Source organism: Paractinoplanes durhamensis, assembly GCF_016862175.1.
Classification (GTDB): Bacteria; Actinomycetota; Actinomycetes; order Mycobacteriales; family Micromonosporaceae; genus Actinoplanes; species Actinoplanes durhamensis.
The window spans coordinates 1-56475 of sequence record NZ_BOML01000066.1; the positions used below are offsets into that span (position 1 = coordinate 1).

Below are 56475 nucleotides of genomic sequence, written 5' to 3' on the forward strand. Positions count from 1 at the left end.
CGCCCAGGGTCCCGCGCAGGTGGATCATGCCGTTGACCGGCGCGGACAGGGTGAAGCTGCGGCGGGCGTGGGCGCGGGCTTCTTGGCGGGCGAGGGCGGCTTGGTCGGCTTGGTCGGCCAGGTGTGGGGCGACGTAGGCGAGGATCCGTTCGCCGACCCGGCGTAGCTGGAAGGCGGGCAACCGGGCGGCCATCTCGATCAGGGTGTTTTGGGCTTGGTCCACGATCCGGGCGCTCTCACCCGGATCGACCGGTCCGGATCCGGCCTGGTCAAGGCCGGTCTGGTCGAGGTTGGCCAGGTCGCGCGGGATGGCTTCGAGGGTGGTGGCGATCGCGGTGGCTTGACGAGCGTTGAGGTGGCTGTCGAGCAGGGCTTGTTCGATGGCGGGGTGGTGGTGCAGCAGGGTGGCGCGGTCGGCGAGTTCCCGGGCTGGTTGCGGGTCGATGCGGAGCTGGGAACGCAGCCAGGACCGTGTGGTGCGGTGGCCCTGGGTGGTGGGCAGGCCTCGGGTGGTGGCTTCGTGGACGAGGCGGGCCTGCAGGGTGGCGGCGATCTGTTCGAGGCGGTAGGCGGTGTGCAGGCAGTCGGTGAGCTCAGGGTCGGTCAGTGGCCATAGCGGTGCTGCGGCGAGTTTGGCTGTCTCGTCGCTGAGCTGCTGCAGGTCGGCCAACATGGGACCATTTTGGAACACCTGTACGACAGTTTTCGGCCTGCCGGAGCCACCCTGTAGATCGACATTCACCATCTGCGAACAGCGGCCAACCGCAGATGCGGAGCCTCGACCGCACGGCCGGAACCGGCCGGCCGGAGCGAGTGCGGCCCTTCAGCGACTTGGCTGGAGAGGTGCGGCGCGTGACTCGATCGGAGTGCGAGCTGGGCGGCCTGGCGCAGGCGGCGGGACAGCGTGCTCACCGGCAGCGCATGCTGTCCGACGGTCGGCGCTGGGGGCGGCTCCCGCCGTACCGTCGCCGGCATGTGGGTGATCGATGCGGTTCCCCGTGCGCTGCGCGGCGACGCTGACGCCCTCGGGGTGCTATTGCCGGAGGCTACGGGCCGGAACTGGATGCCGCCGACCTGGCTACGCTGCCGGAGACCCAGCGGATCATCACGCACTGCCTCCACACGCGCCACCATGACGGGCGGGTTCGCCGGCGCCACCTGGGATCGATCATCGGTGAGGGCCGTCCGTGGGTGGCGCCGTTCGTTGTGCAGTTGGTCGGCGAGTATGTCGCGGACCTTCTGCTGGACATTCGGCGTAGTCTCGTGGAGGTCGACATCACGGGGACTCGGATGTACGACGTGTACGGGAGGTTCGGTGCCGACAATTCGGAGTTCATCGACCTGACCCGGCAGCGCGTCGCCAGCTACTGGGACTGCTACTACCGCGACGTCTGGGCTGACCGCTCCTACTACCCGGGGTCGACCGTGATCGAGTCACGGAGGGCGGCCGCTCGTCACTTCGAGGCGGGCGGGTGACACCAGACGCCGGGGCGGCAGGACCGGCGGCTACTTCGATGGGGTCGTCACCGCGCTTGCGTGGCTCCACAACTCCTCGAAACGTTCCTGGCGCTTCTTCACCAGCCTCGGGTCGACCACCAGGGCCACGCTCGCGATCGGTGGGGTCACGCTGTCGTCGAGGACTCGGGCGGTGTGGAACTCGTAGCTGACCTTCTGGTCGAAGATGATGAAGTCTTCCAGGTCGGTCTGGTGCAGGAAGTAGATGTCGTCGGGGCGGATCACCCTCGTCTCGACGCCGATCGTCCGGTGTGGCTCCAGCAAGGCTGCCAGCCGGGACGGGTCGGGGACCCGCTCGGTGAGCAGGAACAGGCGGCGGACCCGGACGTTGCGGTCGATCGCCGCCCGCTGGGCGGACAGATACTGCCGGCCCAGGTCGCTCGTCCAGAACTCGCCCTCGCCGAACGACGCCATCGTGACCGCGTCGATGCTCGCCGACGCCGAACCGGTCAGGCCCAGCAGCCAGTCGGGGTCGTTCTTGGACCGGAGGCCGTCCAGCGGAGGCTCGGGAATGGCCCGGGACGAGCCGGGGCGGGCCAGCTCCAGGCGCCGCGACGCCTCGGCCGCCTCCAGGATCAGCTCGGCCACGAGCACGAATGCGCCCACCACCACCGCCACGGCGGCACGCCACAGGATCTGCTGATCACCGATGCCGGTGAACACATATGTCAGGGCGCCGGCCACGACGGCAACCAGAAGCTTCAGTCCTATACGCACGGTGACCCCCCGGCGACGACAATGCGTACCATCACAGCGCAGTCACGCCGTGTGTGCAATGCCCGTGCACGATCACCGAAAAGGGGCGGTCCCTGCGGAACCGCCCCGGCACGCGAAAGTGGCGCAACGGCCCGGTGTTTCACGCAGGTCGCTGCGTGAAACACGGGACTCGTGCAGCCCGTACTCTTATGGGTTTTTCAGAAGGTCTTCGAAGTTGACCGTCAGGGCGAACGGGTCGATTACCGACACCGGGTCTCGCCGGGAGAGCTCGCGGGCCAGCTCGGCGGCGGCGCGGTCGACGCGGGAGCGCAGCGTGCCGTCGGCCGAGTCGGCGCCCCAGTCGTCGCTGGCTGCGAAAACCGACGTCGGGATGATCGCGGCGCGCAGGTAGGCGAAGAGCGGGCGCAGGGCGTGTTCGAGGGAGAGGCTGTGCCGGGCGGTGCCGGCCGTCGCGGCGATCACGACCGGCTTGTCGGCCAGGGCGTCCTTGTCGAGTACGTCGAAGAAGGACTTGAACAGGCCGCTGTAACTCGCGGTGAAGATCGGAGTGACGGCGATGAGGCCGTCCGCCGCCTCGACAGCGGAGAGCGCTTCCTTCAACGCGGCCGGCGGGAAGCCGGTGAGCAGGTTGTTGGCGATGTCGTGGGCGAGATCGCGCAGCTCGATGACGGTTACCGTGAGCTGGATGCCGCTCGCGGCGGCCGCGGTGACGGCCGCCGCTGCGAGCTGATCGGCCAGCAGACGGGTCGACGACGGCTGGCTCAAGCCGGCGCTGACTACCGCCAGTGAACGCTGGTTCATGCGTTTACCTTCTTCGCCGCGAGCAGGGACTCGTGGGTGGGGGCGTCCGGCACGTGGGCCGGCTTGAGCGCCGCGAACTCCTTGCGCAGGACCGGCACGACCTCGGCGCCGAGGAGGTCCAGCTGCTCGAGGACCGTCTTGACGGGCAGGCCGGCGTGGTCCATCAGGAACAGCTGGCGCTGGTAGTCGCCGACGTACTCGCGGAAGCCGAGGGTGCGGTCGATGACCTCCTGCGGGCTACCCACGGTGAGCGGGGTCTCCCGGGTGAAGTCCTCCATCGACGGACCGTGACCGTAGACGGGGGCGTTGTCGAAGTACGGCCGGAACTCCTTGACCGCGTCCTGGCTGTTCTTGCGCATGAACACCTGGCCGCCGAGGCCGACGATGGCCTGGTCGGGGTCGCCGTGGCCGTAGTGGGCGAACCGCTCACGGTAGAGCGCGACCATCCGCTGGGTGTGCGAGGCCGGCCAGAAGATGTGGTTGGCGAAGAAGCCGTCACCGTAGAAGGCGGCCTGCTCAGCGATCTCGGGCGAGCGGATCGAGCCGTGCCAGACGAACGGCGGGACCTCGTCGAGCGGCCGCGGCGTCGAGGTGAACGACTGCAGCGGCGTGCGGAACTTACCCTGCCAGTCGACGGTGTGCTCGCGCCACAGCTTGTGCAGGAGCGAGTAGTTTTCGATGGCGAGCGGGATGCCGGCTCGGATATCCTTGCCGAACCACGGGTAGACAGGTCCGGTGTTGCCGCGACCGAGCGTCAGGTCAACGCGTCCACCCGACAGGTGCTGCAACATCGCGAAGTCCTCGGCGATCTTCACCGGGTCGTTCGTGGTGATCAGCGTGGTGGCGGTGCTCAGCTGGAGCGTCGACGTCTGGGCCGCGATGTAGGCGAGCGTCGTGGTCGGCGAGGACGAGAAGAACGGCTCGTTGTGGTGCTCACCGAGCGCGAACACGTCGAGTCCGACATCCTCGGCATGCTTCGCGATGGTGACGATGTTCTTGATCCGCTCCGCCTCGGTCGGGGTCTGACCGGTGGTCGGGTCGGTGGTGATATCGCTGACGCTGAAGATCCCGAACTGCATGACCCGCTCCTTCGATGGTGCCGTACCGACTGCCCCGCACAACGTGCTTGCCCGGTCAACTATTTCAAATTCAAAGAACCTGCGCTGCGGTGCGCGTCACACCCGCTTGCCGGAGATCGATAGGGTGCCCCGCATGGGAGCGATCAAGCCGTGGCACCTGCTGTGCTGTCTCGTCGTAGTTCTGGCCCTGGGCGCGATCACCGCCGCCATCATCGCCGCCCAAAGACGGAAATAAAGCCTTTATAGGTACGCGGTGGGATATGTCCCGCGCTGCTCAGAGCAAGCCACCTGCAACACCGGGCCGTTGCGCCCCTTTCGCGACCGGCGGCGGGTCACGGTCAGAGCAGACCACTCAGGCGAGCCTCATCTGGACGCCCGCGGACAGCAGGGTCTCGTGCATCTCGATCTCGGTGGGCTTCGTGCCGGCGGGGACGTCGAAGACCAGTTGGCCCTTGACCGCCTCGCCGGGGACCACAGCCTCGTACCACGTGACGGGGTTTGCCTGACGCTCGGCGCCGGTGTCGCTCGTGTACTCGGTGCCGCTGCTGTCGAGGACCTTCTGGGCGCTGCCGTCGAAGCGCCTCGGCGCGGCGCCGCGGTTGGCCACCTGGATGCCGACGATGCAGTAGACGCCCTGGGCCCGGATCGCCGCGGCGCCGCTACCGACCGTGGGGGTTCCACACTTCACTCCGGACACCACGAACTCGAAGTCGCCGTCGCGCCCGGCGCCGCCGAGCGCCACCGGTTCGCTGTCATCAGCGCCGCCGCCGAAGAAATACCACGCGCCGGCGCCGGCGCCGAGCAGCAGCACGGACAGCACGGTAATCACTACGCCGCGGGTTCGGCCGGGCCCGGGATGCACGGAGTGTGATGACGGCATCGTCGTGCGGTAGGTCATGCGAGTACCCAACGACGAATGTTGATCTCGCGCATGGCCCATGTGGACGACCTTGGACCGGATGATCGGATACATCAGATTATTGCGTCGGCAACGATGACGTAACAACGGCGACGTTGGACAGCCATATAGGCCATGGTCCGGAGGTCACGGGTGATAACAGTCGGATTCTGATCCGGACGACACCCTCGCGCCGTATTTCCTACCGCAAGTCGATGTCCTAATGTGCATGCGGCAAACCGCGAGCGCCCGAAGAGTGCGCGCGACTAGGCTGGGGGTTACCCTGAGTGAACCAGCCGACTCTGCGCGCCTCTCGCAACTTCGGCCGCTGAACCAATCCCCGAGAGGCGGAGGATACCTGTGCCCGAGGCAGCCGAGGACCCACACGTCGCAGTAGCAGCGGCGGTGGCCGACCATGTCGTCGACCCGGTCGGGAACGAGGATGTCGATTGGGACCTCTTCGACTCACAGGCTTACTTCGCGCACAACTACGGCACGCTTCGCTGGGACGACGCCGCGATCATCAAGATCATCGCCGACTTCTTCGGGGCCAGCCTTCCGGACAAGTTCATCGGCCACGCGATCGACGTCGGGTCGGGCACCAACTTCTACCCGGCGCTCGCCATGTTGCCGTACTCCTTCCGCGTGACGCTCTTCGAGAGGGCGTACTCCAACCGGGAGTGGCTGAGTCACTCGTTGGAGCAGCCGCAGAGTTCGTGGTCGGATTTCTGGGCGGAGATCGCCAGCGGCCGCCGGCACTACGACCGGATCACCCGCCCGCTCGAACTGCTCGCCGACCGGGCCGAGGTGACCAAGGGCAACGTCTTCGACCTGCGCCCCAACCGGTACAACTTGGGCACCATGTTCTTCGTGGCCGAGTCGATCACGACGCGGGACGACGAGTTCCGCCGCGCCACCCGGTTGTTCGTCGACTCGCTGGTGTCCGGCGCCCCGTTCGCGGCCGCCTTCATGCGCAACTCCTCGGGCTACTTCGTCGGCAACAAGCGGTTCCCGGCGTGCTCGGTCAGCGAGGAAGACATCCGCGAGGCTCTTGACCCCGTTGCGCGCAGGCTGGAAATTCAGACCGTGGCCAGTGACGACCTCCGAGACGGTTACTGCGGGATGATGGTCGCCACCGGCCGGAAGAAGTAACGGTCGGAGTAAGTAGCGCCCGGCTGCAACTCTGAGCTGACAACGCAGACCCACGGATGGGTAGCCGATGCAGATCAAGCCACGTCAACAGCTCCTCGACATCTGGCGGGCCACGGCCCGGGTCTCGTATCACGACATGTGGACCCCGGACGGGCTCGGCGGCAGCAATTCGATCAGCGACGCCGAGCAGCTGCTCTGCATCATGGCGCCAGCCACCGAGATCCCGCTGTTCCGCCTCGACCAGCCCGACACGGTCACCGACGACGTCCTCGAGGCGCTCAAGCCGCTCGGTGACAACCTGCAGATCCCGCAGCGGCTGCTGCGCGCCCTGAACGAATACCTCAACCGCTATACCGCGGAGGACGGCACGCCGATCTTCTCCGGCGGCAGCTACTTCAGCGCCGAGGTGCCGGCGGAGAAGATCGAGCAGGAGCAGTTCGACTTCGACGTGGTCGACTCGTTCTCCATCTCGGTGACGCTGACGCTCGCGATCATCGGCTTCACCAAGACCTTCCGCCAGGTGGTCACCCGGCCCGCGCTGCTCCAGCAGGTCGACGACGTGGAGCGGCTGGCCAACCGGCGGCTGTCCGCGGCGATGGCCGGCCTGCTGCGCAGCTTCGCGGTCAACGTGTTCACCGTGGAGAGCAGGCTGGGTCAGGAGCTGCTGCGCACGGTGAACCAGGAGCGCCGCCCGGCCCACGTCGTGATCGACGAGCTGCGCTCGGCACTGCGGGAGATCAACGCCCGGCTGCGGGACGACGTCACCATCGGTTCCGGTGCCGCCGAGGGCAACGAGCTCGACAATCCCAACCGCCTGTTCGAGTGCGGCTGGTCGTGGGGCGTGCTGCACGACGCGCCGAAGATCGAGACGACGGCGGACGTGGGCGAGCAGCGCGAGGGCGTGGCGCAGAACGCTCCGTATCTTTACTTCACCACCGTGGCCCTCGACGCCATCCAGGCGCTCTCCTCCGAGCGCACCCGGCTGCTCGGCCTGCTCGACCCGGAGCAGTCCCGTCTCGCGCAGTCGCTGCAGCTGCGGTTCGAGCTGACCCGTTCCTACTGGGCCACGATCGCGACGTTCGGCTCCGGCCGCTGGCCCTTGGAGGACCTGCCCTGGCGGGCCACCGACGGCATCGAGTTCGACTACTTCAGTCTGCTGATCAGCGGCATGGTCATGCAGAACATGATGGCGGTCCGGGCCACCAACGCGAACATGCGCCGGGTCGCCGACGTGCTGGAGGAGCTGGCGAATCGCAGCCGGATCACCCGCCGCTCGACCGAGCCGGAGACGGCGGTCGGCGTGCACTATCCGGGCCTGCACTTCCCGCTCGAGGGCAGCGATGCCCGCGGCGGGCCGATCCTGCAGTGGACGGTCGCCGACATCTCGCCCACGCTGTTCAAGCGGACGCTCAACCTGGCCAGCATGACGACCGACGGGCCGACCCGCAGCCGCCTGCTCGACCTGTCCGACTCGATCTGGCAGCACCTGAACGACCGGGTCATCCGGCACGGTGACGATCACGGCCTGTGGGACTGGGCGTCCGGCGCCTTCTCGTATCTGCCGAACGGCGTCAGCCAGGTCTCGTGGTATTACACGAAGCGCGTGGTCGACTGTCTGGTCAACGCGGCCGGCGTGATCAACGAGCTGCCGCTGCGCAGTGAGCTGCTGCTGCAGATCGCCGCCGACCTGCTCAACGAGGCCGACCACCTCTACGACCGGGAGCTGCTCAACGGCACCACCACCCGCGGCGAGACGCTGCGGATCGATCTGGAGCGGATCGGGGCCGAGCTGAAGCGGGCCCGCACGGTCTACCGGGAGCGGCCGGGTGTGGCGGTGGCGGTGGCCGAGGAGGTGCTGCGCAAGCTGGACCGGCTGTCCGCGGCCCGCAAGGCGAATGTCGAGATGACCTGATAATGATCATTTTCGCGACGTCCGACAAGGGTGGCACCGGCCGTTCGGTGACCAGCAGCAACCTGGCCTACCGGCAGGCGCTGCAGGGCAAGGACGCCTGCTACCTCGACTTCGACTTCGGCTCGCCCACCTCCGGCGCCATCTTCGACCTGTCCGAGGTGCAGGCCGGCACCAACGGCGACGGGATGCACACCTACCTGGCCGGCGGCATCCCGGAGCCGCGCACCATCAACATCTGGGCCGAGACGCAGCGGGAGTCGCTGCGCAACCGGCCGGCCGGTGCGGGCCGGCTGACCCTGGTGCCCGGTGACCGCGGCGGCGGCGAGTTCCCGTCCTCCCCCGAGGTCGTCCAGCGCTGCGTCGACCTGCTGGTCCGCCTGGACGAGACGTACGAACTGGTGCTGGTCGACCTGAGCGCCGGCCGTTCGTACGCCACCGAGATCGTTCTGGAAGCCACCGCCCGGCCGCAGCTGCGCGACACCGAGGCCCGCTGGGTGGTCTTCCACCGCTGGACCAGGCAGCACATCGTCGCGGCCGGCGGTCTGGTGCACGGCCCGCAGGGCATCCTGGACACCGGCGTGCTGCACGGCCACAACCGCGGCGAGCTGCTGGAGAAGATCCGCTACGTCCGCACCGCCGTGCTCGACCCGTCCGCCGCCGACCAGGCCGGGCTGCGCGGCGAGCAGCTCGCGTGGCTGGACGTCTGCAACAAGCGCCTGCAGGATCTCGCCTCCACCCACAAGGTCGGCCGGGTGCACCTGCTCGGCCAGATCCCGCTCGACCCGGTGCTGCAGTGGCAGGAGCAGCTGCTCACCAACGACGACGTGTGGCTGCACCGCACCGCCAACGAGCGCACCGTCAACGCCCTCGAGGAGCTGGCCAAGAAGATCGTCGACGTGAGCGCGTGGGAGGGCCTGTGACGACGGCCGATGATCTGTTCACCGAGGAGAGCGCCTCCCCGGTCGTGCAGTCGGTCGCCCTGTCGCACCTGTCCATCGAGCTCGGCCACCTCTACATGGAAGACTTCCGGGCTGGCGAGGCTCGGCTGCGCGAGCACTTCCGGCGGGTCGCGCCGTGGGCGCAGGCCGCCGTGGACCAGGCCACCGCGCTGGTCGGGCCGCGCCGCACCCCGCGGATCAGCACCTGCTTCCTGATCGACGACTACTTCACCCGCTTCTCCAGCCCGCCCGAGGTGGTCGGGGCGCTGGTCGCGGCGGCCGGGTCGGCCGGGTTGGAGATCGACTACGTGGCGCGGGAGTCGGGCTGCGCCCGGGCCGGCGACGTCGACCTGGCCACCCTGGTGCAGGAGCATCTGGTCGACGAGCCGGCCGAGGGCGTCAACGGTGGCCGGCCGCCGGCCACCGAGTCGGGCTGGCTCAGCAACGGCGAGCGCTCCCCCGCGGCGACCGTGTCGGCGATGTCCGGGCCGAGCCGGTGGCGGCCGCCGCGGCAGAGCGCCGTGCAGAACCATTCGATCTTCGTGGACGTCGAGTTGTGGAGCGGCCCGGCCGAGGACCGGCTGTGGTCGTGCCCGTTCCTGGCCGCGGTCTGGCAGCTGCAACGGCTCGGCCTGCTGCGGCACCTGGGCCGGCCGGTGGCCGAGCCGGTCCCGGTCGCCGACCCGGCCGCGCTGTCGGCGGACTGGGACGAGATGCCGGCGATCATCCAGCTGAACCCGCGGGCCGCCGCACTGCGCGCCTACCGCACGTTCACCCCGCTGGACAGCCGCTTCCTACCGATCGAGCTGGCCGTGCGGACCATCCTGGGCCAGGTGTGGATCGAGCCGGCGGTGGACGGCCAGGTGTCCGGGCGGGCCCGCAGCGAGGGCCTGGAGCTGCCGGCCGAGCCGGTCGGGCGGATCTCCTACGCGTTCCTGTGACCGTCGTGCACCGGCTCCAGCGGTTGCAGCTCGCGGGCGACACCCCACAGCTCCCCGAAGAGCAGCGCGCACTCGCTGACGCGTGAGCTGGTGAGGACCAGGCGGGTCTCGGCCACCTGCGCCCGCCTCGGGTCACCGGTGGTCGGCGTCGTCTCGTACGCCAGGATGTCGTCGAAGACGATCAGGTCGCGCACCTGCACCCGCAGCGGGGTCGGCACCTTGCTCCAGTCGAGCAGCCGTACGTCGATCTTCATGTCGCGCTGCTCCTCGTAGACCCGGCGCAGCATCGGGTCGTCGGCCATCTCCGGCTCGTCGAGCACGAAGATGCGCCGGACCCGCTTGCCGTCGCCGGCCGCGCGGCGCTGCGCGTCGAGATAGCGCTGACCGATCTCGCTCTGCCACAGGTCGTGGTCGACCGCGGCCATGCTGATCGCGTCGATGCTCTTGGTGGCCGTCCGGGTCAGCCCGAGCAGCCAGTCGCGGTCCTCGCCGTAGTAGGTGGCGGTGCCGCCCTCGGCGAGCTGCTTGAGGAACTCCGACATCTCCTTGATCTTGGCCTGGACGAACTGGTAGACGATCGGCGGCGAGCTCGGGGAGATCTGCGTCGAGTTGCGCACGAGCTGGGTGACCAGGTCGGTCTGCAGCGCCGACGCCTCGATCAGGCCGAACAGTGCGGTCGCTTCGCTGATCTCGCCGAAGGCGTCGCCGATGAGCCGCTTGACGTCGGCCATCCCGTCCTTCTCCAGCTGCTCGACGGCGAGCAGCCGCTTCTCGAAGTCGACCAGGAAGCGGACCATCAGCGCGATGCCGCCGATCAGGATGGACAGCATGATCGAGATGCTGGTGTCCTGGTGCAGACCGTTGGTGATCAGGAAGGTGACGCCACCACTGGCCACCGTCACCATCGCGGTGCGGATGACGCTGGAGGACTCCCGCAGCTGGGTGGGCCGGGTCTCGGTGCTCGCGGCCACGTCGCCGCTCGCTGCCTTCTCGCCGCTCACTGCCGGATCGCCGAGGAGAAGCTGGAGAACGCCGCCACCGTGCCCGCGGACAGCTGGTCGCGGACCCGGTGCACCAGCAGGTCCCACTGCCGGCTGAAGCCGACCCGGCTCTCCAGGACCGTCCACAGCGCGCGGGCCAGCTCGTCGTCGGCCATCCGCGGTAACCACAGATGCAGCAGGTAGTCGATGGCCGGCAGCAGCCGGGCGATCACCTCCTCGCGCGGCAGGACCCCGATCGCGGCCTTGCGGGTGACCTCCAGCATCACGGTGATCAGCCAGTCGTGCAGGGCGAGGTCCTCGGCGATCGCGGCCAGCCGGGACGCGCTGGCCTCGGCGACGCTGAAGCTGAGCACCCGCAGCGCGTCGCCGTGCACCGCGAAGCGGATGCCGCCGGGGCTGGGGTCGCACGGTTCGACCAGCACCACCCAGCGCAGGCCGGTGCGGGCCGCGCGCAGCGGCGGGCGGCCGGCGCCGCGCAGGTTGTGCTGCACCCGGTCGGCGGCCTGCCGGGCGACGCCGCCGAGGTCGAGGGTGTCGGGGGCGCGCTGCGCGACGGCGAACGCGCCGGCCAGCTCGGGCCAGCGGGTGCGGCCGACGCTCTCGATGACGCCGGGCCGGGACAGGTAGTGCGACCAGGGGCGGCGGCTGCTGCCGTCGGCGGGGACCACGGTCGCGTACGCCGAGCCCTGCACCACGTGACCGTCCACGATCGCCGCCCGCTGCCAGGCGGTGCCGATGCCGCGCACCCGCCGCGCCGGGCCGGGCGGGCCGAGCGGGCAGTCGACGCCGACCGGTTTGTCGGGGGCGCGCACGTGCGATCGGGGTCGTTCGGAGATCCGGACCGGTTCACCGGCCACGAGATCCACCAGGGTGCTGGCGACATCGCCGGGCACCGGACCACCCCCGCGCAGAAGTCCGGTCTGCACCTCACCAACGATGAGCACGCCAAGGCCCCCAATATCCTCGACGGCCACGGAACGGATCAGCGGCGCGTCCCTGGCCGCATGACGCCAGCCGTTCGATTGGAACCCAAAGGTCGGCCGATTGCAACACCGTGAGTCATCAACCGAGGACGATGGGTCATAGTTCCTACCATCCCACGAGGACTACGAACAAGGCAGAAGCGCCGTTGTCTTCAGTCGCCGTAGATTTTCCTCACACTGTACGATCTTGCATCGATCACCGTTAGCGTCGAAAACGTGCCCTCCGACCCCGATGTCCTCGTTGTCGGCGCCGGTGTGTCCGGCCTGACCACCGGCTACCGGCTGGCCCAGCAGGGCCTGCGGGTCCGGATCCGGGCCGAGGACGCCCCGGGCCATACGAACTCGGCCGCGGCCGGCGCGATCTGGGACCCGATCTACGCGGAGCACCCGCGGGTCGGCGTCTGGGCGGCCCGCAGCTACGACGTGTTCTCCGAGATGCATGAGAAAGGCTTTCCGGGTGTACGCCTGGTCGACGGCATCGAGGCGTCCCGCGATCCGATGATCACCCCGGATTGGGCGCGCGGCCTGCCCGGCTACCGCGAGTGCGAGCCGGGTGACCTGCCGGCCGGTTTCGTGCACGGCTGGCACTACCGGGCGCCGATCATCGACATGCCGCCCTACCTGGCCCACCTCGAGCAGCTGGTCCGGGAGACCGGCAGCACCCTGGAGTACGGCGGGCACCTGGACAGCCTGACCGAGGCCGACGCGCCGATCCTGATCAACTGCAGCGGCGCCGGGGCGCACGACCTGGTGCCCGACCCGGAGGTGACCCCGATCCGGGGCCAGCTGGTCGCGGTGCGCAACCCGGGGATGACCGACTTCTTCGCCGAGCACACCCCGGAGCTGGGCGAGATGGTCTACCTGCTGCCGCAGGGCGACACGGTGCTGCTGGGCGGCAGCGCCGAGCCCGGCATCGCCGACCCGGCCCCCGACCCGGCGGTGGCCACGGCGATCATCGAGCGCTGCGGCAACATCTTCGCCTGGATCCGCGACGCCGAGGTGGTCGGCCACCGCGGTGGCATCCGCCCGTCCCGCCCGAAGATCCGCCTGGAGCACGAAGAGGCAGACGGCCGGCACGTGGTGCACAACTACGGGCACAGCGGGGCCGGGGTGAGTCTGTCGTGGGGCTGCGCCGAGGACGTGACCGACATCGTCCTGGGTCTACTCGGCCGGGAGCGGAAACAGGATCGGGCTGAGTAGGTAGGGCGTACGCTCCGCGGCCGGCTCGTTGGCCAGCACCGGGAGGATCGCCTCGCGCAGGCCGGCGATGAGCCGGTCGCGCTCCTGCTCGCTGAGCCAGATCGCGTGCTGGCGGTAGCCGACCATGTCGCGCGCCGGGTCCGCCTCGCCGGAGTCCAGGTAGGAGCCGAACTCGGCCAGCAGGACCGCGGCCGCGGTCGCGAACGCCTGCCGGTGTTCGTCGACGGTGGCCGAGGCCGCCCGGGACGCGTCGACGACCGCCCGGGCGCGGACCAGGCGGTAGCTGCGCTCGACGAAGCCGCGCACCCGCTGCTCCCCCGCCACCTCGATGATCCCGGCGTCGGCGAGCAGGCCGACGTGCCGGTAGACGGTGGCCTGGGAGACGTCGGGCAGCCGGGTGCACAGCTGGGCGGTGGTGACGGTCCGGCCGGTGCCGGACAGCGCGTGCACGATCCGCAGCCGGACGGGGTGCAGGAGGAGCTCGACGGGGTCCATTCCGTAATGTTCGCACGACTGCTAATGTTCGCAGCCATGAGAACAATGCTGCGGGGGCTGGCGTTCCATCTGCGCGGCGAGAGTGGGCCGCCGGTGGTCTATCTGCCGGGCGCCGGTCTGGTCGGGCTCGACTACCTCAATCTCGCGGCGGTCGCCGACGGGGTCACCCACGTGTTCTACGACCGTGGCGGCACCGGCTGGAGTGATCCGGTGCCGTTGCCGCGCAGCGCCGCCGACGTGGCCGGCGAGCTGCACGCGGCGTTGCCGCTGCCCGGGCCGTACGTGCTGGTGGGCCATTCGATGGGCGCGGTCTACGCGCGCCGGTTCGCGCAGCTGTTCCCGGCCGACGTGGCCGGGATGCTGCTGCTGGATCCCGGCCACGAGGACCTGTTCGCGCATCTGCCGCCGGAGGCGGCGGCGCTGAACGACCGGATGAAACCGGATCCCGCGCAGCTGCCCGACCTCACGCCGGAGCAGATCGCTGCCGCGCGGGAGGCGTATGCGGCGCTGCTGGCCGCCTGGCCGGCCGACGTCCGCGAGGAGCTCGTCGACCATCACCTGACGCACTGGCGGACCGGGCTGTACGAGGCGGCGAACCTGGAGTCCGAGGTGTACGACGAGGTGCGCCACGGCGGGCCGGTGCCGGACGTGCCGATCACCGTGCTGACCGCCGGCGCCGGCAATCCGGCCTGGGCCGCCTACGGGTCGCCGGAGCTGGTCGCGAAGACCCTGGCCGGCATCCGGGAGCTGCACGCCGGGATCGCCGCGTCGGTGTCGCGCGGCGAGCACCGGGTCATCGAGGGCGCCACCCACCAGTACGCGCACGTCGAGAAGCCGGCCGAGGTGGGCGCGGCCCTGCGCGAGCTGATCGGCCGGCTGGGATAGGCCGGCGCCGCCGCCCGGCCGCGGGGGGATGCGGCCGGGGCGACGGCGCCGGGGGTTGCGGGCCGGGTCAGCGGCCCTGCAGCGACTTCACGTTGTCACCGAAGGTCCAGGACTTGGAGCCGTCCCAGTTGATCGACCAGGTCATCAGGCCCTTGATGGCGCTCACGCTGTGGTAGCCCTGGGCGACCAGCGACGGTGCCATGTAACCGCCGCCCGCACCGGACTGGGCGGGCAGGCCCGGGACCTGCTTGTCGTAGGGCACCCGGATCGTGGTGCCCTGGATCGTCAGGCCGTTGTTGAGGCACTGGGTCTGCACGGTGAAACCCTGCACGGTGCCGGCCGAGTAGGAGTCGCCGGAGCAGCCGTACATCGAGCCGTTGTAGTACTGCATGTTCAGCCACCACAGCCGGCCGTTGTCCACGTACTTCTTGATGATCGGCAGGTAGGAGCCCCAGATCGAGCCGTAGGTGACGCTGCCGCCGGTCACGTACGCGGTCTCCGGCGCCATGGTCAGGCCGAAGTTGGACGGCATCGCGGCGAGCACGCCGTCGATGATGCGGATCAGGTTGGCCTGCGAGGCGGACAGGGTGGTGATGCTGCCGCTGCCGGTCAGGCCGGTCTCGATGTCGATGTCGATGCCGTCGAAGTTGTACTGCTTGAGCAGCGGCACGACGGTCGCGACGAACCTGTCGGCGACGGCGCTGGAGCTGAGGTCGATGCCGGCCGCAGCGCCGCCGATCGACATGAGGATGGTGGCGCCGGCCGCCTTGGCCGCGCACATCTCGGCGGGGGTGGACACCTTGACCCCGGCGTCCATGCCGTTCTCCCACAGCACCGTGCCGTCCGAGCGGATCACCGGGAAGGCCGCGGCGAGCACGTTGTAGCCGTGCTGGGCGATCCGGCTGTCGTTGATCGGGATCCAGCCGAGGCCGGGGTGCACGCCGTTGGACGCGCCGTCCCAGTTCTCCCAGTAACCCTGCAGCACCTTCCCGGCCGGCCGGGACTTGACCGCACAGGTGGAGCCGGTCGGCGGCGTGGTTGTCGGTGCGGTGGTCGGTGTGGTGGTCGGGGGCGTGGTGGTCGGCCGTGTCGTGGTGGGAGCGGTCGTCGGGGTTCCGGTGCAGGCGCCCAGGTCCTTCCACAGTGACGGCGTCGCGGCCGGGTTCCAGCCCGTGCCGACGTAGGCGGTGTGCGTGACGAGCGCCTGGTAGAGATGCGCGTTGTAGGTGACCTGCTGGCCGGCCGTGTAGGTCGGCCCCTCGGTCCAGACGGTGCCCGAGCAGGCGACCGCGGCGAACGACGTGCTCTCGCCGGCGAGGACCACGGCCACCGCCCCGGTCGTCACCGCCAACCCTGCGACCAGCGCCAACACCCGACGACGGACACCCATGGCTGCCCCTTTCAAGACGAACGTGACCCGCGGCACTCACATAGTGGCGTTCACATTCGTAAATATCAAGGGTTCTTAACTATTAGCGGGACGCCGAGGAATTGGGCGAACGGCTCCAGGGCCGCGGCGGCCTTGCGATGGTCGGCGGCCTTGAACGGGACGAGCGGCAGGACGGTGACGGTGACCCCCTTCGCCCCCAGCACCCGCTTCCAGGTGGCGACCACTCGACCACTGCGCACGAGGGTGGACTGGAACACGCCGTTGCCGCCCGGGATGATCGCCGCGAGGTCCGACGCGGAGGCCATCAGGGACCTGTCCTTGTAGCCGAGCATGTATTCGTCGAAGCCCGGGAGCGCGAGCCATGCGGTGTCCGGCAGTTCCTCAAGATCGGCGGCCATGATCATCTCAACGCCTTCGACGTCGACCGTGACCAGGGCGTCTCCCGCGACCCCGATGCCGGTCTTGACGTCGCCCATGGTCAGACCGGTCCAGCCGACCAGATCCTTGCGGGTGGCCGGGCCGTGACTCCGGAAGAAACGCAGGGCGATCAGGCCCAGGGCCTCCTCGCGCGACGGCGTGAACGGCGACGGGACCCACTCGTCGAGGAGCACGAATGTCTGGTCCTTGCCCACGTGCGGCGCGATGGCCGTGACGCCGCGCTGCGACGCGTACCAAAGCAGGTGGTAGCCCCGCTGGCCGGTCACCTCGACGCCGCCGTCGGTGAGGGTGACCAGGCACTCGGCTCGCGTCAGGCGTTTTCCGCCGGCGAGGGCGGAGCCGAGCAGGTCCATCGCCTTCTCGGCGGTCGCCTTGTCGAGGCCGAGGTAATCCCAGCGTTTCGCTACGCCGGTCAGCGAGCGGGTGCCCATCACGTCGAGCATCCAGTGCGCGTCACGGGCCGGGACGAGGTGGACGGTGCCGCGCATCGGCCAGGTGCGCAGCACGGAACGGTCTTCGAGGGCCTTGTTGACGTCGGTCAGGGACCAGCCGGGCAGCCGGGCGCCGAGGGACCACAGCACGCTGTTGACGTCCTGCGCCTGCATGGCGCCGAACCACGAGGTGATGCCCTCGACCGTGGTGGGACCGCCGCCGCGCAGCAGCAGGCTGGTCATCCGCAGGCCCAGGGCCGTCCTCGCATCCATGAGAACGACCCTAGGCCGTGGGTACGACAGAAAATCAGCGGCCGCGGCCGGCCCGGTACAGCTTGATCAGGTTGTTCGTCGACGAGTCGTCGTCGTCCGCCGGGGCCGACGAGGAGGTCAGCTTCGGCGCGAGCTGGTTGGCCATCACCTTGCCGAGCTCGACACCCCACTGGTCGAACGAGTTGATCTCCCAGATGGTGCCCTGGGTGAACGTGATGTGCTCGTAGAGGGCGATCAGCTGACCGAGCACGGCCGGCGTCAGCTTCGGCGCGACGATCGTGGTGGTCGGGTGGTTGCCCTGCATGACCCGGTGCGGTGCGACCGTGTCGCTGCTGCCCTCGGCCTTGACCTGCTCGAGCGTCTTGCCGAAGGCCAGCGCACCGGTCTGCGCGTAGAAGTTCGACATGAACAGGTCGTGCATGCCGCCGATGTCGTGGTTGGGCTGGGAGAACCCGATGAAGTCGGCCGGGATCAGCTTGGTGCCCTGGTGGATCAGCTGGTAGAAGGCGTGCTGGCCGTTGGTGCCGGGCTCGCCCCAGTAGACCTCGCCGGTCTGGAAGCCGACCGGCGAGCCGTCCAGGCGCACCGACTTGCCGTTGCTCTCCATGGTGAGCTGCTGAAGGTAGGCGGCGAAGCGGTGCAGATATTGCGAGTACGGCAGGATCGCGTGCGACTGGGCACCGAGGAACGTGTCGTACCAGACGTTGATCAGGCCGAGCAGGGCCGGCACGTTCGACTCGAGCGGCTGGGTGCGGAAGTGCTCGTCGACGGTGTGGTAGCCGGCGAGCAGGTCGGCGAACTGCTCCTTGCCGACCGCGACCATCACCGACAGGCCGACCGCGGAGGGCAAAGAGTACCGGCCGCCCACCCAGTCCCAGAAGCCGAACATGTTGGCGGTGTCGATGCCGAAGTCGGCGACCCGCTGCGCGTTGGTGCTGACCGCCACGAAGTGCTTGGCCACCGCGGCCTGGTCGCCGCCGAGCCCGGCGAGCAGCCAGTTGCGGGCCTCGGTCGCGTTGGTCAGCGTCTCCTGCGTCCCGAACGTCTTCGACACGATGATGAACAGCGTCGATTCCGGGTCGAGGTCGTGGGTCTTCTCGTAGAGGTCGGTCGGGTCGATGTTGGAGATGAACCGGCACTCGATCTCGGGCGACTTGTAGGCCTTGAGTGCCTCGTACGCCATCACCGGCCCGAGGTCGGACCCGCCGATCCCGATGTTGACCACGGTCTTGATCCGTTGGCCGGTGTGCCCCGTCCAGTCGCCGGACCGCACCCGGTCGCTGAACGCGCCCATCCGGTCGAGCACCTCGTGCACGTCGGCGACCACGTCCTGGCCGTCCACGACCAGCGACGCGGTGCGCGGCAGCCGCAGCGCGGTGTGCAGCACCGACCGGTCCTCGGTCACGTTGATGTGCTCGCCGGCGAACATCGCCTCGATCCGCGGCTTGAGGCGGGCCCGGTCGGCCAGCGCCAGCAGCGCGGTGATCACCTCGTCGGTGATCAGGTTTTTGCTGTAGTCCACGGTCAGGTCGGCGACGGTCGCGGTGAGGCGCTCGCCGCGGCCCGGCTCGCTGCCGAACAGGTCGCGCAGATGGACCGCCGAGAACTTCTCGGCGTGGCCCTGAAGGTCCTGCCACTCGGCGCTGTCGGAAACGTGTTCGCTCATTGGCCTTGTCTCTCCGCTCGAACCCGGACTCTCGTCCTCATCCTGGCATGAAACGGAGCGGACCACCGATCAGTTCACCACTGGGTCGGCGAACCGTCGCATGACAGGCATGAAGGCCTCCGGACCGGGTCGGAAGACCTCATAGAATCCGCACAGTCGGAGCACAGAGCGGACGTAGCACCCCGCCTCAGGGTTGGGTTCCATGACGACCTTGATGGAACGGCCGCGGGCAGCTGAACCCCGGCACGAATCCCCACCACCGCCACGCCGCGCGCGGCGATGGCCGGTCCTGGTCCTGCTGGCCGCGACCGCGGTCCTCTACCTGTGGGACCTGAGCGCCTCCGGCTGGGGCAACAGTTTCTACGCGGCGGCTGCCCAGGCCGGCGCGCAGAGCTGGAAGGCCTGGCTGTTCGGCTCGCTGGACGCCGGCAACGCCATCACCGTCGACAAACCGCCCGCCGCGATGTGGATCATGGGCTTGTCCGCCCGCATCTTCGGGGTGAACAGCTGGTCGATCCTCGCCCCGCAGGCCCTGATGGGCGTGGCCAGCGTCTACCTGCTGTACGCGTCGGTGAAGCGCTGGTTCGGCCAGAACGCCGGCCTGCTCGCCGGGGCGGCCCTCGCGCTGACCCCGGTCGCCGTGCTGATGTTCCGCTACGACAACCCCGACGCCCTGCTCGTGCTGCTGATGACGGCCGGTGCCTACACCACCGTCCGGGCGGTCGAGAAGGCGTCGTGGAAGTGGCTGGCGCTGACCGGCGTACTCCTCGGCTTCGGCTTCCTCACCAAGATGATGCAGGCGTTCCTGGTCCTGCCCGCCTTCGCCCTGGTCTACCTGATCGCCGCGCCGACCGGCCTCGGCAAGCGCATCCGCGACCTGCTCATCGCCGGCGTCGCCCTGATCGCCTCGGCCGGCTGGTACATCGCCCTGGTCTCGCTCTGGCCGGCAAGCTCCCGGCCGTTCATCGCCGGCTCCACCAACAACACGCTGTGGGAGCTGGCCCTGGGCTACAACGGCCTGGGCCGGATCTTCGGCGGCAGCGGCAACGGCGGGGGTGGCGGCGGCAGCCAGAACACCGGCTTCGGCGGCGCCACCGGCATCGGCCGGCTCTTCGGCAGCTCGATGGGCACCGAGATCTCCTGGCTGCTGCCGGCCGCGCTGATAGCCCTGGTCACCGTGCTCGCGCTGACCTGGACGGCGCCGCGCACCGACCGGGCCCGGGCCGGCGTCATCCTGTGGGGCGGCTGGCTGCTGGTCACCGGCATCACGTTCTCCTACATGAGCGGCACCATCCACCCGTACTACACCGTCGCCCTCGCCCCCGCGATCGCCGCGATGGTGGCCATCGGCGGCCGGGTGCTCTGGCTCTACCACGCCAAGACCTGGGCCCGCGCCCTGCTCTCGGCGATGATCCTGGCCACCGCGGTCTGGGGTTCGGTCCTGATGGGCCGGGCCGACTGGCTGCCGGCCCTGCGCTGGGCGTCACTCGCCCTCGGCGTGGTGTTCGCCCTGGTGCTGCTGCTTCCGGCCAAGAAACTGCGGGGCTTCGCGGTGGTTGCGCTGGTTGCCGCGATTCTCACGGCAGGCGCCTCCGGCGCCGCCTATGCGGCCTCGACCGCCACCGTCGCCCATAACGGTTCGATTCCCACCTCCGGTCCGTCGGGCCAATCCGGGATGGGAGGCATGGGTACGCGTGGCGGGGCAACCAACCGCACCGGCGCGCCGGGCAGCTCCTCAAGCGACAGCGGGTCGTCCAGCTCCTCGGCCACCGATTCGACGTCGACCCAGGGCGGCCCCGGCGGTGGCGGCATGGGTGGCAGCACCAGCAGCACCGAGCTGACCGCCCTGCTCAAGGCCAGCACCACCAAGTGGTCGGCGGCGATCAGCGGCGCCACCTCGGCCGCCGAGCTGGAGCTGGACAGCGGCACCTCGGTGATCGCCCTCGGCGGCTGGAACGGCAGCGACGCCAGCCCCACCCTCGCCCAGTTCCAGGCGTACGTGGCGGCCGGCCAGATCCACTACTTCATCGCCAGTGGCGGCGGTATGGGCGGCGGCGGATCCGGGGGCAGCACCACCGAGGCTTCCCAGATCGCCACCTGGGTGGCCGCCCACTACACGTCCACCACCGTCGGCAGCACCACGGTCTACGACCTCACCGCGACGGCGACCAGCTAGTTCACCCCGTCACGACTGGAGCCCCGCGCCGGAAAAGGCGCGGGGCTCCTCCGTTAGCATCGCCCCTTACATGAACGTCCTGACCAGGGCCGCGCCCCTCTCCGCCGTGACCGCCGGCCTGCTCGCCACGATCGTCGGCGTGACCAGCTCGGCCGCGATCGTCTTCAGCGCCGCCCGCGCGGCCGGCGCCGGCGACGCCGAACTCGCCTCCTGGATGCTCGCCCTCGGCGTCGGCATGGGCCTGACCTGCATCGGCCTGTCCCTGCGCTACCGAGCCCCGATCGTCACCGCCTGGTCCACCCCCGGCGCCGCGCTGCTGGCCACCGGCCTGGACGGCGTGACGCTCCGCGAGGCCACCGGCGCGTTCCTGATCTCGGCCGCGCTGATCACCGTGTCCGGCGCGACCGGCTGGTTCGCCCGGATCATGAACCGCGTCCCGGTTCCGCTCACCGCGGCCCTGCTCGGCGGCGTGCTGGTCCAGTTCGGCATCGGCCTGTTCTCCTCGATGCAGAACAGCCTGGCCCTGGTCCTCACCATGTTCGCCACGTACCTGCTGTGCCGGCGCTTCGTCCCCCGCTACGCCGTGCTCGCCGCCCTGGCCGCCGGCGTCACCGTCGCCGCGATCACGAGCTCCCTGCACGTGGCCGAGATCCAGCTGGCCTGGGCGAAACCCATCTTCACCGCCCCCGCGTTCTCCTGGCAGGCCACGATCGGCGTGGCACTCCCCCTGTTCGTGGTGACGATGGCGTCGCAGAACCTGCCCGGCGTGGCCGTCCTGCGCAACGACGGCTACCAGGTCCCGGTCTCCCCGCTGATCGGCTGGACCGGCGCCACCAACTTCGTGCTGGCCCCGTTCGGGGCGTTCGGCCTGAACCTGGCCGCCATCACCGCCGCCATCTGCACCGGCCCGGCGGCCCACCCCGACCCGCGCCGCCGCTACCTGGCCAGCGTCTGGGCCGGCATCTTCTACCTGGTGATCGGCGCGCTGGGCGCCACGGTCGGCGCACTGCTGACCGCCCTGCCACCCGCCCTGGTCCTGGGCATCGCCGGCATCGGCCTGCTCGGCACGATCGGCAGCTCCCTGACCTCGGCCCTGACCGACGACCGCTGGCGCGAGGCAGCCGTGGTGACCTTCCTGGCCACCGCCTCAGGCCTCAAGCTCCTGGGCGTGGGTTCCGCCTTCTGGGGCCTGGTCGCAGGCTTGCTGACCGCCGCCGCAACCGGCGCTTTCCGCTCCCGCCCGGCCGCCCCGGCACCAGCACCAGCACCCGTCCCGACCCCCGCGCCGGGATCGGCCTCCGGGCCCGGGGCTGCCGGTGGTCAGCCGTAGCCGTCAGTGGCTGAACAGGGCGCTGACATCCGGCGGGCGGAAATTGGGGCCCTTCTGGACCTTGCCGTTGAGCAGGATCGGACGGCCGTCGGCGCCGAGCTTGCTCATGTTGGCCCGGTGCACCTCGGCGATCACGGCGTCGAGGTCGATGCCATGGCTGATCGCGGTGCCGTACGCGACGTAGACCACGTCGGCCAGCTCACGGGCCAGGTCGGCCAGGCGCTGCGGCGACGGGTCGAGCTGGGCCGCCGCCGCAGCCTCAGCCACCTCGCCGACCTCCTCGTCGAGGAGCCGCTGGCGAACCCCTGCCAGCTCCGGCGAGATCGGGCCGGGGCGATCGGGATGGGCCAGACCGAAAACCTCATGGAACTCGCGGACCATCCGCCGCGGCGACTCACTCACGACCGGCACCCTATCGGGCCGCGGTCCGCAGCTGTTTCAGCGTGTGCCCGGTGGCCCGCTTGAACAGGTATTCGGCCCGCTCGTAGGAGAGCCGGGCCCGCCCGGTGTGCGGGCAGCGGTCGGCCGGCGCATCCGGGGCCGGCCGCCGAGCGGTGAGGAATAGCGGCCCGGACGCGCGCCCCGCGATCAGGTCGGGCACGAGCCGAGCGGTCGCAGCCCGCCAGGTCACCCATCGGCCGCCCACCCGCGCGCGTCGATCGTCAAGGTCCAGGTCTTCGACGTTGAGGGCAAGAACCGTGCTCACCGGCGCCGCCGACTCATGCAGAAGCAGCCAGAAGACCCGCTCCCGCAGCGGGTGCCGGGAGTCCGCCCACGGCGCCGTCAGGTCAGCGCCGGACAGGCCGGCCGCGGGCAGGCCACCGCCGGGCGGCGACGCCTTCTCCGCGCGGCGAATCAGCTCCGTCGCGATCTCCGGACGGCCGCACCAAACCCCGAAGGACCGGATGGTGGCTCGATGCCGATTCCACGTTCTCGGGGCGGCACTCCCCCACGCGGTCGTGCACACCGTCGCCACGACGTCGGCTGTCAGTTCGTCGATGAGCAGGCTGTCGCCGAGCGCCCGCCGCAGCCGGGTGAAGGTCTGCCGATAAGAACGCAGCGTGGCCGGGTCCAGGCCGCCCTTGGCCAGGAACGCCGCCGCTGCCTCTCCGAGCGTTTCCGCAGTGGCAGCTGCCTCTGCATCGACGGCCGCAGCGGCATCCGCCGCCGCCGGGGACTTGTTCTGGCCGGCCATCTCGGTCGCGCGGCGGTGCAGGAACTCCTGTTCCGCGCGGTTCTGGGTCAGCAGCAGGGCTCGTTCGAACTCGCGGCGGGCCGCTGCGGGGCGGCCCAGGCGGGACAGCAGGTCGCCGCGGACCGCGGGGAGTAGGTAGTAATCGCGCAGGGCCGGGATGCTCTGGAGGGCGTCCGCCTCGGTCAGGCCGAACTCCGGGCCGTAGGCCATGCCTATCGCCACTGCTCGGTTCAGCTGGACCACCGGGGTGGGGAGCAGCCGCACCAAGGCGTCGTAGAGCTTGGCTATCCGGTGCCAGTCGGTTGCCTCGGCCGTGGGGGCCTGGGCGTGGCAGACCGCGATCGCGGCCTGCAGCACGTAGGGGCCGGGTGGGCTGCTGGTCTCGCGGGCTCGCAGCAGGGCGGCGAAGCCCCGGCGGATCAGCAGGCGGTCCCAGCGGCCGCGGTTCTGCTCGTGCAGGAGGACCAGCTCGCCGGTGGGGCCGATCCGGGCGGCCGCGCGGGACGCCTGCAGCTCCATCAGGGCGACCAGGCCGTGCACCTCGGCCTCGCCGGGGACCAGCTCGGCCAGCATCCGGCCCAGCCGCAGGGCCTCGCGGCACAGGTCGGCCCGGATCAGGTCCTCGCCGGCGGTCGCCGAGTAGCCCTCGTTGAAGATCAAATACAGGACTTCGAGTACGGATGACAGCCGGCCCGCCGTCGACGCGGTGCCGGGCCGGGTGAAGCCGGCTCCCTCGGCCGCGAGGATCTGCTTGGCGGCGGCGATGCGGCGGGCCACCCGCGGCTCGTCGACCAGGAACGCCCGGGCGATCTCGGCGTTGGCCAGGCCGGCCACCAGGCGCAGGGTGAGCGCGATCCGGGCGTCCCGCTCCAGCGCCGGATGGCAGCACACGAAGAGCAGCCGCAGAACGTCGTCCTGCTCCTCCTCCAGCGCGAGCGTCCCGGCCGCGGCGGTCTGGGCGGTGGCGGTCTGGGCGGTGGCGGTCTGGGCTCGGCGGATGTGGTCGACCGCCCGGCGCCGGGCGACCGTGGTCAGCCAGGCGCCGGGGTTGTCGGGGACTCCCGCCGCCGGCCACTGTTCCAGGGCCGCGACCAGGGCGTCCTGGGCCAGCTCCTCGGCCAGGCCGACGTCGTGGACCAGCCGGGCCAGCCCGCCGACGATGCGGGCCGACTCCAGCTTCCACACCGCTTCGATCGTGCGGCGGACGTCGGGCCTGGCGGAATCGGGCATGGGGTCAGCCGAAGACCTGCTGGATGGTGCTCTCGCCGTCGCCGACGATCTTGCGGAAGCGGCGGCCCAGCTCGATCGCCTCCTCCTTCGAGCCGACCTCGATCAGGGCGAAACCGGCGGCTGCCTCCTTCGCCTCGGCGAACGGGCCGTCGGTCACGGTGATCTCGTCGCCCTGCGAGGACATCCGGATGCCGCCGGACTCGAGGCCGCCGGTGGCGAGCAGCACCCCGGCCGCGGTGAGCTCCTCGACGAAGGCGGCCATCTCGGCGAACAGCTTCTCGTCGGGGGCGGTGTCGGTCGGCTTCTGCATCATCAGGAAACGCATGGTGACTCCTTGGCTTGAGCTGAGCGGTAGCGCTGACACCCCTGCGTCGGCTCAGCATAGCGACAGGGAATGGCCGCGTTCCCCTGTCACATCACCCTGAGCTGGCTCAGCTCCGCACCCGCTGAAGAGCGCTGAGGCTCCCGGCGTGCCGGGAGCTTCGGCATTTCTGTCCCGCGCGTGACGGCCGACGGCGAGTCCATCGTGCGCACCGGGGCCTCCTTCACGCGTACTCATAAAAGGCGGGAGAAAACCGCCGTGCGTGACCCGGTGCCGGGTTTCCTACGCTGTAAAGCGTCCTAGGAGGCCAGGTGTGCGGCGGGGAGGGAGAATGGGGTGTTCTCGTTCAGGAGGGCGGTGGCCTGTGCCTTTGGCAATGGGCGGGAAAGCAGGTAGCCCTGGGCGGTGTCGCAACCCATTTCCTGCAGGAAGGCCAGCTGGGTTTCGTTCTCGATGCCCTCGGCGACCGTCGACATGCCGAAGCGTTCGGCCAGGCGGACGATCGTGCGGACCAGGGCCTCGTCCTCCGGATCGCCGCCGAGACGGTCTACGAACGAGCGGTCGATCTTGAGAATGTCCATCGGGAAACGGCGCAGATAGGCGAGCGACGAATAGCCGGTGCCGAAATCGTCCATGGCCAGCAGGACGCCCAGAGCCTTGAGACTGACGATCCGGGCTAAATTCTCGTCGGTGTCGGTCAGCAGGACGCTCTCGGTCATCTCCAGGCACAGTTGGTGCGGCGGCATGCCGGTCTCGGCGAGGACCTCGGCCACCATCGCGGCTACGTCGTCGTCCTCGAACTGGCGCACCGAGACATTGACCGCCATCTTCAGCGGGCGATTCCATTCCACCGCTTGGCGGCAGGCCTCGGCGAGCACCCAGCGGCCGAGCGGCACGATCAGGCCGGTCGCCTCGGCGACGCCGATGAACTCGAGCGGCGGCACCAGCCCGCGGGTGGGGTGTTGCCAGCGGACCAGGGCCTCGAAGCCGGTGATCTCGCCGCTGCGCAGGTCGACGGTGGGTTGGTAGTGCAGCAGCAGTTCGTCGCGTTCGAGGGCGAGGCGCAGGTCGGTGGCGAGCTCGAGGCGGCGCGCCAGGGCGTCGTGCATGCTCGGGTGGTAGGTGGCGTAACCGCCGCCGCCGGCGTCCTTCGCGCGGTACATGGCCAGGTCGGCGTCGCGCAGCAGCTGGTCGGCGTCGAGGCAGTCGCCGGAGGTCGCGATGCCGATCCCGGCCCCGATGTGCAGCTCGCGGTCGTCGACGTCGATCGGCTCGCCGAGCGTGGCCAGCAGCTCCATGGCGATCAGCTCGGCCTCCTCGCGGGCCTTGTCCGCCTCCACGATCACCGCGAATTCGTCGCCGCCGACCCGGGCCACCACCTTCGGCGCCGGAAGCCGGCGGCGCAGCCGCTCGGCGACGTGCACGAGCAGGTGGTCGCCGGCGTCGTGGCCGAGACTGTCGTTGATCTCCTTGAAGCCGTCGAGGTCGAGCAGCAGGATGGCGACCCGGCCGGGCTCGTTGCGCTCGACCGCCTCGGCGAGGCGTTCCCGGAAGCCGGCCCGGTTGGCCAGCCCGGTGAGTACGTCGTAGTAGGCCTCCTGGCGCAGCTGGTTCTGCAGCTCCGCGGCGTCGCTGATGTCGCGGGTGTTGAAGACGAGGCCGCGGACGTGCGGGTCGGTCAGCAGGTTCGTGATGGTCATCTCGGCGAGGCGGGGCTGCCCGTCGGCGTGGAAGATGGTGATCTCGAAGACGGTGGTGGCCCCGGGGACGTCCTTGACCTGGTCGATCGCGGCCTGGACCCGGGCCCCGGCCTTGCGCCCGACCAGCTCGACGAAGCGCTTGCCGAGCAGCATCGACGCCGGGTAACCGAAGATCCGCTGGACCGATTCGCTCTGGTAGCGGACCGTCGAGTCGGCCTCCAGGATCGCCATCGAGTCGGTGCTCTGGTCCACCAGCGCCTGGAAGCGCAGCTCGCGGGCGTGCAGTTCGGCGGAGCGCTCGCTCACCCGAGTCTCCAGGCCGCTGACCAGGCGCCGATTGTCGATCAGGAGGAAGATCTGGCGGATCACGATCAGGGCCAGGCAGATCGACCGGGTCCAGGTGCCGACCGCGCTCGGCTGCCCGCCGAGCGCGAGCCGGGCGAGGCCGACGACCAGGCTGAGCGTGAGGACGGCGTAGGGCAGCATGACGGCCAGGGTCCGCCGCTCCTCGGCCTCGTGGTTCTCGGCCGGCCACCGCACGGATGCGGCCACCGCCAGAGCCGCGTAACCGGCGATCCAGCCGATCGCGCCGATCGCCTCCCCGCCGATGTAGCCGGCCCCGGCCGAGACCGCGACGACGATCATCGCGATGGCGGCCAGCATCAGCCCGCGCCGGCCGGGCACGACCCGGCTGATCCGGGTGAGAGCGGTGAGGCCGGCGGTGCCGAGGAGGATGTCGCCGATGGCATACGGCGAGACGATCCCGGCCGACGGATGGATGCTGATCACCACGTGATAGCTGAGGGCCGTCAGTGAAGCACCGATGATCGCCAGGTCCAGGGTGGTGCGCAGCTTCTCGATCCCGGTCCGCGGCGGCATCGGCAGCACGAACAGCCCGAAGCAGGTCAGCGCGACGAGCACGAGGTAGCCGGGGGCCGGGTCGGCGGGGGTGCCGCCGAAGAGCCCGGCGACGGCCGCGCTGACGCCGAAGCAGGCCCAGGCGAGACGCATCTGGCCGCTGCGCCGGCGCGCCTGCCGGAAACAGGCCAGAGCGGCGGCGAGCGCGGCGACGGTGACAGCAGCGCCGATGACCGTGGTCATCGGACCCCCTTTCCGCGCCAGGCCTCGGATGCGTGCGACCAGCACGCCCTCGGAGACAAAAATCGGGCAGGCCGCCGGTCATCTGAGGTTTGCCGGGGACGCAACACGGGCGGCCCCGAGAATCCGGAACCGCCCGCGCCGTCTCGAACAGGAAGAGCTACTTCTTCTTCTTGTTCTTCTTGTCCTTCTTCTTGTCCTTCTTCGACTTCTTAGCCATAAGCCGGGCTCCCTTCGACGCGTCGGCCTGTCGGCCGCATCGGGCGCGCGACAACGGGATTCCGCACGCGCGGGCCGCGGGTGATGCTCAACGGCCGAGCATTAACGATACGGAAACGGCAGGGGCCACGGGAGACCTCCAAGATGAACAGCAAGTGGCCTGACTCACGAGTCGATCCGCGTCACGCCTGCACCAGGGCCCAGCACAACGAGACGAAAGATCCGGTGCAGAGGAGCGTACGAACGTGGTTCCACGGCACCCAGCGCGGCTCGAACGCCCTACGCGCCGCCGCCGGATCGGTGGTGCCGGCCGCGTCGAGCGCGTTGTTCAGCGGGATGTGCAGGCCGGCGGTGAGGGCGAGCTGCCCGGCGTAGAGACCGAGACCGATCGCGGTGGGCACCAGCACCTTTCCCGGACCGGACAGGGCGTACAGCACCGTCGCGGTCGCGGCCAGGACCAGCGTGCCGGCGAAGCAGAGGAAGAACCAGCCGTTGGTGATCGCCCGGTTGATGCGTTGCAGCACCTCGACGAAGACCGCGGCGTCCGCATCGCGCAGCGCGGGCATCACCGAGATCGAGTACGCGTAGAAGAGCCCGGCCATCATCCCGGCGGTGATCGTGGCGGCGAACAACACGGCGATCCGCATGTTTCGCCACGCTAGTCCGGCGGTTCCACCCGTTCTGGTTGCGCCCGGGCCGCCCCCGGAGTAGCCAGGGACACATGACGCCGATCATCGACGGGCACAACGACCTGCCCATGCAGTTGCGCGGCCGCTTCGGTTACCGGGTCGACGGGCTCGACGAGAACCGGCCGGGCGTGCAGACCTCGCTCCCCCGGCTGCGGGCCGGGCAGGTGGGCGGCCAGTTCTGGTCGGTGTACGTGCCGTCCGACCTTTCCGAGCCGGAAGCGGTCGTCGCCACCATGGAGCAGATCGACGCCGTCTACCGGATGGCCGCGGCCTACCCGGGTGACCTGGCCATCGCCTACAGCGCCGACGACGTGGAACGGGTGATCGGCGAGGGCCGGATCGCGTCGCTGATCGGCATCGAGGGCGGGCACAGCATCGCCACCTCGCTGGGCGTGCTGCGGGCCTTCGGCCGGCTCGGCGTCCGCTACATGACGCTGACCCACAACCACCACACCTCGTGGGCCGACTCGGCCGCGGTCACCCCGGCAGTCGGCGGCCTGACCGACGAGGGGCGCGCGGTGGTCCGTGAGATGCAGCGGATCGGCATGCTGGTCGACCTCTCGCACGTGGCCACCGAGACCATGCACGCGGCGCTGGACACCGCGTTCGCCCCGGTGATCTTCAGCCACTCCGGGACGCGGGCGCTGCACGATCATCCGCGCAACGTGCCCGACGACGTGCTGGGCCGGCTGCGGGACAACGGCGGCGTGATCCAGTTGACGTTCGTGGCGCCGTTCATCTCGGCCGAGTACCGGGCCTGGTTCGCGGAAGCGGACGCGGAGTGGCGGCGGCTCGGGCTGCCCGAACAGAGTGCATGGCCGCGGGCGCCGCGGCCGGGCGAGGATCCGGCGTCGGTGCCGTCGTGGCCCTCCGGCGATCCGCTCGCCTCGCCCTCGTTCCAGCCGTGGCTGGCGGCGAACCCTCGGCCGGTGGTGACGATTGCGCAGGTGGCCGACCAGGTGGAGCACGCCCGGGAGGTAGCCGGGGTGGATCACGTGGGGCTCGGCGGGGACTACGACGGAACCACCGACCTTCCGGCCGGGCTGGAGGACGTCTCCGGGTATCCGCGGCTCCTTGCCGAGCTGGCCGGCCGCGGGTGGTCCGCGGCCGACCTCGACAAGCTGGCCGGGCTGAACGTGTTGCGGGTGTTGCGGGAGACGGAGCGGCTGGCCCAGGAGCCGTTGTGGCCGTTGTCCCCGGCTCGCTGACGTCTTCCCTCATCGACCAAAGTCGACGGACGCATAGACCATCGGACGGCTGCGTCGACCTCCGGCCGACGCGCCCCGGCGGGCTCTCCCGGCACGCTGAGACGCATGATCACGGTCGAGAACCTCACCAAGAGGTACGGGAGTCACGCCGCCGTCGATGACGTGTCGTTCACCTGCCCGCCCGGCACGGTGACCGGCTTCCTCGGGCCCAACGGGGCCGGCAAGTCCACCACCATGCGGATGATCTGCGGGCTCACCACCCCCACCACCGGCACCGCCACCATCGGCGGCGTCCCCTACCGTCGCCTCGGCAATCCGGGACGCCTGATCGGCGTCCTGCTGGACGCCTCCGCCCAGCACGGCGGCCGCACCGGCCGCGAGGTCCTGGCCCTGGCCGCGCTTGTCATGGGCGTCCGCACCTCGGCGGCCGGCCCGGCCCTGGAGCGGGTCGGGCTGGACGCCTCGGCCGCCCGCAAACGGGTCCGGCGCTACTCGCTCGGCATGCGGCAGCGGCTCGGCCTGGCGCACGCCCTGATCGGCGATCCCACCGTGCTCGTCCTCGACGAGCCGGCCAACGGTCTCGACCCCGAGGGCATCTTCTGGATGCGTGGCCTGCTGCGCGACTTCGCCGACGGCGGCGGCACCGTGCTGCTCTCCTCCCACCTGCTGCGCGAGGTCGAGGCGGTGGCCGACCACCTGGTCGTCATCGGCGCCGGCCGGGTGGTGGCCAGCGGCACCCGCGACGAGCTGCTGTCCACCGCCGGCACCCTGGTCCGGGCGCTCGACCCGGCCGCGCTGCGCGACCTGCTCGATCGGGCCGGCCTGTCGTTCAGCCCGGCCACCGACGGCGGGTTCGTGGTGACCGCGCCGGCCGAGACGATCGGCCGGGCCGCGGCCGCGGCCGGCGTGGTCCTGCTGGAGCTGCGCCCGGCCGGCGCCGGTGGCCTGGAGCAGAAATTCCTGGAGCTGACCCGATGATCCGGCTCACCGTCGTCGAGTTGCGCAAACTGTCCGACACCCGGGCCGGCCTCTGGCTGCTCATCCTGATCGGCCTGGGCACGGCCGGCACGGCGGCGATCCAGCTCGGCTGGTCCCCCGACGAGGAGCTGCGGTTCGCCGACTTCTTCGCCTTCGGCCTGCTGCCGCCGACCGTCCTGCTGCCGGTGCTGGGCATCCTGTCGATGACCGGCGAGTGGTCCCAGCGGACCGCCCTGACCACCTTCGCGCTGACCCCGGCCCGGCTGCGGGTGATCGCCGCCAAGGTCGCCGCGGGCGTGCTCGTGTCGGCCGCCGCGACCGCCGCCACCCTGCTGCTCAGCGCCGCCGCCAACCTGATCGGGGCGGCGACGGGCGGCGACGGCGGCTGGCACCTCGCCGGCACGCTGATCTGGCAGGGCCTGCTGACCGAGCTGCTGTTCGTCCTGATGGGCATGGGCTTCGGCGCCCTGCTGCTGAGCTCGCCGCTGGCGATCGTCGCCTACTTCAGTCTGCCCACCCTGTGGGGCATCCTGGCCGAGACGATCCGGCCGCTGCGGGCCGCCGGCCGCTGGCTCAACGTGGGCGTCACCTCCGAGCCGCTGTCCTCCCCGCACATGACCGCCGGGCAGTACGGCCACCTGGCCGTCTCCGCTCTCGCCTGGATCGCGCTGCCGCTGTTGCTCGGCGGGTGGCGCATGTTCCGCAAGGAGGTGAGCTGATCGCCGTCGCGGCGGCCGGCGGTACGCTCCGGGCATGCCCATCGGAGCGCAGCCGCCCGGCCGGCGCGGCACGGTCGACGAACCGTACAGCCCGCTGAACCTGCGGCTCGTGCTCGCCATTTTCGGCCTCGTGGTCTGCACGGTTCTGTCGATCCTGCTGTTCCGCACCGGCTGGACGCTGCCCGGCTGGCTGCTGGCCGCCTGGGCCGTCGTCGCGGTGATCGACATCGTCGTGGTGCAGCTCCGGCGGCGGGCCCGCCGCCGGGACGAGGGCAACGGGGACCACTCCCTGTTCGAGTAAGCACTGTCGAGTAGCGCGTGTTGGGGTCTCGCAGGTCAGGTCCCGGGTAGCGTCCAGTTTCATGAAGCGTGTCCGTTTCGCAACAATTGTCACACTGGCCCTTGTGGCATCGCTCCTGTCGGTGCCGGCTTCGGCTTCGCCCGGGTCTGCGCCGGCCGCACCGGTGGCTCGCGGCAGCGACGCCCGTGAGCTCGATCGGACACGTTTCACGCTCGGGGGTGCCGCGCTGCCTTCACATCCGCGCTATCGGCCCGGCACCGGCTCCCGGCCGGGCGGGCGGCGGGCGGCAGCCGGCACGCCCGCGGTCGGCACCGAGCGGGAGTGGCTCGGCCTCGACGACACGACCGGCGGGTATTACCCGAAGAAGTACAAGCTGCGCGCCGTCGGCAAGCACATCGAGGTGTGGGTGGCCGATGACATCGCGTTCCCGGCCGCCGACTGCCGTAAGAACGCCGTCGAGGTCACCGACCGGCAGGTCGGCGACCTGATCCACGAGTTCGACCACACGATCTATCCGAAGGAGACCGCGACCTTCAGCACGCCGCCCGACCGGGACGGCAGCAACGCGAAACGCAACGGTGATTACTCCGGTGACGGCGACAAGACGGTCACCCTGATCGACAACATCCGCGACGACAACTACTTCCACTACCCGAAGGCCGTCACCTACGTGGCCGGGTTCTTCTCGGCGCAGCTCAACGAGTTGTTCGACCGCAACGTCATGACGATCGACGCCTACGACTGGAAGCACCGGCTCGGCGCGGTGCCGGCCGACGAGCCGACCGACGACCTCTGCAGCAGCCGCCCCTCGCATCCCCGGATGTACGAGAGCACGTTCGCCCACGAGTGGCAGCACCTGCTCGAGTACTACGCCGACTCGGAGGAGGAGAGCTGGGTCAACGAGGGGCTGTCCGACTACGCGCAGACCCTGGTCGGCTACGTCGACGCCCGGGCCGGCGTCGACGACCTGGGCAACGACAACCATCTGATCTGCTTCCAGGGCTTCGGATCGGTGAAGACGAAATACAACCCGAACCCGAAGATCTGCGGCGGGCCGCAGAACTCCCTCAACCTGTGGGACGAAGGCACGCCGACCGAGGTGCTCGCCGACTACGGCAACGCCTATCAGTTCATGCTCTACCTCAGCGACCGCTTCGGGCCGAACACGATCTCGCTGCTGCACCGGGACGGCATCCGCCAGGGTCTCGCCGGGGTGCAGGCCGCGTTGCCGACCGGGACCGCCCTCTACGACGTGGTGCACGACTACCAGACCATGACGCTGGTGGACAAGGTCGTCGGCGGCAAGGGCGGCAAGATGTCCGGCGTCCCGATCGACCGGGTCACCGCGGACAGCCTGCGCTCCACCGTCAACCTCGACAATCCGTCCAGTTACGACACTCCCGGCGCGCCGCCGAACGGCGCCGACTACGTGCCGCTGCCGACGCCGCTCCGGTCGGTCTCCTTCACCGGCGCGAAGACCCTGCCGCCGCTGCCGACCGGCTGGACGATCGCCGACGGCACGCTCTTCTCCGGCAACAAGCTCAACCTCGACTCGCAGGCGGTCCTGCCGATCACGGTGCCGGCGGCGACCAAATCGCCCACGCTGAAGCTGGAGACGGCGTACGGCACCGAGGAGTCCTACGACTGGGCGCTCGTCTCCATCTCCACCGACGGCGGCCGGACCTACAACCCGGTGGCCGGCGACCGGACCCGGTACGGGCCGCTCGGCTGGGGGCTGACCGGCGCGAGCGGCGGTGTGGTGACGGCCGGCTACGACCTGAAGGCCTACGCCGGCAAGAAGGTGCTGCTCAACCTGCACTACGTCAGCGACGGCGCGGTCAACAAGGGCGGCTGGCGGATCGGCCGAATCACCCTCGGCGACCGGGTGCTGAACGACGGCACGTCGCTGAAGGGCTGGCGCTCCCCCGGCGAGATCGTCGCCACCCCCGTCTACCACTGGCACGCCACGCTGGTCGGCATCGACGGCCACCGCGCGCGCATCGTGCCGATCGGCCGGTGGGCCGAGCTCAAGGCCTACCCCAAGGTGGTGGCCATCATCGCCTACGACGAGCCGACCGAGAAGTTCTCCCAGTACGCCCCGTATCGACTCGTCGTCAACGACACACTCCAGCCGGGCGGCAGCGCTCCGGCGCTTCGCTACGGGAGGATGCCGTAGATCAGGGCGGTGGAGCCGGCGCCGGCCTTGTTGATGTGGCCGCCACACAGGATCTGGGCTCCGGTCGGCGGCAAGGCGGCCAGGTTGGCCAGGATCTCCAGGCTGATCCGGTGCCGTTGGTAGACCAGCAGTGAGACGGCGTAGGTGGTGTCGGTGCCGACGTCGGGGCTGAACGTGTCGGTGCCGGTGCCGCCGCGGTGACCGATCCGCCCGGTGCCGGCCAGCCACTGCACCGTGTCCAGCGCGAAGCCGGGCTGGTGCATGGTGCCGCCGTCGTCGAAGTTGAAGTAGGCGTCGGTGCCCCACTTGGCGTCCCAGCCGGTCCAGATGATCACCATGGACTCGTCGGGGATGCGGCCGTGGCGCCGCTCCCAGGCCTTGATGTCGTCGATCGTCACCTCGTAGTCGGCGTTGCGGGCGCATCTGTCCCGCACGTCGATCTTCACGGCCGGCAGGAACAGGTCGCCGAGGTCGAGGTCGTCGGCGAGCGCCTCGCCCGCGTTGAAGTGGCCGGGCGCACCCCAGTGTGTGCCGGTGTGCTCGCCCTCGCGGACGAACTGGAGGTAGAAGCCGTCCTTCTCGATGGTCGCGATGGTCTCGAGTTCGAACGGCGGGTCGCCGGGGTAGACGTTGGTGGTGGCCGGGTCGTTGACGTGGGAAAGGCTGATCAGTCGCTGCCGGGCACCGCGCAGCGGGTCGCGGTCGCTCGCCTCGGCCGCGGAACCGCTCACCATCGCCCCCGCCAGGCCGGCCGCGGCCGCCCCCATGATCTCGCGTCGTCGCATGGCAACGTGCTTACCTCCTGACTTCCCTCGGCGTCTTCATCCGGTCCGCTGCCCGACATTGACACTGTCACCATGACAGTGTCAAGCTTCACGGCATGTGGACGATGGAAGAGTTGGTCGATCGAGTGCGCCAGGCCCTGGAGGCCGAATACCCAGGCGCACCCAACGGCCGTGTCCGCGATGTGCCCGACCGCCGCGCCATCCGGTGGTATTCAACGATTGGCCTGGTCGACCGCCCGCTCGGCATGCGCGGGCGCACCGCGCTCTACGGTCCGCGCCACCTGCAGCAGCTGGTGGCGATCAAACGATGGCAGGCGGAGGGCCGCAGCCTGGCCGAGATCCAGGCCGACTTCGTCTGGCTCACCCCGGAGGGCCTGACCGACGCATCCCGAGTTCCCGCCCAGCTCCTGGCCACCGACGACGAGCCGCCCGAGCACGCCCCCCGGCCGCGATTCTGGGCCGACCGCCCGGTTACCGGACTGGTTGCCGGCGCCGCCCCGGCCGAGCCGCCGATCCGGGACATTCCCGCCCCGGTGCACGGGGTGACCCTCGGCGGCGGCGCCATCCTGCTGCTGCCCCATCCTGCGTCCGGCGACGACCGCACCGAGATCGCTGCGGCCGCCGCTCCCCTGCTCCGCCTGCTCGAGTCCCGTGGCCTGATCGATGGGAGATCCTCATGAACGTTTCCGTCACTCCGATGAGCCCGGGTGAGCTCGACCGCATCCGCATCCTGCCCGATGCCGGCTTCGGCAACCTGCACACCGACCGCGGCAACCTGCCGCTCGACCGGCTCGACGTCCGCGCCCGGGTGAGCGGGCTGATCGCCCGCACCGTGGTGGTGACCGAGTTCGTCAACGTGCACGACACCGCGCTCGAGGCCACCTACGTGTTCCCGCTGCCCGACCGGGCCGCGGTCACCGGCATGACGCTGACCGCCGACGACCGCACCGTCGAGGCCGAGCTGCAGGAGCGGGGCGCGGCCCGCGAGGCGTACGACCAGGCGATCGCCGCCGGTCAGCGGGCCTCGATCGCCGAGGAGGAGCGGCCCGACGTGTTCACCATGCGGGTCGGCAACATCCTGCCCGGCGAGCGGGTGGTGATCGAGCTCCGGCTGGTCGGCCCGCTGCCCTTCGAGGACGGTGCGGCGACGTTCCGCTTCCCGCTGGTCGTGGCCCCACGCTACGTTCCCGGCACCCCGCTGCCGGGGCCCTATGCGGGCGATGGCCAGCTCCCCGACACCGACGCGGTGCCGGATGCCTCACGCATCTCTCCCCCGGTGCTGCTGCCCGGCTTCCCCAACCCGTTGCGGCTGTCCGTCGGCGTCAGCATCGACCCGGCCGGCCTCACCCTCGGCGAGGTGCGCTCCAGCCTGCACACCGTGACCGACACCGACGGCACGCTGAGCATCGAGCCCGGCGAGCGCGCCGACCGCGACTTCGTGCTGCGCATCGGCTACGCGGGCGGCACCGAGACCGCGGTCGCCGTGCCCGACGAGAACGCCGAGGAGCCGGGGGGCGTCTACCAGCTGGTCGTGCTGCCGCCGGAGAGCACCGCCGCGGCCCGCCCGAAGGACGTGGTGCTGCTGCTCGACCGGTCCGGCAGCATGGGCGGCTGGAAGATGGTGGCCGCCCGCCGGGCCGCGGCCCGGGTGATCGACACGCTGACCACCGCCGACCGTTTCGCCGTGCTCACCTTCGACCACCAGATCGACCGCCCGGCCGACCTCGGGGCCGGGCTGGTCGAGGCGAGCGACCGCCATCGGTTCCGCGCCGTGGAGCATCTGGCCCGTGCCGAGGCCCGCGGCGGCACCGAGCTGCTCGCCCCGCTGACCGACGGGCTGGGGCTGCTGCGGGCGAGCGAGGGCCGCGACCGGGTGCTGGTTCTGGTCACCGACGGCCAGGTGGGCAACGAGGATCAGATCGTCCACGATGTCACGCCGCTGATCGGCGCCACCCGCATCCACACGATCGGCATCGACCGGGCGGTCAACGCCGGTTTCCTGGGCCGGTTGGCCGCGCTCGGGGCCGGCCGCGCCGAGCTGGTGGAGAGCGAGGACAGGCTGGATGCGGCGATGGAGCACATCCACCGCCGGATCGGCGCGCCGGTCGTCACCGACCTGCGGGTCGAGGCCACCGGGCTGCGCCTGATCGACGACGAGCGCACCCCGGCCCGGCTGCCCGGCCTCTACCCGGGGGTGCCGCTGGTGGTCGCCGGGCGGTTCGCCGGCAAGCCCGGCGGCAGCCTGACGGTCACCGGCCGCACCCGCGACGACCAGGAGTTCCGCACGACGGTCGAGGTGCACGAACGCACCGAGCCGGCGATCCCCGCCCAGTGGGCGCGGGCCCGGCTGCGCGACCTGGAGGATGCGTATGCGGCGGGCGACCGCAGCCTCGAGGAGCGGATCGTCGCCACCTCACTGCGTTTCGGGGTGCTGTGCCGGTTCACCGCGTTCGTGGCGGTCGACAGCCGGGTGGTCAACGAGGGCGGCAACACCCGCCGGGTCACCCAGCCGGTCGAGTTGCCCTCCGGCTGGGAGTCCGGCGGCGACATCGCGCCCGCCATGCTCCGGATGAGCGCTGCGAGTCCGGCCCCGCCGGCGCCGCCGAGTGTCTCCGCACCCGGTGGGCCGCAGTTCGCCCCGCCGATGGCCGGCGGTGCGCCGCCCAAGCGGGCCCGATCGGTCGGGCGGGCGGCGGACAGCCCGTCCTTCGCACCGCAGGGCTTCGCCACCGTGCCGTCCGCGCTGCGGGCGGGCAAGGCGGTGGCGGGCGGTGCGGCGCCGACGATCGACCAGGTGCGGGAGATCGCCGCGACCGAGGCCGGCCGCCTGCGGGCGGCAACCGGTTTGGCCGCCTACGAGCGACGCGACCTGCTGGACGACCTGTCCAGCCGGCTCACGGTCCTGCTCGGCTCGCTGCCCGGCGAGGAGTTCGAGCCGCTGCAGGAGCTGGTCACGTTCCTGACCGGCGACGCCTCGCTGGACGAGAAATGGGCAAGGGCCACCGAGGTGCTCACCGCATTCGGCAGCGACGCCACCAAGCCGGAGACGGAGGGCCCGACCCGCAGGCCGTTCTGGAAGCGCTGACCGCGGGCGGCCTGGGAACGGCGGATGCCCCGCCCTTGTGGGCGGGGCATCCGGTGGGGTTTTGCGGTGTCAGCGGACGGGTGGGAGGAGCTTGGCGTTGTCGGCGTCCGGGAGGCCGTGGGCGGCGATCTCGGACGGGGTGGCGGTGGTCAGGTCGAAGGCGTCGGTGGACTGGGCCTTGGCGTCGTCGCCGTTGTCGAGCGGCGTGCGGAACGGCTGCTGGGCGCCGACGCACGTGGTGCCCTTCGCGGGCAGGGAACGGTAGAGCAGGTAGCGGTCGGTGGCGCCGGTGGCGCAGGCCGACGTGCCGTAGGCGGTGTGGCCCCAGTTGGCGCTGGACAGCAGGCGGCTGTTCGGCAGCAGGTGCGACGACCACACGGCGTCGTCGTAGTTGGTGGCCGGGTCCCAGAAACTTCCGACGATCAGGACGGGGTGCTTGGTGTGCTTGGTGAACGGACCGGTGTAGGCGTCCTCGTCGCGGACCGTCCAGTGGTCGCCGGCGCACTGGACGCTCGCCCATGCCCAGGCGCGGCCGAAGTAGGTGGCGCGCTTGTCGGCGCGGGCGGCGGCCTTCGGCCAGGACGTGCCGTGGGCGGGGTGGCGGCCGTCGGTGCACATGACCGCGGAGTAGGCGTCGAACGAGTTGTCGTAGGGGAACGCGCGGCCCTCGGCCTGCTTGCGCATCCGGCGGATCAGGTCGCCGGCGGCGGTCAGCTTCGCCGCGGTGGGGGTGTAACCCGGGGTGGTCAGCTGGTAGATCTCGGCCGCCATGCCGGTGACCTCGGCGCCCGCGGCCGGCTCGTAGAGCGCGCCCAGCACCATGCTGATGAACGACGCGTAGGTGACCGTCAGGCCGTCGACGACCAGCGGCTTCTTCTTGAGGCGCTCGGCGACCACCCGGAAGTTGTGCATCGGGCTCGCGCTGAACGCGCAGTTCGTCTTTCCGGCCTTCGCGCAGCGGCGCAGGATCTCGGCCAGCGCCTTCCACGCGCCGTCCGCCGAGTGCAGGCGGTCGTCCTGGACCTGGCCGGCCGTCTTCGCGGTGCCCACCCAGGCCTGCGGGTTGATCACGCCGTCGACGGCGATGGCCCGGAAGCGGTCGGGGAACATGTTCGCGTAGTACTGGCCGAGCGCGGTGCCGTAGCTGAAGCCCAGATAGCTGAGCTTGCTGTCGCCGACGGCGCGGCGCATCACGTCCATGTCCCGGGCGACCTCGGCCGTCGACATGGCGCCGGCCAGCTCCCGGCCGGTGGTCGAGCAGGCGCGGCCGACGCGGCCGGCCGCCTTGATGTAGGACTTCTCCTGGGCGGTGCCCCACGGGAAGCCGATGCTGAGCCGGTTCATCACCGGGGTCTGGCGGGCCACGTCGCCGAAGCAGTTGACCTGCTCGCTGAAGCCGATGCCGCGCGGGTCCATGCCGACCACGTCGAAACGGTCGAGCAGGGCGTCGCTCATGAAGTACGGCGCGGCCAGGGCCATCTGCACGGCCGAGGCGCCGGGGCCGCCCGGGTTCACGAACAGGCTGCCGATCCTGTTCTTCTGGTCGCGGGCCTTCACCCGCAGCAGCGCCAGGCTCACCTGCTCGCCGCCCGGCCGGTCGTAGTCGAGCGGGACCTTCGCCGTCGCGCACTGGCCCCAGCCGTAGCAGGAGTACCAGCGCAGCGTCGGCGTGGGAACCGCATCGACCCGGCGACTCTCGACGGCACCGGTCCGGTCCCAGGTGACCGCCGAGCCAGCGGGGGCGGCGGCGACCGGAGCCGGGGCGATGAGCGCCCCGGCGAGCGCCAGGCCCGCGGCACCGGCCGCGAGCAGACGGGTGGTGAGCGACATGCGTGGCCTTCCTGTAGCCCGGTGCCCGTGTCGTCCCGGATATTCAGAAAGGTAGGTTCAGCGCGGATCTTCTCGGTTTGCCGAAAAGGTGTAGGTCCGTTGCGGCCGTTCGTTGTCGCCTACCCGACCGTTCGTCCATCGCCGCAGGTCAGTGTGTGCCCTGCCGAGCCCAACGGCCGCAACGCGCGGAAAGTCGGATGTTCCGGCCCGGGCATGTCTCCCGGGGTCCCGGGTAGGTTGGGCGATCGATCGTCTCTGACCAGCTCGATGGCGGCGGGTGATTTGTGACGGACGACGAGCACGACGAGGAGCGTGATCCGCTCCTCGTCCGGCCGTACCTGCGTGCGGACGTGGATGCCGGTGACGGCGACACGTCTACCCAGACGTGGCCGTCGGCGACCACTCGCGAGGTCCGGTCCCATCGCGCCCTCGAGGGCTCCGACGACCCGACCGCGGTGCTCTACCTGCCCGATCCGCCCCGGCGGCGCTTCCGCCATCGCGCGCTGGTCCTGGTGGCGGCGTGTGCCCTGGTCCTGGTCGGCGCGGCCGCGGCGGCGGTCGCCAACCTGCGCACCGACGGCCGGCCGGCCGCGTCGAGCACGCTGCCCGAGGCGCCCGTTCCGGCGCTGACCGGCCTCGTGCCGACCCTGACGCCGTCGGCCGCGGCGGCCCCGTCCTCGGCCGTACCCAGCAAATCAGCCCGCCGGAGCGCGACCGCCACCGCGACCAGCGGCAAGGCCGCGACGGCGAAGCCGGGCGTCACCAGCACCGTGGAGGACGGCAAGACGGTGATCGCGCCCGGCGACGCGGTCGCGCCCGAACCGCCGGCGGTGGCCCGCACCGGCCCGATCCGCGGCCAGAACGGCCTCTGCCTGGACCTGAACGGCGGCGTCGCGATCGAGTTCAACCACGTCCAGGTCTTCGACTGCAACGACACCGGCGCCCAGCGCTGGACCCTCGCCACCGACGGCACCCTGCGCGTGCAGGGCATGTGCGCGCTGGTCGTCGGCGACGACACCGTCCACATCGTCGGCTGCGACGGGCGCACGACGGCGCAGTGGCGCGTGTCCGGCCAGCTGCTGATCAACGCGTCGAACAACAAGTGCCTGACCGACCCGAGCGGCGGCGCCACCGCGGGCACCGGAGTCACGGTCACCACCTGTGACGGCCGCGCCAATGAACGTTGGTCCCTGCCGTAGAGCGAGGCCTTAGAGCGAGGCCTTAGAGCGAACGGGCCAACGCCCGGCCGGCGTTTCGGCCGCTGAACAGGCAACCGCCCAGGAACGTACCCTCCAGGGCGTTGTAGCCATGCACTCCGCCGCCGCCGAAACCGGCGACCTCGCCGGCCGCGTAGAGGCCGGGGACCGGGGTACCGGAGGCGGAGAGGGCGCGTGACTCCAGGTCGGTCTGGATGCCACCCAGGGTCTTGCGGGTCAGGGTGTGCAGCTTGATGCCGATCAGCGGGCCGGACGCCGGGTCGAGGAACCGGTGCGGGGCAACGGTGCGGCCGATGCGGTCGCCGCGGTACCGGCGCGAGTTGTGGATGCCCTGGATCTGCGAGTCCTTGCTGTACGGGTTGGCGATCTGCAGGTCGCGCGACTCGATCTGGCGGCGGATCAGCGCCGGGTCCAGCAGCGGCTCGTCGGTCAGCCGGTTCATGCCGGCGACGAGATCCTCCAGCGACTCCGAGACCACGAAGTCGGCGCCGTTGCGCTTGAACGCCTCGACCGGCGCGGGGGCCTGCCGGCCGAGGATGCGCTCCTTGACGAAGGCGCGGCGGTCCTTGGCGGTGATGTCCGGGTTCTGCTCGGAGCCGGAGAGGGCGAACTCCTTGCGGATGATCTTCTGGGTGAGGATGAACCAGGAGTGGTCGTGACCGGCGATGTCCGGGGTCGTGCGCAGGTGACGCAGCGTGCTCATGGTGTCGTAACCGGGCAGGCACGGGTCGGGCAGCCGGCGGCCCAGCGCGTCGAACCACATCGATGACGGTGCGGGCAGGATGCGGATGCCGTGCCCGGGCCAGATCGGGTCCCAGTTGCGGATGCCCTCGGTGTAGTGCCACATCCGGTCGCGGTTGACCAGGCGGGCGCCGGCCGCGTCGGCGATCGCCAGCATCCGGCCGTCCACGTAGGCGGGCACCCCGGTGACCATGCTCTTCGGCGGGGTGCCGAGCCGCTCCGGCCAGAACTCGCGAACCATCTCGTGGTTGGCGCCGATCCCCCCGGTGGTCACCACGACCGCTTGCGCGGTCAACTCAAAACCCTCGGTCTCGTCCCGGTTGGAGGTCACGCCGCGGGCCGAGTCGTCCGGAGCAAGAACCTTCCCGCGTACGCCGGTGACGGCGCCCGCCGTGACGATGAGCTCGTCCACCCGGTGCCGGTGATGGAACGTGACGAGGCCCGCCTCGGCCGCCTTCAGCACCGAGGCGACGAACGGCGCGACCACGCCGGTGCCGGTCCCCCAGGTGACGTGGAAGCGCGGCACGCTGTTGCCGTGGCCGTCGGACCGCAGGCTGCCCCGCTCGGCCCAGCCGACCGTCGGCAGCCAGCTCATCCCGAGCGACGACAGCCACGACCGCTTCTCGCCGGCCGCGAACTCGACGTAGGCCCGGGCCCACTTGACGCCCCAGGAGTCCTCGTCGTCGAGCCGGTCGAACTGGGCACTGCCCTGCCAGTCGGCCCAGGCCAGCTCGACCGAGTCGCGCACCCCCAGCCGCCGCTGCTCGGGGGTGTTGACCAGGAACAGGCCGCCGAACGACCAGAACGCCTGGCCGCCGAGGTTGGCCGCATTTTCCTGGTCGACCAGGGCCACCCGCTTGCCGGCGGTGACGAGCTCATGGGTGGCGGCGAGCCCGGCCAGGCCGGCGCCGACGACGATGACGTCCGCATTCACGATTCAGGAATGTATCGGATACACGAATGGATTGGATAGGGTTCGACAGGTGCGGGCGAAAGAACCGGTACGGGTGACGAAGAGACGGGCCGAGACGCGGGCTCGCCTGCTGGCGGCCGCGTTCCGGGTGTTCGCGGCCAAGGGGTACGGCCAGGCGCGGATCGACGACGTGTGCGCGGAGGCGGGCTACACGCGCGGCGCCTTCTATTCGAACTTCAGCTCCCTCGACGAGTTGTTCTTCGCGCTGTACGACGAACGGGCCGCGCTCATCGCCACCCAGGTGACCGAGGCCCTGACCGTCGACGACGCGGCGCTGCTGGAGCCGTCGATCCACGCCGTGATCGCCCGGACCGCCGCCACCTTACTGCTGGACCGCGACTGGCTCCTGGTCAAGACCGACTTCCTGCTGCACGCGGCCCGCCACCCCGAGGTGGCCACCCGCCTGGCCGCGCACCGCGCCGAGCTGCGCACGGCGATCGAGAGCCGCCTGCTCGGCATGCGGGGCCGGCTCGCGCTGCCGCCCGGCCTGGCCGACGCGCCGGCGGCGGCCCGCGCGGTGGTGGCCGCCTACGACGGCGTGACGGTGCAGCTCCTGCTGGACGGCGACATGCCCGCCGCGCGTGCCTGGCTGACCCAGCTGCTCACCGCCTTGCTGGTGCGATGACCCGGCTGGACGGGCCGGACCTCAGGTGGTGAGCGGGCCGAATCGGCGCCAGGCGTCCTCGGCCACCTCGTTGACCGACGCGATCGCGGCCCGCAGGTCGGTCACCGTGAAGACCTGCGGCGTCCCGGCCCGGTGCGCGGCCGCGCGGGCGGCCAGGCCGGCGTACCGCGGGAACAGCTCGGCCAGGTAGCCGGCGGCGGCCGTCTTGGCGATGATGTCGCCGGTCGCGGCCGTGCGGTGCAGGCGCGCGGGGCCGGTGACGGTCCAGACGACGGAGTCGGCGTCGACCGGCTCGGCCTGGTCCATGGCGGCCAGTTGTTCGTCGGCGCCGACCACCCCCGCCTGCCAGTAGTCGCGCAGGTTCTCGAGGTTGTAGCGGAGCAGTTCGGCCGGGTCGATCTTCAGGTTGATCTCCGGGCCGCGGACCCGGATGCCGTACTTCTGGAGGACCAGCCCGACGACCGGCGTGAGCTCCCCGCATGGTTTTCCGGCCGGCTGCAGTGCACCGTCGACCACGAACGGCGCCGGCTCCTGATGCATGGGCCACTCGCCGGCCAGGGCCGGCTCCAGGTAGACCGGGTCGAAGTACGGCCTCGGCGGCATGTTCTGGTGGATCTTGGCGAGGACGGCCAGGTCGTCGCCGGACGCCGGGCGGGACGTGTAGATGATCGCGTCGATGTCGCTGGCGCCGGGCTGCCAGGCGTTCAGCGCGGCCGAGCCGACGATGTAGAGGCCCCGCACGAAACCCGGCAACGCCTGGTCGACTGCCTCCAGATAGATGTTCGTCGTTTTATAGATCACCCGGGCGACCCTAACCGGTGGTGTCGAAAAGGTCGACGCCGTGCGCGGCCGCGTGCGCCGTCAGGAGGCGGCCGATCAGGTCGGTCAGGTCGGTGCGGTCCTGCTCGGGCAGCCGCCCGACCATCGCGGTCACGTCCGCCTCGAAGCCGGCCGAGACCGCCACGATCAGCTCGCGGGCCCGGTCGGTGAGGTCGACCAGCGAGGACCGGCGGTCGGTCGGCGACGGCACCCTCGTGACCAGGCCGCGGCGCTCGGCCCGGTCGATCAGCCCGGTGACGCTCGACTTGTCCAGGCCGAGGAGTTTGGCCAGCTCCTGCATGGTCGGACGGCGATCGCGCAGCACCCCGAGCAGCCGGGTCTGGATGAGCGAGACGTCGTGCTCGGCGGCCCGCCGTTCGAGGGCGCCCTGGATCAGGAACGAGAGCTGGGCCAGGCCGTCGACGGTGTTGATCTGTGCCATACCCGGGAGCCTACTTGTTTTAGTACGTGCCACCAACTATCTTAGTTTGTGTCACGTACTAACCGATGGAGGTCACCATGAAGATGCACGCCGCGGTCGTCACCTCGTTCGACGAGGCGCCGCACTACCTGCCGTTCGAGGTTCCCGAGGTCCAGGAGGGGCAGGTCGTGCTGGACGTGCTCGCGGCCGGCCTGCACCCGCGGGTCCGCACCGGGGCCACCGGCCAGCACTACACGAGCAGCGGGACGCTGCCGATGATCCCGGGCATCGACGGGGTGGGCCGGCGTGCGGACGGCACGGCCGTCTACTTCGTGGCCGACGACGACGTCATCGGCACCATGGCGGAGAAGGCCGTGGTCGACCGGCGCCGGATGGTGCCGCTGCCGGCCGGCGCCGACGTCGCCAAGGTGGCGGCGGCCATGAACCCGGCCATGTCGTCCTGGGTCGCGCTGCGCCGCCGGGTGCCGATCCAGCCGGGCCAGAGCGTGCTCATCCTGGGCGCGACCGGGAACGCGGGGGCGATGGCCGTCCAGGTGGCCCGGCGGCTCGGCGCGGGCCGGATCGTCGGCGCCGGCCGCGACGCGGCGCGCCTCGCGACCGTGCCGGCCGACGAGGTGGTCGCGCTCGGCGACGGGCCGGACGCCCTGGCCGCCGCCGCGGCCGAGGTCGACATCGTGCTCGACTACCTCTGGGGCAGGCCGGCGTCGGCGGCGATGATGGCCCTGCTGACCGCCCGGTCGGACCGCAGCCGCCAGCTCGACTGGATCCAGATCGGATCGGTGGCCGGGCCGACCATCGAGCTCCCGTCGGTGGCGCTGCGCTCGGCGAACCTCCGGCTGCAGGGCAACGGCCAGGGCGCGGTGTCGCCGCGGGCCTACCTGGCCGAGTTGCCGGCCCTGATCGAGGAGATCGGCACCGGCACGATCACGGTCACGCCGCGGGCGATTCCGCTCGCCGACGTGGAGCGGGCGTGGGCGCGGCCGGACGTGCCGGGCGAGCGGATCGTGCTGACTCCCGGAACCGGTTTCAACAGCGACGAAGGCTGAGAGCGCTCTCTTGTTCCGGAACCTTTAACTAAGTCTTAAGTCGGTCAATTTGGGCTTGACCGGGCAGATGCGCACCGGGAACTGTAAACCCACTTTCCGGTTTCCATCCCCACCCGGGAGATCCCCCCATGCGCAAACGCGCCCTTTTAGCGGCTTTCACGGCCTTGGTCGCAGCCAGCGGCGCCTTCGGCGTCCGCCTCGCGACCGCCGACGCCGCACCGATCACCTTCAGCCATCCGGGCGTGCTGGTCAGTCGCGCCCAACTCGACTTCGTCAAGGCGAAGGTCGCCGCCGGCGCGCAGCCCTGGCTGGCCGCCTACAACCAGATGAAGGCCAGCTCGTACGCGTCGCTCACGCGCACCCCCAAGCCGCGAGCGACCGTCGAGTGCGGCTCCTACTCCAACCCGAACAACGGCTGCACCGACGAGCGTGAGGACGCGATCGCGGCCTACACCGACGCGCTGGCCTGGTATGTCACCGGCAACGCGGCCTACGCGCAGAAGTCGATCGCGCTGATGGACGCCTGGTCGGCCACGATCAAGACGCACACCAACAGCAACGGCCCGCTGCAGACCGGCTGGGCCGGATCGGTCTGGCCGCGCGCCGCCGAGATCATCAAGTACACGTACTCGAGCTGGCCCAACGCGGCCCGGTTCGCGACGATGCTGCGCACCGTGTACCTGCCGGTGGTGATCGCCGGCAGCTCCAGCAACGGCAACTGGGAGTTGTCGATGATGGAGGCCGCCGTCGGGATATCGGTGTTCCTCGACGACAAGGCGAGCTACGACCGGGCGATCACCCGGTTCAAGGCGCGGGCCGCGGCCTACATCTACATCACCGCCGACGGTGCGCAGCCGAAGTACCCGCCGGTCGGCAGCGTCGACACCACCAGCGAGCTGATCAGCTACTGGCAGGGTCAGAGCACGTTCGTGGACGGGCTCGCCCAGGAGACGTGCCGGGACTTCGTGCACACCGGCTACGGCATCTCGGCGATCAGTCACGTCGCGGAGACCACCCGCATCCAGGGTGAGGACCTGTGGCCGTCGCTGCAGGAGCGGGTGCGGCAGGCGCTCGGCTTCCACACCAAGTTCGAGAACGGTACGGCGGTGCCCGGCACCATCTGCGGCGGCAGCGTCCAGAAGGGTCTCGGGCCGGTCAGTGAGGTGGCGTTCAACGCGCTGCACACCCGGCTCGGCATCGCGATGACCAATTCCCAGACGTACACCGAATCGCGCCGGCCGCAGGGGACGAACAATCTGTTCGTCGCCTGGGAGACGCTGACCCACGCCAACAACCCGGCCTGAGGGGCATCATGAGAACTCGCAGAATTGCGGCCGGCGCGGTGATGACCCTGGTGGTCGGCGCACTCGGCATCGTCGGTATCACCAATGCGTTCGCCGCCTCGTCGGGCACGCTGGTCAGTTCGGCCAACGGAAAGTGCCTGGACGTCACGGACGGTTCCACCGCCAACGGCAACCAGCCGCAGATGTGGGCGTGCACCAGCGGAAATCAGAACCAGACCTGGACGCTGGCCGACAACGGTTCGGTGCAGGGCCGCGGAAAGTGCCTGGACGTCGCCGGCAATTCCACCGCCAACGGCGCGGTCATTCATCTGTGGGACTGCTACGACACGGTCGCCAGTCAGAAGTGGTCGTTGAACGCGGCCAAGGATCTGGTCAACACGGCGTCCGGCAAGTGCCTGGACATCAAGGACAACAACCTCGCCGACGGCGCGAAACTGCAGCTCTGGGATTGCGGCGGCTCGGCGAACCAGAAATGGACCTTCTCCGGAGGGACGACCACGCCGACCACGCCGCCGACGTCACCGACGTCACCGACCACGGTGCCGCCGAACCCCACCAACCCGGACCTGGGACCGAACGTCACCGTCTTCGACCCGTCGATGTCGGCGTCGACCGTCCAGAGCAAGCTGACCAGCGTCTTCAACGCGCAGGTCAGCAACCAGTTCGGCACCGCGCGGTACGCGCTGCTGTTCAAGCCGGGCAGCTACAACGTGGACGCCAACGTCGGCTTCTTCACCCAGGTCGCCGGCCTCGGCCTCGCCCCCGACCAGGTGACCATCAACGGTCACGTGCACGTCGAGGCCGACTGGTGGCCGGACGGCTCGCAGAACGCCACGCAGAACTTCTGGCGCTCCGCCGAGGGCCTCTCGGTGACCCCCGGTGACGGTCTGGACCGGTGGTCGGTGTCGCAGGCCGCTCCCTACCGCCGCATGCACGTCCGCGGCAACCTGGCGCTCTCCGACGGCGGCTGGTCGTCCGGCGGCTTCATCGCCGACTCGAAGATCGACGGACAGATCCAGTCCGGTTCGCAGCAGCAGTTCCTCACCCGCAACACCCAGATGGGCAGCTGGACCGGCTCGAACTGGAACCAGGTCTTCGTCGGCAGCCCGGGCGCCCCGGCACAGAGTTTCCCGTCCCCGCCGTACACCACGGTCGGTTCCGCGCCGGTGATCGCCGAGAAGCCCTACCTGTACGTGGACAGCGCCGGCGCCTACCAGGTCTTCGTGCCCGCGCTGCGGAACAACGCGAGCGGCACCAGCTGGGCGGCCGGCACCCCGGCCGGCACGTCGCTGCCGATCAGCACGTTCTACGTGGTCAAGTCCGGTGACACCGCGTCCACGATCAACGCGGCCCTCGCCGCCGGTAAGAATCTGCTCGTCACGCCGGGTGTCTACCAGCTCAACCAGACACTCAACGTGACTCGCGCCGGCACGGTCGTTCTCGGACTCGGGCTCGCCACGTTCCAGCCCACCGGCGGCGTCGACGCCATCCACGTCGCCGACGTCGACGGGGTGCGGCTCGCCGGCATCCTGCTCGACGCGGGCACCACCAACTCGAACATCCTGCTGCAGGTCGGCCCGGCCGGTTCGTCGGCGTCGCACGCCGCCAACCCGACCGTGCTGTCCGACGTGTTCGTGCGGATCGGCGGCGCGGTCGCCGGCAAGGCCACCACCAGCGTCGAGGTCAACAGCAACAACGTGATCGGCGACCACGCGTGGATCTGGCGGGCCGACCACGGCGTCGGCACGAACACGGTCGGCTGGACCTACAACCCGGCCAGGACCGGCCTGGTGGTCAATGGTCAGAACGTCACGTTCTACGGCCTGTTCGTCGAGCATTACCAGCAATACCAGACGATCTGGAACGGTAATGGCGGGCGGACCTACTTCTACCAGAACGAAATGCCGTACGACCCGCCGAACCAGGCCGCCTACATGAACGGTTCCACCCAGGGCTGGGCGGCGTACAAGGTGGCCGATTCGGTGACCTCGCACGAGGCGTGGGGATTGGGCAGCTACGCCTACTTCAACGTCAATCCGGCGGTCGTCAACGCCCGCGCCTTCGAGGTCCCGGTCAACGCCGGCGTCAAATTCCACGACATGGTGACGGTTTCCCTCGGCGGCGTCGGCACCATCAGCCACGTCATCAACAACACCGGCGCCGCCGTAAACAGCGGCCATCAAGTAACGAGCATCGTCAGCGGACCGTAACCACCAACTCGGCCCGGTCCCGAAATGGGACCGGGCCGAGCCCAAAACCACAGATCAAAAGCTTCATGTCGTGCCTGAGTGGTGGGTACGGACCGCAGTTCCCACCGAGGCCAGGCCGGGGCCCAGCAAAGCTGGCCCTGGCCTTTCATTCTGCGTGAGTGGCAAAGAAAAGTTCAGTCGAGGTCGGACATGTCCAAGACGAAGCGGTAACGGACGTCGCCCTTCTCCAGGCGGGTCAGCGCCTCCTCGACCTGCGCCGAGGGCAGCACCTCGACGTCCGCGGTGATGCCCTTCTCGGCGCAGAAAGCGAGCAACTCGGCGGTGTGTTTCGTGCCGCCGGTGCCCGAGGACGTCAGGTTCTTTCGGCCGAAGGTCAGGTCCATGATGCGGACCGTGGTCTCCAGTGGGGCGCCCAGGATGCTCAGCGTGCCCTCGAAGGCGACCAGGCTCAGCAGCGGTGAGAAGTCGTGCGGGGCGGCGATGGTGTCGAGGATCAGGTCGAACCGTCCGAACGCCTGCTTCAGGGCGTCGTCGTCGGCGGTGAGCAGCAGGTCGGTGGCGCCGAGCGCGCGGGCGTCCGCCGCCTTGTCGGGGGTGCGGCTCAGCACCGTGACCTCGGCGCCCAGGGCGACGGCCAGCTTCACGCCAAGGTGGCCGAGACCGCCCAGGCCCGCCACCGCCACCCGACTGCCCGGGCCGATGCCGGCCGCGCGCAGCGGCTCCCACATGGTGATGCCGGCGCACATCAGCGGGGCGGCCGCGGCCGGGTCGAGGCCCGCCGACAGGTGGTAGGCGAACTTCTCGCGCAACACGTACTCGCGGCTGTATCCACCCCTGGTCTCGGTGCCGTCGATCCGGTCGGTGCCGCCGTACGTGCTGACCGCCCGCTGGTAGCAGAAGTTCTCCTGGCCGATCGCGCACATCGGGCACTGTCCGCACGAGTCGACGATGGTGCCGACCGCGACCCGGTCCCCCACCGCGAAGCCGGTCACGGCCGGCCCCACCGCGGTGACCGTGCCGGTGAACTCGTGCCCCGGCACCAGCCCGTCGGTGGCCTTGCCGGTGAGGCCGTGGATCGCGTGCAGGTCGCTGTGGCACACGCCGCAGAAGTCGACCCGCACGGCGAGGTCGTCGGCGCGCAGGTCGCGGCGTTCGAGCGGGACCCGCCGCAGCGCGGTGGAACGGTCGGAGCTCTGCCATCCGGTGGTGGTGCGCATGGTTCCTCCAAAGACAGACTGTTCGGTCTGTGGCCAACCGTAGCGAGGCGAAGCGGCAAAGACAAACCAACTCGTCTGTTTGTTAAAGTGCCCGCATGCCCGCCCTGCCCACCAGCGCCAAAGGCACCGCGACCAGCCGCCGGATCCTCGACGCGGCCGCCGCGGAGTTCGCCGAGCGCGGCATCGCCGGCGCCCGGGTCGACCGCATCATCGCCGCCGCCAACACCAACAAGGCCCAGCTCTACGGCTACTTCGGCAGCAAGGACGGCCTGTTCGACGCGGTCATCGCCGACCGCACCGACCGCCTGATGAGCAACGTCCCGTTCGACCCGGCCGACCTGCCCGGCTGGGCGGTCCGGATGTACGACGAGAACCTGCGCAACCCCGAGCTGGTCCGCCTGGCGGCCTGGCTGCGGCTCGAGCGACGACCGGCGGGCCGGCTCGGCGACAACAGCCGCGACGAGGCGAAGCTCGCGGCCATCACCGGCGCCCAGGCGGCCGGCCACATCCGCGAAGGCGACCCGTTCGACATCTTCGCGCTGGTGCTCGCGATGGCGTTCGCCTGGTCCTCGGCCAGCGGCAGCTACGCCGCCAGCGCCGGCGATCCCCCCGCCGACCACGACCGACGCCGGCAGTTGCTCCACGAAAGCGTGCATCGAGCCACAGCACCGTAGACGCTGTCTACTTGCTCTGGTAGACAGCGTCCATGAGTTCGGGGGACCTCGAGGCGCGCCTCGTCGCCGCGGGAGTGGAGTTGCTGGCCGAGGCCGGCACCGACGCCCTTTCGCTGCGCGAGATCGCCCGGCGCGCGGGCGTCTCGCATGGAGCCCCGCGCCGTTATTTCCCGACCCATCAGGCATTGCTGGCGGCGATCGCGCGGCAGGGCTACCGGAAACTCGGCGACCTCGTCGCGGCGACCATCGGCGATCACACCGCCGGGCCGCGGGCCGCACTTCTCGCGCTCGGCCGGCAATACGTCGAGTTCGCCCGCACCGAACCGGGCATGTTCGCGCTGATGTTCCGGCACGATCTGCTACGCGGTAACAACATCGGACTTCGTGAGGAAAGTACGCCCCTGTTCGGCGTACTCGTGGAAATGCTGAAACGTGCCGGCGGTGCCCAACCCACCGCGCAGGCCGCGGCCCTGTGGGCCGCCCTGCACGGCATCGCTCAGCTCTGGCACTGGGGAACACTGCAGGTGGTGACCGGGTTCGACGATCCGGAACCGCTTCTCGTGGCCGCCGTCGATACCCACCTGGGAAGGGTGACCACCTAGATGCTCGCCGAAACTCTGCGCACTCTCCTGCGACCGGTCAGTCAGGTCGTGTTCCGGCCGGAGGTGCACGGCTCCGACAATGTGCCACGCACCGGGCCGGTCATTGTCGCGGCCAATCACCTGTCGTTCGTGGACAGTTTCATCGTGCCGCTGACCGCGCCGCGGCGGGTGTCGTTCATCGCCAAGCAGGAGTATTTCGACCACGGCGGCGCGAAGCAGTGGGTGACCCGCAACTTCCTGACCGGGATCGATGCCATTCCGGTGTCGCGTGGCGGTTTCCGGGCCGCGCAGGAATCGCTCGAGGTCGCGCTGAAACTGCTCAAGGACGGCGGGGCGTTCGGCATTCATCCGGAGGGGAGCCGGTCCCGCGACGGCCGCCTCTACCGGGGACGGACCGGGGTGGCCTGGCTGGCGATCGCGTCCGGGGCGCCGGTGATCCCGGTGGCGCTGATCGGCACCGAGAAGATCCAGCCGGTCGGCGCGAGTTTCCCCAAGCCGGGCAAGGTCATCGTGCACTTCGGCAAGCCGCTGGTCTTCACTCCCCCGGCCGACGGCAAGCAGGGGCCGGCCCGGCGAAAAGCCACCGACGAGATCATGGCGGCCATCGCCGCGCTCTCCGGCCAGGAGGTCGCGAACGAGTTCAACGAGTTGTCGGCGGGGTAAGCCGCACCGCCCGGAACAGCGCCGGGTTGGACAGGAGGTCAGTCGAGTCGACGGCCTGGTCGATGGTGCCGGGCAGGCGCGGGATCACCCCATGCCGGACGCCGACCCGGTCGAGCAGCGCCCGCAGCTCCGGGTCGGTGATCTCGGCGGCCAGGGCGATCGTGAAGCGGGAAGCATCCAGCACCTGGATGTCCCGCTCGTAGAACTGGCGCGGCGCCGGGTCCAGCGGCGGGCACAGCCCGAGGGAGTTGGTGGCGGCAGCGAGCACGCTTCCGGCCGTACCCAAGCCTGCTTCTCGCTCTTGCCAGGACGCCGCGTTCAGCGCGGCCGCCAGCGGTGGGCCCAGCGAGGCGGCGATCTCCAGGTCCGCGAAAGCACGGCCGAGCCACTTCGCGTACGGCGCCCAGGCGCGCGAGACGAGGAAGGCGAGCCGGATCAGCTCGCGGGCCAGCCGGGCGGCGAGGATGCGGGAACCCAGGTCGTCGCCGGTCGAGCCGGTGCGGGCGACGAATGCCTCCTCCTGCGCGATCTTGAGCCAGCCGGCCGCGAGGGCGTAGCGCCAGACGTCGTCCGGGTACCAGGCGAGCGCCCGGCGGCGACGGCCCAGCTCGTCCGACGGGTCGTGGAAGACGGCACCGCGGGTCAGGCTGGCCAGCACCTGGGTCGGGGTGTGCAGCCAGTCCGTCACGGTCACCCCGTCCCCGGGGTCGAAGCCCAGATGGGCGGCGAAGAACGCGCCGGCGGTGTCCCGATCGGGATAGAACACCTGGACCCGGGGCCCGAAGTCGTGGTCCGTCGACACCTCGTCGTCATACCCCAGCACCTCCGACCCCGGCCCGAGCAGGGCGGCGGCGTGCGGCACCCCGGTCAGCCCGGGGGCCACCTCGGTCCGGTAGTAGTGCCGTGCGATCTCGATCCCAGCTGTCACACCCCAGGGGTATCACACACGCCCGGTGCGACTTCGGTTGCGAAGCCGGGTGAACCGTCAGAGATCCACCGCTCCAGACCGATCAGGCGGTTCGTGATGCGTCGTCTCGCCCTGTACGTGGTCCTGGCCTCGCTGGTCGGGCTGCTCGCGCCGGCCGCCTCGGCCAGCCCGGCCGCGGAAAGAGTGCACCGGCTCAAGGTCATGCCGCTCGGGGACTCGATCACCTACGGGGTCGGCTCCAAGACCGGCGACGGGTACCGCTACGCCCTGTACTGGCGGCTGATCGAGGCCGGCCTGCCGGTCGACTACGTCGGCTCGCTGACCGCCGGGCGGGGACCGGAGGACGCGAACGAGGGTCACCGGGGCTGGACGATCGAACAGCTCAGCGAGCACGTGGACGAGTGGCTGGAGACGTACGAGCCGGACGTGATCCTGCTGCACATCGGCACCAACGACATGGTCCGCGGCGTCCCGGACGCGCCGACCCACCTGGACGAGCTGCTCGACCGGATCGCCGAGGACCGGCCGGCCGCCGAGGTGTTCGTCGCGAAGATCGTCGGGATCGCCGACTACCGCGAGGTGGGCAGCCGGATGCGCCGGACCACCGCCTACAACGCCGCGGTCACCCGGATCGTGGCGAGCAAGGGGTCGCGCTTCCACCTGGTCGACCAGAGCGACGTGCGCGGCATCGACATGTGGAACCGGGAGCACCCGAACGACTACGGCTACCAGAAGATGGCCTGGAACTACTACCGGGCGATGGAGCCGGTGCTGAACCGCAGCCGGTCGGCCTGGCCGATGCCCCGCGACCCCTACCGGTCGCCGGAGGCGGTGCACTGCATCAACCGGACCAGCCTCGACCCGGCCACCAGGGGCTGCCGTACCTGGTACCAACGGACCCCCGGCGTCTGGCAGACCCCGGTGACGGCCACCCGCAAGATCAGGATCGACGGCCGGATCGTAGAACGCACGGAGCAACGCTGGATCACGGCCGCCTAGCTCTGCGTGCGACGTAGAAGTACCAGAGCGCGCCGGCCGCGGCGACCGCGAGGCCCACGCCGATCGATCGCCACGGCAGCGTGAACGCCAGCAGGAGGCAGCCGGCCAGCCCGGCGACGGCACCCGCGCGGCGGGCCGGGCCGGCCGCGAGCGACAGCCAGGCCGCGTTGGCGATCGCGTAGTAGAGCAGCACACCGAACGACGAGAACCCGATCGCGCCGCGCAGGTCGACGGTCGCGACCAGCGCCGCGACCACCAGCCCGACGGCCAGTTCGGCCCGGCGCGGGACGGCCGAACGCGCATCCACCACGGCCAGGGCGCGCGGCAGGAAGCCGTCCCGGGCCATCGCCAGCCCGGTCCGGGACACCCCGAGGATCAGCGCGAGCAGTGCGCCGAGCGCGGCCACCGCCGCACCCACCCGGACCGCCGGTGCCAGCCAGCCGGGCGTGGCTTCGGCCAGCGGCGACACCGAGGCCGCGAGCCGTTCCGGGCCGAGCGCGGCCAGCAGCGCGAACGCGACCAGGGTGTAGACGATCAGGGTCACGGCGAGGGAGATCGTGACGGCCCGCGGGATGGTCCGGGCCGGGTCGCGGACCTCCTCCCCCAGGGTGGCGATCCGGGCGTAGCCGGCGAACGCGAAGAACAGCAGGCCGGCGCCCTGGAGCACGCCGAGCGGGTGCAGGGCGCCGCCGAGGCCGGGCGACGGCGCCCCCGCGAACGCGGTGGTCACCACGGCGGCGAGCACGACCAGGACGACCGCCACGATGAGCCGGGTGGCCTGGACCGAGCGCTGCACGCCGAACAGGTTCAGCGCGGTCAGGGCGAGCACGGCGGCCACCGCGGCCGGGCGCGCGAAACCCGGTGCGGCGTAGGCGGCGAAGGTCAGGGCCATCGCCGCGCAGGAGGCGGTCTTGCCGACCACGAACATCCAGCCGGCCAGGTAGCCCCAGAACGGGCCGAGGCGTTCCCGCCCGTACACATAGGTGCCGCCGCTGGCCGGATAGCGGGCCGCCAGCCGGGCCGACGACATGGCGTTGCCGTAGGCGACCGCCGCGGCGAGCGCGAGCGACAGCGGCAGCCAGCCGCCGGCGGCGCGGGCGGCCGGCCCGAACGAGGCGAACACCCCGGCGCCGAGCATGGCGCCCAGCCCGACCACGACCGCGTCCCGGGTGTCCAGCCGGCGGCGCAACTCGGTCATTCGGCCTCCCCTTGCCTGAATCCTCGCCGACCATAGAGGCATGGGTCGGCTGCTGCGCGTCGAGGGACTCGTGCCGGTCACCGGGGTGGTGGCCTTTCTGCTGCTCTTCGGCATACTCGGCGGGCCCGGCGATCCGGCCCCCGAGGCCCGGTGGATCGGCCTCGGCGTGCTGATCGCGCCGGCCCTGATGGCGTACGCCCATCGCGGCGCGGCGGCCTGGGCCGGAGTGCTCGCCGCGGTGGTCTGGACGTCGCTGGCCGGCTCGGTGGTCACGGCCCTGGTCGGCTGGGTGTACGCCCTGGTCGCCATCGCCCTCACCCGCCGTGACCGCTCCCCGCTGACCGCGCCGGTCCCCCGCCGCCAGCCACCCGCCCCGGCCGGCCTGCCGCACGTCGCCGTCCCGGCCGAGGCCGCCGGCTTCACCCTGCTCACGCTGGCCACGGCCGGCTTCGTGGCGGTCCTCGCGCACTGGGCCGGCGTCGAGGCGCTGACCGCGGTGATCGGCGCGTTCGGGCTGGGCTGCGCGTTCATCGCGCGGGCCGTCGAGCAGCGCTCCCACCTGCGCAGACTGTTCGGAACCCCGCAGCCGATGCACACCGTGCGGGTGGTCGAGCAGCCCGGCTACGTGCACGTGCTGCTGCCCGAGCCGGGCGGCCTGCTGGCCCGGGAGTTCGCGTTCGACGTGGCCGAGGACGCCGCCTGGCCGGCCGACGACGAGGACCCGGCGACGCTGCCGGCCACCCTCTACGGCGAGCCCCGGCCCGGCGCCTGGTGCACGGTCGAGGTGCAGGGCCGGCTGCACGTGCCGGTCGGGCCGGTCGGCGAGGTGATCGAGGTGGCCTACGACGTGGTGCAGGGGCTGCCGCGCGAGCTGGAGGACGACGAGGAGCAGCTGGTCGACCCGGAGGCGCTGCTGCCGGCCGACCGGGTGGACGCGTTCGAGTGCCGGGAGCACCGGATCGCGCCGGCCCGCGCCTGGGCGGCCACGGTCGCGATCGGGCTCGGCGCCGCCTTGGCGGCGGGCGAGCTGGCCCAGCTGGCCGGGCTGCCGGCGGCGGCGC

Annotated in this window: 50 protein-coding genes (1 of these 50 only partly in view); 26 read left to right on the top strand and 24 right to left on the bottom strand. The window is 70.7% G+C overall.

The genetic code is table 11. From position 1 onward, the window contains the following. The coding region (locus Adu01nite_RS39690; RefSeq protein ID WP_203734502.1) for a 13E12 repeat family protein at window positions 1–673 on the bottom strand (673 nt) is incomplete at its 3' end. 518 nt (window positions 674–1191) lie between these two features. Between Adu01nite_RS39690 and Adu01nite_RS39695 the strand changes: the two genes are divergently transcribed. Beyond that, entirely contained in the window at window positions 1192–1476 is a 285-nt protein-coding gene (locus Adu01nite_RS39695; protein WP_203734503.1) for a hypothetical protein, read from the top strand. Between the two features lie 30 nt (window positions 1477–1506). Here the strand turns inward: Adu01nite_RS39695 and Adu01nite_RS39700 are convergent, their stop codons facing one another. From Adu01nite_RS39700 to Adu01nite_RS39715, 4 genes are all read right to left on the bottom strand, one after another. Then, complete coding sequence (locus Adu01nite_RS39700; RefSeq protein ID WP_203734504.1) at window positions 1507–2232, bottom strand: DUF6879 family protein; 726 nt, start codon at window positions 2230–2232, stop codon at window positions 1507–1509. A 186-nt stretch (window positions 2233–2418) separates the two neighbouring features. Further along, entirely contained in the window at window positions 2419–3033 is a 615-nt protein-coding gene (locus tag Adu01nite_RS39705; protein WP_203734505.1) for an FMN reductase, read from the bottom strand. After that, the gene (locus Adu01nite_RS39710) at window positions 3030–4112 is read right to left on the bottom strand and encodes an LLM class flavin-dependent oxidoreductase (protein WP_203734506.1); all 1083 of its coding nucleotides are present in this window, start codon (window positions 4110–4112) and stop codon (window positions 3030–3032) included. Before Adu01nite_RS39710 ends, Adu01nite_RS39705 begins: the two co-directional genes overlap by 4 nt. A gap of 352 nt (window positions 4113–4464) precedes the next feature. Next, window positions 4465–4923 carry a DUF4352 domain-containing protein gene (locus Adu01nite_RS39715; protein WP_203734507.1) on the bottom strand — a complete coding sequence of 153 codons (459 nt, stop codon included), beginning with the start codon at window positions 4921–4923 and terminating at the stop codon, window positions 4465–4467. 492 nt (window positions 4924–5415) lie between these two features. Here Adu01nite_RS39715 and Adu01nite_RS39720 point away from each other — a divergent pair, with 492 nt between their 5' ends. The 4 genes from Adu01nite_RS39720 to Adu01nite_RS39735 all read left to right on the top strand — a co-directional run bounded on the left by Adu01nite_RS39720 (window position 5416) and on the right by Adu01nite_RS39735 (window position 9953). Further along, window positions 5416–6162 (top strand): SCO2525 family SAM-dependent methyltransferase, encoded by a 747-nt coding sequence (locus Adu01nite_RS39720; RefSeq protein ID WP_203734508.1) that lies wholly within the window; start codon window positions 5416–5418, stop codon window positions 6160–6162. Between the two features lie 67 nt (window positions 6163–6229). Next, the gene (locus Adu01nite_RS39725) at window positions 6230–8074 is read left to right on the top strand and encodes an SCO2524 family protein (protein ID WP_203734509.1); all 1845 of its coding nucleotides are present in this window, start codon (window positions 6230–6232) and stop codon (window positions 8072–8074) included. Between the two features lie 2 nt (window positions 8075–8076). Next, window positions 8077–8994 carry an SCO2523 family variant P-loop protein gene (locus Adu01nite_RS39730; RefSeq protein WP_203734510.1) on the top strand — a complete coding sequence of 306 codons (918 nt, stop codon included), beginning with the start codon at window positions 8077–8079 and terminating at the stop codon, window positions 8992–8994. Further along, window positions 8991–9953 (top strand): SCO2522 family protein, encoded by a 963-nt coding sequence (locus Adu01nite_RS39735; protein WP_203734511.1) that lies wholly within the window; start codon window positions 8991–8993, stop codon window positions 9951–9953. The genes Adu01nite_RS39730 and Adu01nite_RS39735 overlap by 4 nt, the downstream gene beginning before the upstream one ends. Here the strand turns inward: Adu01nite_RS39735 and Adu01nite_RS39740 are convergent. Together Adu01nite_RS39740 and Adu01nite_RS39745 are read right to left on the bottom strand one after the other, a co-directional pair. Next, window positions 9938–10954, bottom strand: coding sequence for a DUF6879 family protein (locus Adu01nite_RS39740; protein ID WP_239133058.1), 1017 nt, complete (start codon window positions 10952–10954; stop codon window positions 9938–9940). The genes Adu01nite_RS39735 and Adu01nite_RS39740 overlap by 16 nt on opposite strands. After that, the gene (locus tag Adu01nite_RS39745; protein ID WP_239133059.1) at window positions 10951–11880 is read right to left on the bottom strand and encodes an SCO2521 family protein; all 930 of its coding nucleotides are present in this window, start codon (window positions 11878–11880) and stop codon (window positions 10951–10953) included. Before Adu01nite_RS39745 ends, Adu01nite_RS39740 begins: the two co-directional genes overlap by 4 nt. Before the next feature lie 273 nt (window positions 11881–12153). On the opposite strand from Adu01nite_RS39745, the gene Adu01nite_RS39750 reads away from it, so the two are divergent. After that, window positions 12154–13137, top strand: coding sequence for an FAD-dependent oxidoreductase (locus tag Adu01nite_RS39750; RefSeq protein ID WP_203734513.1), 984 nt, complete (start codon window positions 12154–12156; stop codon window positions 13135–13137). On the opposite strand, the gene Adu01nite_RS39755 is transcribed toward Adu01nite_RS39750, so the two are convergent. Continuing rightward, entirely contained in the window at window positions 13099–13632 is a 534-nt protein-coding gene (locus tag Adu01nite_RS39755) for a helix-turn-helix domain-containing protein (protein ID WP_203734514.1), read from the bottom strand. The genes Adu01nite_RS39750 and Adu01nite_RS39755 overlap by 39 nt on opposite strands. 36 nt (window positions 13633–13668) lie before the next feature. On the opposite strand from Adu01nite_RS39755, the gene Adu01nite_RS39760 reads away from it, so the two are divergent. Continuing rightward, the gene (locus tag Adu01nite_RS39760) at window positions 13669–14517 is read left to right on the top strand and encodes an alpha/beta fold hydrolase (protein ID WP_239133060.1); all 849 of its coding nucleotides are present in this window, start codon (window positions 13669–13671) and stop codon (window positions 14515–14517) included. A gap of 67 nt (window positions 14518–14584) precedes the next feature. Here the strand turns inward: Adu01nite_RS39760 and Adu01nite_RS39765 are convergent, their stop codons facing one another. The 3 genes from Adu01nite_RS39765 to pgi all read right to left on the bottom strand — a co-directional run bounded on the left by Adu01nite_RS39765 (window position 14585) and on the right by pgi (window position 18715). After that, window positions 14585–15907: a carbohydrate-binding protein gene (locus Adu01nite_RS39765; RefSeq protein WP_203734515.1), complete on the bottom strand. Its 1323-nt coding sequence runs from the start codon at window positions 15905–15907 to the stop codon at window positions 14585–14587. 65 nt (window positions 15908–15972) lie between these two features. Then, a complete protein-coding gene (locus Adu01nite_RS39770; RefSeq protein ID WP_203734516.1) occupies window positions 15973–17049 on the bottom strand; it encodes a winged helix DNA-binding domain-containing protein in 1077 nt (358 codons plus the stop codon). Between the two features lie 34 nt (window positions 17050–17083). Continuing rightward, on the bottom strand, window positions 17084–18715 hold the full coding sequence (pgi, locus tag Adu01nite_RS39775) for a glucose-6-phosphate isomerase (protein ID WP_203734517.1): 1632 nt from the start codon (window positions 18713–18715) through the stop codon (window positions 17084–17086). Between the two features lie 202 nt (window positions 18716–18917). Between pgi and Adu01nite_RS39780 the strand changes: the two genes are divergently transcribed. Next, the gene (locus Adu01nite_RS39780; RefSeq protein WP_239133061.1) at window positions 18918–20891 is read left to right on the top strand and encodes a glycosyltransferase family 39 protein; all 1974 of its coding nucleotides are present in this window, start codon (window positions 18918–18920) and stop codon (window positions 20889–20891) included. 70 nt (window positions 20892–20961) lie between these two features. Further along, window positions 20962–22221 carry a benzoate/H(+) symporter BenE family transporter gene (locus Adu01nite_RS39785; protein ID WP_203734518.1) on the top strand — a complete coding sequence of 420 codons (1260 nt, stop codon included), beginning with the start codon at window positions 20962–20964 and terminating at the stop codon, window positions 22219–22221. Window positions 22222–22224: 3 nt separating this feature from the next. On the opposite strand, the gene Adu01nite_RS39790 is transcribed toward Adu01nite_RS39785, so the two are convergent. The 5 genes from Adu01nite_RS39790 to Adu01nite_RS39810 all read right to left on the bottom strand — a co-directional run bounded on the left by Adu01nite_RS39790 (window position 22225) and on the right by Adu01nite_RS39810 (window position 28632). Further along, complete coding sequence (locus Adu01nite_RS39790) at window positions 22225–22623, bottom strand: pyrophosphohydrolase domain-containing protein (protein WP_239133062.1); 399 nt, start codon at window positions 22621–22623, stop codon at window positions 22225–22227. Between the two features lie 10 nt (window positions 22624–22633). Beyond that, window positions 22634–24646, bottom strand: a complete 2013-nt coding sequence (locus Adu01nite_RS48775; RefSeq protein ID WP_203734519.1) for a DUF6596 domain-containing protein — start codon at window positions 24644–24646, stop codon at window positions 22634–22636. A gap of 4 nt (window positions 24647–24650) precedes the next feature. Continuing rightward, window positions 24651–24971 carry a YciI family protein gene (locus tag Adu01nite_RS39800; protein WP_203734520.1) on the bottom strand — a complete coding sequence of 107 codons (321 nt, stop codon included), beginning with the start codon at window positions 24969–24971 and terminating at the stop codon, window positions 24651–24653. Between the two features lie 296 nt (window positions 24972–25267). After that, window positions 25268–27769 carry a putative bifunctional diguanylate cyclase/phosphodiesterase gene (locus tag Adu01nite_RS39805; protein ID WP_203734521.1) on the bottom strand — a complete coding sequence of 834 codons (2502 nt, stop codon included), beginning with the start codon at window positions 27767–27769 and terminating at the stop codon, window positions 25268–25270. Between the two features lie 398 nt (window positions 27770–28167). Further along, window positions 28168–28632 carry an anthrone oxygenase family protein gene (locus tag Adu01nite_RS39810; RefSeq protein WP_203734522.1) on the bottom strand — a complete coding sequence of 155 codons (465 nt, stop codon included), beginning with the start codon at window positions 28630–28632 and terminating at the stop codon, window positions 28168–28170. A gap of 74 nt (window positions 28633–28706) precedes the next feature. Between Adu01nite_RS39810 and Adu01nite_RS39815 the strand changes: the two genes are divergently transcribed. The 5 genes from Adu01nite_RS39815 to Adu01nite_RS39835 all read left to right on the top strand — a co-directional run bounded on the left by Adu01nite_RS39815 (window position 28707) and on the right by Adu01nite_RS39835 (window position 34056). Beyond that, window positions 28707–29882 carry a dipeptidase gene (locus tag Adu01nite_RS39815; protein WP_203734523.1) on the top strand — a complete coding sequence of 392 codons (1176 nt, stop codon included), beginning with the start codon at window positions 28707–28709 and terminating at the stop codon, window positions 29880–29882. Between the two features lie 105 nt (window positions 29883–29987). Further along, on the top strand, window positions 29988–30860 hold the full coding sequence (locus Adu01nite_RS39820; protein WP_203734524.1) for an ATP-binding cassette domain-containing protein: 873 nt from the start codon (window positions 29988–29990) through the stop codon (window positions 30858–30860). After that, window positions 30857–31579, top strand: a complete 723-nt coding sequence (locus Adu01nite_RS39825; protein ID WP_203734525.1) for an ABC transporter permease — start codon at window positions 30857–30859, stop codon at window positions 31577–31579. The genes Adu01nite_RS39820 and Adu01nite_RS39825 overlap by 4 nt, the downstream gene beginning before the upstream one ends. A gap of 34 nt (window positions 31580–31613) precedes the next feature. Continuing rightward, complete coding sequence (locus Adu01nite_RS39830; RefSeq protein ID WP_203734526.1) at window positions 31614–31880, top strand: hypothetical protein; 267 nt, start codon at window positions 31614–31616, stop codon at window positions 31878–31880. A gap of 103 nt (window positions 31881–31983) precedes the next feature. Continuing rightward, on the top strand, window positions 31984–34056 hold the full coding sequence (locus tag Adu01nite_RS39835; protein WP_239133063.1) for a M6 family metallopeptidase: 2073 nt from the start codon (window positions 31984–31986) through the stop codon (window positions 34054–34056). Here Adu01nite_RS39835 and Adu01nite_RS39840 read toward each other — a convergent pair. Then, on the bottom strand, window positions 34038–34841 hold the full coding sequence (locus Adu01nite_RS39840; protein ID WP_239133064.1) for a cyclase family protein: 804 nt from the start codon (window positions 34839–34841) through the stop codon (window positions 34038–34040). The two genes, Adu01nite_RS39835 and Adu01nite_RS39840, sit on opposite strands and share 19 nt — an antisense overlap. A gap of 95 nt (window positions 34842–34936) precedes the next feature. On the opposite strand from Adu01nite_RS39840, the gene Adu01nite_RS39845 reads away from it, so the two are divergent. Both Adu01nite_RS39845 and Adu01nite_RS39850 read left to right on the top strand, forming a co-directional pair. Beyond that, on the top strand, window positions 34937–35521 hold the full coding sequence (locus Adu01nite_RS39845) for a MerR family transcriptional regulator (RefSeq protein ID WP_203734528.1): 585 nt from the start codon (window positions 34937–34939) through the stop codon (window positions 35519–35521). Beyond that, window positions 35518–37926: a VIT domain-containing protein gene (locus Adu01nite_RS39850; protein WP_203734529.1), complete on the top strand. Its 2409-nt coding sequence runs from the start codon at window positions 35518–35520 to the stop codon at window positions 37924–37926. Before Adu01nite_RS39845 ends, Adu01nite_RS39850 begins: the two co-directional genes overlap by 4 nt. 69 nt (window positions 37927–37995) lie before the next feature. Here the strand turns inward: Adu01nite_RS39850 and Adu01nite_RS39855 are convergent, their stop codons facing one another. Next, a complete protein-coding gene (locus tag Adu01nite_RS39855; protein WP_203734530.1) occupies window positions 37996–39756 on the bottom strand; it encodes an alpha/beta fold hydrolase in 1761 nt (586 codons plus the stop codon). Between the two features lie 284 nt (window positions 39757–40040). On the opposite strand from Adu01nite_RS39855, the gene Adu01nite_RS39860 reads away from it, so the two are divergent. Further along, window positions 40041–40955: a ricin-type beta-trefoil lectin domain protein gene (locus tag Adu01nite_RS39860; protein ID WP_203734531.1), complete on the top strand. Its 915-nt coding sequence runs from the start codon at window positions 40041–40043 to the stop codon at window positions 40953–40955. A gap of 22 nt (window positions 40956–40977) precedes the next feature. Here Adu01nite_RS39860 and Adu01nite_RS39865 read toward each other — a convergent pair whose 3' ends face one another. Continuing rightward, window positions 40978–42648, bottom strand: coding sequence for an FAD-binding dehydrogenase (locus tag Adu01nite_RS39865; RefSeq protein ID WP_203734532.1), 1671 nt, complete (start codon window positions 42646–42648; stop codon window positions 40978–40980). A 73-nt stretch (window positions 42649–42721) separates the two neighbouring features. Between Adu01nite_RS39865 and Adu01nite_RS39870 the strand changes: the two genes are divergently transcribed. After that, a complete protein-coding gene (locus Adu01nite_RS39870; RefSeq protein WP_239133065.1) occupies window positions 42722–43312 on the top strand; it encodes a TetR/AcrR family transcriptional regulator in 591 nt (196 codons plus the stop codon). A gap of 21 nt (window positions 43313–43333) precedes the next feature. Here Adu01nite_RS39870 and Adu01nite_RS39875 read toward each other — a convergent pair whose 3' ends face one another. After that, a complete protein-coding gene (locus Adu01nite_RS39875; RefSeq protein WP_203734534.1) occupies window positions 43334–44113 on the bottom strand; it encodes a nucleotidyltransferase domain-containing protein in 780 nt (259 codons plus the stop codon). A gap of 10 nt (window positions 44114–44123) precedes the next feature. Then, window positions 44124–44573 (bottom strand): MarR family winged helix-turn-helix transcriptional regulator, encoded by a 450-nt coding sequence (locus tag Adu01nite_RS39880; RefSeq protein ID WP_203734535.1) that lies wholly within the window; start codon window positions 44571–44573, stop codon window positions 44124–44126. 77 nt (window positions 44574–44650) lie between these two features. Between Adu01nite_RS39880 and Adu01nite_RS39885 the strand changes: the two genes are divergently transcribed. The 3 genes from Adu01nite_RS39885 (at window position 44651) to Adu01nite_RS39895 (ending at window position 49133) form a co-directional block, all read left to right on the top strand. Next, entirely contained in the window at window positions 44651–45619 is a 969-nt protein-coding gene (locus Adu01nite_RS39885) for a quinone oxidoreductase family protein (RefSeq protein ID WP_239133066.1), read from the top strand. Between the two features lie 128 nt (window positions 45620–45747). Continuing rightward, a complete protein-coding gene (locus Adu01nite_RS39890) occupies window positions 45748–46923 on the top strand; it encodes an alginate lyase family protein (protein WP_239133067.1) in 1176 nt (391 codons plus the stop codon). An 8-nt stretch (window positions 46924–46931) separates the two neighbouring features. Further along, on the top strand, window positions 46932–49133 hold the full coding sequence (locus Adu01nite_RS39895) for an RICIN domain-containing protein (RefSeq protein WP_203734536.1): 2202 nt from the start codon (window positions 46932–46934) through the stop codon (window positions 49131–49133). A gap of 173 nt (window positions 49134–49306) precedes the next feature. Here the strand turns inward: Adu01nite_RS39895 and Adu01nite_RS39900 are convergent, their stop codons facing one another. Further along, window positions 49307–50350 (bottom strand): NAD(P)-dependent alcohol dehydrogenase, encoded by a 1044-nt coding sequence (locus Adu01nite_RS39900; protein WP_203734537.1) that lies wholly within the window; start codon window positions 50348–50350, stop codon window positions 49307–49309. A gap of 95 nt (window positions 50351–50445) precedes the next feature. Between Adu01nite_RS39900 and Adu01nite_RS48665 the strand changes: the two genes are divergently transcribed. Genes Adu01nite_RS48665 through Adu01nite_RS39915 form a run of 3 tightly spaced genes read left to right on the top strand, consistent with a single transcriptional unit; the run spans window position 50446 to window position 52289 of the window. Then, window positions 50446–51024 carry a TetR/AcrR family transcriptional regulator gene (locus Adu01nite_RS48665; RefSeq protein WP_203734538.1) on the top strand — a complete coding sequence of 193 codons (579 nt, stop codon included), beginning with the start codon at window positions 50446–50448 and terminating at the stop codon, window positions 51022–51024. A 32-nt stretch (window positions 51025–51056) separates the two neighbouring features. Then, complete coding sequence (locus Adu01nite_RS39910; RefSeq protein WP_203734539.1) at window positions 51057–51626, top strand: TetR/AcrR family transcriptional regulator; 570 nt, start codon at window positions 51057–51059, stop codon at window positions 51624–51626. Continuing rightward, window positions 51627–52289: a lysophospholipid acyltransferase family protein gene (locus Adu01nite_RS39915; RefSeq protein ID WP_203734540.1), complete on the top strand. Its 663-nt coding sequence runs from the start codon at window positions 51627–51629 to the stop codon at window positions 52287–52289. Here the strand turns inward: Adu01nite_RS39915 and Adu01nite_RS39920 are convergent. Continuing rightward, entirely contained in the window at window positions 52267–53217 is a 951-nt protein-coding gene (locus tag Adu01nite_RS39920; protein ID WP_203734541.1) for a DUF4037 domain-containing protein, read from the bottom strand. The genes Adu01nite_RS39915 and Adu01nite_RS39920 overlap by 23 nt on opposite strands. Before the next feature lie 96 nt (window positions 53218–53313). Between Adu01nite_RS39920 and Adu01nite_RS39925 the strand changes: the two genes are divergently transcribed. Continuing rightward, window positions 53314–54216 (top strand): SGNH/GDSL hydrolase family protein, encoded by a 903-nt coding sequence (locus Adu01nite_RS39925; protein ID WP_203734542.1) that lies wholly within the window; start codon window positions 53314–53316, stop codon window positions 54214–54216. Here Adu01nite_RS39925 and Adu01nite_RS39930 read toward each other — a convergent pair. After that, the gene (locus Adu01nite_RS39930) at window positions 54203–55414 is read right to left on the bottom strand and encodes an APC family permease (RefSeq protein WP_203734543.1); all 1212 of its coding nucleotides are present in this window, start codon (window positions 55412–55414) and stop codon (window positions 54203–54205) included. The two genes, Adu01nite_RS39925 and Adu01nite_RS39930, sit on opposite strands and share 14 nt — an antisense overlap. Window positions 55415–55454: 40 nt before the next feature. Here Adu01nite_RS39930 and Adu01nite_RS39935 point away from each other — a divergent pair, with 40 nt between their 5' ends. Further along, window positions 55455–56475: the 5' portion of a hypothetical protein gene (locus Adu01nite_RS39935; RefSeq protein ID WP_203734544.1), read on the top strand. It continues 410 nt past the right edge of the window; only the first 1021 of its 1431 coding nucleotides appear in the window; the start codon lies at window positions 55455–55457; its stop codon lies beyond the right edge, outside the window.

Excerpts from the sequence above, each read along its gene's own strand:
- Adu01nite_RS39705 (WP_203734505.1), bottom strand. The coding sequence starts at position 3,033 with ATGAACCAGCGTTCACTGGCGGTAGTCAGCGCCGGCTTGAGCCAGCCG.
- Adu01nite_RS39710 (WP_203734506.1), bottom strand. The coding sequence starts at position 4,112 with ATGCAGTTCGGGATCTTCAGCGTCAGCGATATCACCACCGACCCGACC.
- Adu01nite_RS39725 (WP_203734509.1), top strand. The coding sequence starts at position 6,230 with ATGCAGATCAAGCCACGTCAACAGCTCCTCGACATCTGGCGGGCCACG.
- Adu01nite_RS39730 (WP_203734510.1), top strand. The coding sequence starts at position 8,077 with ATGATCATTTTCGCGACGTCCGACAAGGGTGGCACCGGCCGTTCGGTG.
- Adu01nite_RS39755 (WP_203734514.1), bottom strand. The coding sequence starts at position 13,632 with ATGGACCCCGTCGAGCTCCTCCTGCACCCCGTCCGGCTGCGGATCGTG.
- Adu01nite_RS39760 (WP_239133060.1), top strand. The coding sequence starts at position 13,669 with ATGAGAACAATGCTGCGGGGGCTGGCGTTCCATCTGCGCGGCGAGAGT.
- Adu01nite_RS39765 (WP_203734515.1), bottom strand. The coding sequence starts at position 15,907 with ATGGGTGTCCGTCGTCGGGTGTTGGCGCTGGTCGCAGGGTTGGCGGTG.
- Adu01nite_RS39770 (WP_203734516.1), bottom strand. The coding sequence starts at position 17,049 with ATGGATGCGAGGACGGCCCTGGGCCTGCGGATGACCAGCCTGCTGCTG.
- pgi (WP_203734517.1), bottom strand. The coding sequence starts at position 18,715 with ATGAGCGAACACGTTTCCGACAGCGCCGAGTGGCAGGACCTTCAGGGC.
- Adu01nite_RS39780 (WP_239133061.1), top strand. The coding sequence starts at position 18,918 with ATGACGACCTTGATGGAACGGCCGCGGGCAGCTGAACCCCGGCACGAA.
- Adu01nite_RS39785 (WP_203734518.1), top strand. The coding sequence starts at position 20,962 with ATGAACGTCCTGACCAGGGCCGCGCCCCTCTCCGCCGTGACCGCCGGC.
- Adu01nite_RS48775 (WP_203734519.1), bottom strand. The coding sequence starts at position 24,646 with ATGCCCGATTCCGCCAGGCCCGACGTCCGCCGCACGATCGAAGCGGTG.
- Adu01nite_RS39800 (WP_203734520.1), bottom strand. The coding sequence starts at position 24,971 with ATGCGTTTCCTGATGATGCAGAAGCCGACCGACACCGCCCCCGACGAG.
- Adu01nite_RS39805 (WP_203734521.1), bottom strand. The coding sequence starts at position 27,769 with ATGACCACGGTCATCGGCGCTGCTGTCACCGTCGCCGCGCTCGCCGCC.
- Adu01nite_RS39810 (WP_203734522.1), bottom strand. The coding sequence starts at position 28,632 with ATGCGGATCGCCGTGTTGTTCGCCGCCACGATCACCGCCGGGATGATG.
- Adu01nite_RS39815 (WP_203734523.1), top strand. The coding sequence starts at position 28,707 with ATGACGCCGATCATCGACGGGCACAACGACCTGCCCATGCAGTTGCGC.
- Adu01nite_RS39820 (WP_203734524.1), top strand. The coding sequence starts at position 29,988 with ATGATCACGGTCGAGAACCTCACCAAGAGGTACGGGAGTCACGCCGCC.
- Adu01nite_RS39825 (WP_203734525.1), top strand. The coding sequence starts at position 30,857 with ATGATCCGGCTCACCGTCGTCGAGTTGCGCAAACTGTCCGACACCCGG.
- Adu01nite_RS39830 (WP_203734526.1), top strand. The coding sequence starts at position 31,614 with ATGCCCATCGGAGCGCAGCCGCCCGGCCGGCGCGGCACGGTCGACGAA.
- Adu01nite_RS39840 (WP_239133064.1), bottom strand. The coding sequence starts at position 34,841 with ATGCGACGACGCGAGATCATGGGGGCGGCCGCGGCCGGCCTGGCGGGG.
- Adu01nite_RS39845 (WP_203734528.1), top strand. The coding sequence starts at position 34,937 with ATGTGGACGATGGAAGAGTTGGTCGATCGAGTGCGCCAGGCCCTGGAG.
- Adu01nite_RS39850 (WP_203734529.1), top strand. The coding sequence starts at position 35,518 with ATGAACGTTTCCGTCACTCCGATGAGCCCGGGTGAGCTCGACCGCATC.
- Adu01nite_RS39855 (WP_203734530.1), bottom strand. The coding sequence starts at position 39,756 with ATGTCGCTCACCACCCGTCTGCTCGCGGCCGGTGCCGCGGGCCTGGCG.
- Adu01nite_RS39880 (WP_203734535.1), bottom strand. The coding sequence starts at position 44,573 with ATGGCACAGATCAACACCGTCGACGGCCTGGCCCAGCTCTCGTTCCTG.
- Adu01nite_RS39885 (WP_239133066.1), top strand. The coding sequence starts at position 44,651 with ATGAAGATGCACGCCGCGGTCGTCACCTCGTTCGACGAGGCGCCGCAC.
- Adu01nite_RS39890 (WP_239133067.1), top strand. The coding sequence starts at position 45,748 with ATGCGCAAACGCGCCCTTTTAGCGGCTTTCACGGCCTTGGTCGCAGCC.
- Adu01nite_RS39895 (WP_203734536.1), top strand. The coding sequence starts at position 46,932 with ATGAGAACTCGCAGAATTGCGGCCGGCGCGGTGATGACCCTGGTGGTC.
- Adu01nite_RS39900 (WP_203734537.1), bottom strand. The coding sequence starts at position 50,350 with ATGCGCACCACCACCGGATGGCAGAGCTCCGACCGTTCCACCGCGCTG.
- Adu01nite_RS48665 (WP_203734538.1), top strand. The coding sequence starts at position 50,446 with ATGCCCGCCCTGCCCACCAGCGCCAAAGGCACCGCGACCAGCCGCCGG.
- Adu01nite_RS39910 (WP_203734539.1), top strand. The coding sequence starts at position 51,057 with ATGAGTTCGGGGGACCTCGAGGCGCGCCTCGTCGCCGCGGGAGTGGAG.
- Adu01nite_RS39915 (WP_203734540.1), top strand. The coding sequence starts at position 51,627 with ATGCTCGCCGAAACTCTGCGCACTCTCCTGCGACCGGTCAGTCAGGTC.
- Adu01nite_RS39925 (WP_203734542.1), top strand. The coding sequence starts at position 53,314 with ATGCGTCGTCTCGCCCTGTACGTGGTCCTGGCCTCGCTGGTCGGGCTG.
- Adu01nite_RS39930 (WP_203734543.1), bottom strand. The coding sequence starts at position 55,414 with ATGACCGAGTTGCGCCGCCGGCTGGACACCCGGGACGCGGTCGTGGTC.